This window comes from Variovorax sp. 05N34, from assembly GCF_056397405.1.
This window is the reverse complement of the sequence record NZ_JBFTNI010000006.1, coordinates 230,687-286,049: the sequence shown is the minus strand read 5'-3', so window position 1 is coordinate 286,049 and position 55,363 is coordinate 230,687. Positions and strand designations below refer to the sequence as shown.

The window sequence follows — 55,363 nt, the reverse complement described above, 5'->3', positions numbered from 1 at the left end:
GGTGCCGGCAACGGCGTGTTCCGCCACACGGGGCTCGAGCAGGCTCTGACCAAGAGCTTCACGCCGGAAGCCGCAGCCGGCGTGAAGATCGACGCGAGCGATCTCAACAGCGATCTGCACGCTTCGGCCGCCTACCGCGCGAATCTCATTGGTGTTCTCACGCAGCGAGCAGTCGCGAAGGCGCTCGGATAAGCTTTCGCGATGACCGACATCACGCCTGCAGCGACCGCACCCTTCTCCACCATTGACGCGGTCGTGCAGGCGCTCCAGGGCGCCGGGTACTACGCTGACAGGCGTCTTGCGACGGCGGTGTTCCTGGCGCTGCGGCTGCAGCGACCGCTTCTGCTGGAAGGCGAGCCCGGCGTGGGCAAGACCGAACTGGCGAAGGCCTTGTCGACCGCGCTGCAGCGCGAACTGCTGCGCCTGCAGTGCTATGACGGGCTCGAGCAGCGCGAGGCGCTCTACGAATGGAACTACGCGGCGCAACTGCTGCACATGCGTGCGGCGGAAGCGCAAGGTATCTCGACCGATGTCGAATCCGAGGTCTACCAGCCGCGCTATCTCATCCGACGGCCACTGCTGCAGGCGCTGCAGGCGCCCGCACCCGGAGCGGTCCTGCTCGTGGACGAGGTCGATCGCGCGGACGAGCCCTTTGAGGCCTTTCTGCTCGAATATCTGGGCGAGTATCAGGTCAGCATTCCCGAACTCGGAACCGTGCGAGCCCTGGTTTCGCCGGTCACCATCCTGACCAGCAACCGCACGCGCGAGCTCAACGATGCGGTCAAGCGGCGCTGCCTCTATCACTGGCTCGACTATCCCGAGCGAGAGCGTGAGCTGGCAATCGTGCGGGCTCAGGTGCCGCAGGCCAGCAGCGTGCTTTCAGAGCAGGTGGCCGCCTTCGTCGGCCGCTTGCGCAGTGCGCCGTTCGCGAGCGCATTCCAGCGTGGTCCCGGCATCGCCGAAAGCGTTGAGTGGGCCAAGGCGCTCGTCGCGCTGGACACCATCGAACTCGATCCCGAGATCGTCGTCGACACGGCGGGCATCCTCTTCAAGCAGCGTGACGACGTGGCGGCGCTGACGCATGAATTGGCATCGGACCTTCTCAAGCCCCAGGAGGAGGCGGCACCTTGACCGACGGTGTGGTTCACCAGCTCGGCGATGCTCGAAAGGGCAAGCTTGCAGGCAACATGCTGGGCTTTGGCCGGGCATTGCGGCGCGCTGGCGTGCGCACTGATTCGATGCGCATCGCGCTCGCCGCCGAAGCGGCCACGCTCGTCGGTGTGGAAAGCCGCTTCGATCTTGCTGCCGCGATCGAATCCGTGATGATCAGCCGTGAGGAAGATCGGCTGGTGTTCCGCGAGCTGTTCGACGCGTGGTTTCGCGATCCCGAACTGGCCAACAAGCTGCTGGCCCAGATGCTGCCGACCGCGGAAGGCAAGGCGGAGCCTTCGAAGCGCCGCCCGCGCGTTCGCGAGGCGCTCGCCGCGCCGCGCGATACCGTGCGTCCTGTGCAGAACGATCGCGAGGTTGATTTCGACGCGGCGATGACGGCGAGCGATCGATCGCGCGTCCACCATGCCGACTTCAACGCACTCGGCGCTGCGGAGTACCGGCTGGTGGAGCGCCTGGCGCGCGACGTTGCCCTGCCGATTCCGACGCTGCCCGCCCGTCGCTTGCGCGCTACCGGCGATGCAGGCGCCCATTCGCGCATGCATTGGCCTGGCGTGCTGCACGAGGCTGCGCGCACCGGCGGAGAAATCCTTCGACTGCCGAGATGGGCGCGGCGCAAGCAGCCGTTGCCGTTGCTGGTCCTGGTGGATGTGTCGGGCTCGATGGAGCGCTACGCCAGATTGCTCCTCGCCTTTCTCCACGCTGCGACCCGGCGTTCGGGACGGCGCGATGTCTTCGCTTTCGGCACCCACCTGACCGACCTGACGCCGGCCTTCCGCATTGCCGATACCGATTCGATGCTCGCGGCAGCGAGCGACGCCATCGACGACTTCGCGGGCGGCACGCGCCTGGGTGAATCGCTTGCAGAACTGCGGCGCCGGCACGCGCGCCGGCTGACCGGACGTCGCACGCTGGTGCTCGTGATCAGCGACGGCCTGGACACCGGCGAGCCCGAGACGCTGGAGAGCGAACTGCTCTGGCTCAAGCGCCATTCGCGGCGCGTGCTGTGGCTGAACCCGCTGATGCGCTATGAGGGCTACGCTCCCCTTGCGCGCGGTGCGGCCATGTTGCATCGCCATGCGGACGCAATGCTCGCGGTCCACAATCTCAGTGCCCTCGAACAACTGGCGACGAGCCTCGCCGCTCTCATGCGGTCCGGCCGGTAACAGTCGCCACCGCCCCGCTTCTAACTCTAAGGAAGAACCACCATGGAAATGCTCGGCAACCGCAAGCTCGGCATCACGCAGCAACAAGCCTGGGAGGCGCTCAACGATCCCGAGACGCTGAGGAAATGCATCCCCGGCTGCGACAAGTTCGAGCTGACCGGCGACAACCAATACAGCGTTTCGTTGGCCGTCAAGGTGGGTCCGGTGTCGGCCAAGTTCAACGGCAAGGTCACGCTGGCCGACATCACCCCGCCGGACAGCTACAAGCTTTCTTTTGAAGGGCAGGGCGGCGTAGCCGGTTTCGCCAAAGGATCGTCGAGCGTTTCGCTCAGGCCCGTCGCCGACAACGGCGAAGGCTGCGAACTCGACTACACGGTGCAAGCGCAGGTGGGCGGCAAGATCGCGCAACTGGGCCAGCGCCTGATCGACGGTGCCGCCAAGTCGACCGCCGACGATTTCTTCAAGCGCTTCGAGGCTGAGATGCAAAGCCGTTATGGCCCACCTCCTGAAGCTGTGGCGGCGGACGCACCCCCGGCAGAAGAAAAGAAGGGCGCGATGGCCGGATTCATGCAGAAGCTTGGCTTCGGCAAGAAGTCAGATGGAGACGCCGACACAGAAGAAAAGCCGGCCGACTGAGGCGGTCCGGAAAGCGAGACACGAAGATGGAAAACCTGGATGTCATGGTGCTGCGCGCGCTGCGCGACTGGCGCTTGGCCGGCCGCCGCGCAATGCTTTCGACGGTGGTCCGCACGTGGGGCTCCTCGCCTCGCCCGATCGGATCGATCATGGCGCTTGCCGAAGATGGTGCGGTCGTGGGATCGGTATCGGGCGGTTGCATCGAAGACGATTTGATCGCGCGCTACAGCCGCGCGCATGGGGACGGCGTCATGCCCACGGGCGCGCCGGCGCTGGTCAAGTACGGCATCACCGCCGACGAAGCGCATCGTTTCGGCTTGCCTTGTGGCGGCACGCTGGAACTGCTGCTCGAATACGACCCGGACCCCGGCTCGCTCCAAACGCTCGTGGCCTCGCTTGAAGAGGGCCGCCTGATGCAGCGCACCGTGCGGCTCGCCGACGGCTCGGTCAAGCTGGCAGAAGCCGAATCGCCGGCGGAGCTTTCGGTCGACGACACGGAACTGGTCAATACCTTCGGCCCCGAATACCGCATGCTGCTGATTGGCGCCGGTCAACTCGCCGAATACCTCGCGACCATGGCGAAGTTCTGCGGCTTCGCGGTCACGCTGTGCGACCCCCGCACTGAATACCGGACCGGCTGGACTTTGCCCGGCGTGACGATCACGACCGAAATGCCGGACGATGCGGTGACCGCCTTCAAACCCGATCGCCGCACCTGTGTCGTCGCACTCACGCACGACCCCAAGCTGGACGACTTGGCGCTGCTCGAGGCTCTGCAGAGCGAAGCGTTCTACGTCGGCGCGATCGGCTCGCGCCGCAATGCCGAAGCGCGCAGAGATCGCATGATCGAGCACTTCGACCAGACGGCCGAATCGCTGGCGCGGCTGCGCGGCCCGATCGGCATCTACATCGGCAGCAAGACGCCTCCCGAGATTGCGGTCAGCGTGATGGCGGAAATCCTGGCGGTGAAGAATGCGGTGTCGTTGCCGCGCGAAGCGGCGGTCGCCGTGGCGAAGGCCGCGGCCGAATAGATCGAAGAGGCCGCTTCAGCGCTTGGTGTGTTCGAAGAGGCCGGCCAGGAAGGTTGTGTTCCGCCCCATGGCCTTGCGCATTTCGCGCGATTCCCTGGCTTCCACCTTGTCAGTGGAGAACGCCAGGAACGCGCCGATGAGCGCAATGCAAACCGCAAGAGCGATCAGCAGTCCCGCCCATGAGCCGAAATAGAAAGCGGCGGCAATGAGTCCGATGTTTGCAATGATGACAAGAGCACGCATGGCTGTGCAGCCTATCAGAGATTCAGAAATTTTCCGGTGGCAAGGGGCGAAGATCACCTCAGGGCAAACACCGGCTGTACAGGCATCGCCCTAAGATCCGCTTCATGCCAGCCTATCCGTCACGTGTGAAATCGAACGACGCTCGGGCCTGCTGGATCGAAGCGCCGGGTCGCGCCGGTATTCGAGCCACCTCGTGTGACGCGGCGGGCGTCGACGAGGTGCGCATTCGCGCATTGCACAGCGGCATCAGTCGCGGCACCGAGATGCTGGTGTTTCGCGGCGAGGTGCCTGAGTCCGAGTTCGACCGGATGCGCGCTCCGTTCCAGGAGGGCGACTTTCCGGCGCCGGTGAAGTACGGCTACGCCAGCGTTGGCATCGTGGAGGACGGCCCCGACGCGTTGCAGGGTCGAAATGTCTTTTGCCTCTATCCGCATCAGACTCATTACGTGGTGCCAGCCGAGGCCGTTCATCCGCTTCCGCATGACGTGCCTCCCGGCCGAGCGGTGCTCGCCGCATGCATGGAAACCGCGGTCAATGCGCTGTGGGACGCTGCCCCGCGCGTCGGCGACCGCATTGCCGTCGTCGGTGGAGGTGTGGTCGGCCTGCTCGTCGCGTGGCTTGCGGGCCGGATGCCCGGCTGCACGGTGGAACTGATCGACACACTGCTATCGCGCCGCCCCATCGCCGAAGCGCTCGGTCTCGCGTTTGCGAGTCCCACCGACGCAACACCCGATGCAGACCTCGTCGTCCATGCGAGCGGTCGCGCGCAAGGTTTGGTGACCGCCTTGCGCTTGGCGGCATTCGAAGCGACCGTCGTCGAACTGAGCTGGTATGGGCGGCGTGAAGTCGCGCTTCCGCTCGGTGAGGGATTCCATTCGCGGCGCCTGGTTCTCAAGAGTTCGCAGGTGGGGCATGTGGCGCCGGCGCAGCGGGCACGCTGGAGCCACAAGCGGCGGCTCGCATTGGCGTTGTCGCTCTTGCGCGAACCGGCTTTGGATGCACTCATCACCGACACTGCCGCGTTCGACGAACTGCCCGCAGTGCTGGCCCGCTTGGCGGCCGGCGCGCCGGACACCCTGTGCCAGCGCATTGACTACGCCTGAAACTTCGCACTACCTGGAGGCCTGCATGTACAGCGTCAACGTCCGAGATCACTTCATGATTGCCCACAGCTTCCGCGGCGATGTATTCGGGCCCGCGCAACGGCTGCACGGGGCGACCTATGTCGTCGATCTCGAACTGCACCGCGCCGAACTGGATGCGGACGGCGTGGTGGTCGATATCGCCCTGGCAACGGAGGTGCTGCGCGCGGTGGTGAGTGAGCTCAATCTGCGCAATCTCGACGACGATCCGGCCTTCGAGGGCCTGAACACGACCACGGAATTCATGGCCCGCGTGATCTTCGATCGCGTTGCGGCGCGCATCGAAAAGGGCGAACTGGGGCCTCACGCCAGCGGCTTGTCGTCACTGCGAGTGAAGCTGCATGAATCACACGTCGCATGGGCGGCCTATGAGGGCGCGCTGCCAGCGCACTCGCGTTGAGCACCCATTGCAGCTTTCTGGTGCCGGGCGATCTTGGCACTCGCACCGGCGGCTATATCTATGACCGCCGAATCGTCGATGGTTTGCGTGCCGAAGGATGGAAGGTCGACGTTGTGTCGCTCGGCGAAAGATGGCCTACGCCCGGCGCCGAAGCGCTGGCCTTGGCACGGCGCAGGGTCGAGGCGTTGCCGGACGACACCTTGGCTGTGGTGGATGGCTTGGCTTTCGGTGCCATGCCCGACCTGGCGGCCGAGCATGCGCAGCGCATTCGATGGATCGCGCTGGTGCATCACCCCTTGGCGTTGGAGACGGGCCTGTCTGACGAGATGCGGCGCGCGGTGTTCGAAAGCGAGCGCAAGGCGTTGGCAATGGCCCGAGGCGTGATCGTCACCAGTCCCTCGACCGGACGCGCGCTCGAAGTCTATGGAGTCTCATCGCCCCGCATCGCGGTGGTCGAGCCCGGGACCGATCCGGCCGCGATGGCCACCGGCTCCGGCTCCGGCTCCGGCTCCGAAGCATTGAACCTTCTTTGCGTCGCGACCGTGACGCCGCGCAAGGGCCACCGTCTTTTGATCGAAGCGCTCGCAGGGTTGATGGATCGGCGCTGGTCGCTGAATTGCGTCGGCAGCCTGACCATGGACCCGGAATGCGCCACTGCGCTTTCGTCCGCCATCCAAAACCATGGAATGGGCGAGCGCGTCATTCTCCATGGCGAGAAGGACGAGAACGGCCTGAATGCGCTGTACGAATCCGCAGACGTATTTGTACTGCCGTCGTTCCACGAAGGCTACGGCATGGCGCTGGCCGAGGCGCTTGCACGGGGACTACCGGTGATCAGTTCGCGGGCCGGCGCCATTCCCGACACAGTGCCCTCTGAAGCGGGTGTCCTGATACGGCCCGGAGACGGCGGTGAATTGCGAGAGGCCTTGCGGCGCCTGATGGATGACGCTGACTGGCGGGCCGGATTGGCTGAGGGCGCCCGCGCTGCCGGCCGCCTGCTGCCCAGTTGGCGGCAAAGCGCCGTTCGATTTGCAGCAGCGCTCGCGCGCTTTCAGTCGGCGGCCCACGAATGACCGGCTTCAGCGCCGATTGGCTCGCCATGCGCGAACCCTTCGATCATGCGGCGCGTCGGGCCGCGGCGGCTTCTTTCGACTTGCCGGCACTCGCAAGCCGTCTGCGTGCTGACAGTCCGGCACTCACGGTCGTGGACCTGGCTTGCGGCACCGGCGCCAATTTCCGCGAACTCGCACCGCGATTACGCGGTTCGCAGCGCTGGCTGCTCGTAGACCACGATCCACTGCTGTTGAGCATGCTGCCTGGCGTATTGGGTGCGTGGGCGCGGGTGCATGGCTTCGGGATTGAAGCAACGGGGGGCGGCCTGTGCATCGAGGGGGTCGACTGGTCGGCAGAGGTGCAACCCTTGCGCATCGATCTCGCGGGTGCGTTGGACGCCGTCCCTTTTGCGAAGGCCCATCTCGTCACCGCTTCAGCGCTACTCGATCTCGTGTCGATCGAATGGCTTGATGCATTGATAGGACATCTGAAATCGGCGAACGCGGCGGCTTTGTTCGCCCTGACTGTGGATGGGCGCGTGGCGTGGGACCCCGGCATCGAAGGGGACGAAGAGGTGCATGGGTTTTTCATGTCGCATCAGCGCGGAGCCAAGGGCTTCGGCCCTGCAATGGGTGCCGAAGCCGCGCGGCTGTCTGCGGAGCGCTTCACCGCCGCCGGTTTCAATGTCGCTCAAAGAACATCGGACTGGTGCATCGAGGGAGCCAACGGCGAGGCTGCGGCAATGGTCACTGCCATGGTGGACGGAATGAATGATGCCGCAATCGAGCAGGCGCCTGCGGCCCACGCGCTGGTCAGCAAATGGAGGGCGCAGCGGATGCGCCTGACAGGTCGCAGCCGCCTGACCGTGGGCCACCTGGACCTTCTTGCCATTCCGTGAACTTATATTCAGAAATTCTGATTAGTCGCAATAGCGTTTGATTTACTCGAGCAGCTCAATTCCTCGCCCTTGAGAAATATCTGATTTCCGCCGCGATCACGTGATTGGGCGCAGTGCCGCTCATAGAATCCTTTTTGCTGTCACAGCAAGAGGTATTCAATAGAGTCGCCGGATCGGGAGAAATCGCAAAGATATTGCATCCGCGACTGCAAAAAACTATTGAATTGCATTGCGAGCCACTCGGCTCGGTTGCCAATGCTGCCGGTCGTGCGTCTGCGGAGCGAGGAATTCCGCAGACGCATTCCGACGATCGGATAAACAATTCCAGCCATTGGGCCAATCTGTCCTCCGAAATTGCAGATTTCAATTCCCCAAGCCGGAGAGATCTACAGGTCTACTTCTGAGCTGCGCGTAAATTCAAATCCCAAAGCACATCGTCACCCATGCGAAACACGCGACTGGGCGGCCTTGGACAATCGCGCATCGCCGTGCTGGGCGGAAGCCTTAGACCGGGTCGCCCCGTGCCGATGAGCACGGGAGCAACGCTCAGGTGGAGCCGGTCCATGCAGCCCTGCGCAACAAAGCGCGAAACCGTGACGCCGCCGCCTTCGACAAACAAGACCCTGAGCCCTCGCTCGGCAAGCCCGTTCAGCAGGGCCTTCAGGTTCACGCCTCCTGAGCTGTCGACCAGATTTTCCAAGGCGAGTACCTGATCGGCACCGACGCGTTCCACGGCTTCGGCAACGCGCCGGGCATCGCATGCGAGCAGGGTCGGCGCCTGTGCGTCGGTCAGCGCTCGCAGCGTGGGCGGAAGACGCAGAGTCGGGTCGAGCAGCACACGCACGGGGTGCTGGCCGGCTACCAGGCGTGTCGTGAGCTGCGGGTTGTCGGTGGCGGCCGTGCCTGCGCCGACGATGACGGCGTCGCACAGCGCGCGCAGCCGATGCAGGTGCGTCAGGACTTCCGGGCCATTCACGTAGTTGGAATCACCGTTGTGCGTGGCGACATACCCGTCAAGACTCTGGCCCAACTGCCCGATCACCCAGGGGACGCCTCCATGGGGGCGGTCGAGCATCGGCTTGAACAGCTCGAACAATTCGATCGCGTCCTCATGCCACAGGCCACGCAACCTGAAGCCTCGCGATGCATCCCAGGCAAATGGGACGTCCAAGTCAGCCGGTTTTGTCCCATCGCGGCGGCGTGCCGCCACTTCGACGCAGAGAGGCCAAAGCGCATCCACGCCGGGGACGGAGGAAGTTGACTCGGGGCGTCGGCTCACTGGGCTACTTTCCGGCGTGAGCGATGTCTTCGTGGGTCATCAGGTTGGTTTGATGGCGAGGCTAAAGTGTCGGGTCGGATCCGTCTTTCTCGGATCGTTGACAGCACGGAAATCATCCATGAATTCGAACATCGTCATCATCGGCGGCGGTCACGCGGCTGCGCAACTTTGTGCCGGTCTGGTGGAGGCGGGGCAAGGAGCGCGAGTGCATCTGGTCTGCGAGGAGGCGGCGATCCCCTATCACCGGCCGCCGCTTTCGAAAACCTTCCTGAAAAGCCCCGAAGAGGCCCCCCAGTTGCATCGCGCCCAGGCATGGTACGGCGAATCGGGCATCACGCTGCATCTCGGCGATGCGGCATTGGCCATCGATCGCGCAGCACGCACCGTCACCATGCGCTCGGGCGCCGTGCTTGAATGGGGGCGCCTGGTGCTCGCCACGGGTACGCGAGCGCGGCGATTGACTGCGTTGGACGGGCTGGACAACGTATTGCTTTTGCGAGCCGCCGACGATGCCGTTCAACTGCGTGCCAAATTGTCGGCTGCGCAGCACGTGACCGTGCTCGGCGGTGGCTTCATCGGCCTCGAAGTCGCAGCCACCGCGCTCGCGCTGGGCAAGCAGGTGGTGGTGCTGGAAAGCGCCGCGCGCCTCCTGAGCCGAGCAGTGTCGCCCGAGCTTTCTGCGCACGTCATGGCGACTCATCGCTCGGCCGGCATGGATATCCGCGTGGGCGTGCAGTCCGGCCAACCCTTCATCGCCGACAAACGCCTGACGGCCATCGAAGTCGACGGAAATCAAGCGCCGATCGATCTTTTGCTTCTCGGCATTGGCGCAGTGCCCGAAATGGCGCTGGCGCAAGCTGCGGGCCTCGAATGTGCCGACGGCATCGTTGTCGACGCCTATATGCAGACCAGCGATGAAGCCGTTCTGGCGGTGGGCGACTGCACGCGCTTTCCCGACCGGCGCACCGGCGCCGCACTGCGGCTCGAGTCCGTGCAGAACGCGAACGATCAAGCCCGCACGGCGGTGGCCACCCTCACGGGTGCCGCGCGCCCGCACGACGCCGTGCCGTGGTTCTGGTCCGACCAGGGCAGCCTCCGGCTCCAAATGGCCGGGCTGGTACCGCCGGAAAGGCAGCCGGGCGCAGCCACATACCGCCGCCCCGGCGCCAACACTGCTTCGTTTTCGTTGCTGCACTACGTCGATGCGCAACTGCGGTGTGTCGAGTCGGTGAACGCGCCGGTCGACCATTTGATGAGCAGGAAGTTGCTGGAGGCGGGGCGCAGTCCGGACCCGGCTGTTGCAAGTGATCCTGCAGTGCCGTTGAAGACGCTCCTGGCTTAGCCTGAAGCGTTCCCGGACTCTGAATGTGCCGCGACGTTCTTTCGGATTTCGGCGTCCATGATTCGCGTGCCAGCGGCCAGCGCGGCTTCGTAGGTGTCCGCCCCGTACTCGGCAGCTCGCAAAACTTTGTGCGGCGCGCCGGTGGCGTCGGTTTCGAGCAGCGTCCAGATATAAGACCCAGGCGCAGGCTCGTCGATAACGAGTTTGATGGGATTCTTCATGACTCAATGCTGGGCGTGCGCGGGCGGATTTTCTGTAGGCCAAAGCCTACCTTTCAGCCGCGAACGCGCTGGCCTGCGGCTGCGGACCACGAAGTAGCACCGCACCCAGCACCGCGGCGATCGCCGCGAAGAAAGCGCCAGCCAGAAAGGCTGCGTGATAGCCGCCCGTGAGTGCCGAAGGCATATCGAGTCCGAGCGCAACCAGTCTTTCGGTTCTTGCGGCGGCGACGCTTGCGAGCACCGCCAGGCCCAACGCACCGCCCATCATGAACGCCGTGTTGACGACGCCTGAAGCGAGACCCGATTCGCTTGGTGACACGTCGCCCATGGCCACGAGCAGCAGCGGATTCAGCGCCATGCCGGCGCCGAGCCCCAGCAGGATCATTCCGGGCAGGACGTCAGCGACGAAGCTCCCATCGACTGGCGCGCGAGCGAACAAGGCCAGTCCGGCCGAGGCGAGCAGCAGTCCGAAGGCCAGTGGGGCACGATTGCCGAACCGCATCACCAGCTTGGCCGAAAGCCCCAGAGAGAAGGCCGCCATGATCAGGTTGGCCGGAAGGAAGGCGAGACCCACCTGCATCGGGCTGCAACCAAGCACGAGTTGCAAGTACAGCGCCGAAATGAAGAACCACGCGAACATCGCGGCGGCCCAAAGCACCCCGATCACATTGGCGGTCGACACATTGCGAAGGCGGAAAAGGCGCAGAGGCATCAGCGCGTGCTGCACCCGGGACTCGATGACGAGAAAGATCGCAAGCAGCGCCGCCGCGATGCCCAGCAGAACAAGGGTCTGCGCCGAAGTCCAGCCGGCCTCGTTGCCATTCACGATCGCATAGACGGCCAGCATCAACGACGCCGTGATCGCGACCGCACCGCCGACGTCCAGCCGTTCGCCGGCGGCCTGCCCGGGCGAGTCTGGCAGGAGCATCAGGCACAGCGCGTACACGGCCACCCCGATCGGCAGGTTGACCAGGAAGATCCAGTGCCAGCTCAAAGCGCCCGTCAGCAAGCCGCCCAGCAGTACGCCGATGCTGCCGCCGCCGGCGCACACGAATCCGTACACGCCCATCGCCTTGGCACGCTCCGAGGGCTCGGTAAAGAGATTCATGATCAGCGAAAGCGCCACGGCGGAAACCACTGCGCCGCCAAGCCCTTGTACGGCCCGTGACGCCACGAGCAAGGACTGGGAATTCGAGAGGCCGCACGCCAATGAAGCAATGGTGAACAGCGTGATTCCGGCCAGGAACAGCCGCCGATGGCCGAAGAGATCGCCGAGGCGGCCGCCCAGCAGAAGGAATCCGCCGAAGGTGAGCATGTAGGCGTTCACGACCCAGACGAGGGCGGTTTCAGAAAAGCCCAAGTCCTCGCGGATCGAGGGCAGGGCGACGTTCACGATCGTGGTGTCCAGCACGATCATGAGAACGCCGAGGCAGAGCACCATCAGTGCGAGCCAGCGTTTGCGGTTGTCCATGGGGTGGGGTTTCGCGGCGTTTGTGTACAGCATCCACAAACCTTATCAGAGAGGTTGAGCAAGGTCCACATCTGCCGATCGCGAACATTGCACCCGACGGCACTCTGGGGCTTGTAAGTTTGTAGGTAACGGTAGTTAAAATGTATTACATGAACACCGACCGCGATAACTTCCACGACTGGCACCGAGACAAGCCCGATACCACGTCGTTTTCAGGTTTGCACCGCAGCGAAATGTCCGGCAATGGCGAGCCTGTGGTGCGGTGGGGCCGGCTGTTTTTCTTCGTGGCGGTCGGCATCGCGGCGGTCGTGGCTTTCAGATATCTGGTGCGGTAGGCCGCGGGCTTTTGCGGTGAGCGCAATCCGGTGGAGCCCGTGACGTAGGATCGCTCCTCAAAAGGAGACTCGATGAGCACAACATCCGGAGGCGAGCCTGGCGAACTGGACATCTGGGCCGGGGAGATAGCCGCGATCACTGCGGAAGGCAGCGGCCATGGCAGCCTGACCGAGCGGAGCATCGGGAGCCTTCTGCGCGTGATTCGAGAGCAACTCAATCTCGAGGTCGTCTTCGTGGGCCAGTTCGTCGACGGCAATCGCGTATTCCGTCAAATCTCCTCTAAGAGTATTGACGCGATCATTCGGCCGGGTGATTCGCACCCGCGCATTGAAAGCATCTGCCAACGAATCGTCGACGGGCGGATGCCATGTCTGATACCGGACGTGACGAGCGCGCGTGTCGCGAACGGTTTGCCGGACTACTACCATGGCATGGGCGCGCATATCGGTGTGCCGGTGCTGTTCTCCGACGGAACGCTGTATGGCGTGCTGTGCGGATTCAGCTTCGAGCCCCGCTCGGACCTGGGCGAACGCGACGTGAAGCGCCTGGAGATGGCTGCCAATGCCACAGCAAGGCTGTTGGCCCAGGCTGAAGGTATCGAGTAGCGCGGCAGCGAACTATTTGACGCGCTGCTTGCCGAGCTTGCGGGCCAGCGTTCGTCGGTGCATCCCCAACCTGCGCGCAGTCTCCGAGATGTTGAAACCCGTTTCGGCGAGCGTCTCGTGGATGCGCTCCCATTCCAGGGTCTTGATAGACGTCGAGCGGTTGGTGAGTTCGACTTCGACGTTGCCCTCGGCCCGCCCGAACGCCGCCTCGATGTCGTCGGTATTCGACGGCTTCGCCAGGTAATGGCAGGCACCGAGCTTGATCGCCTCGACGGCGGTCGCAATACTGGCAAAACCGGTGAGGACCACGATCAGCATGGAAGGGTCGTGCGTGTTCAGTGTCTGCACGCAGGTAAGGCCCGAGGCGTCGCCATTGAGCTTGAGATCGACGACGGCATAGCCGGGCGAGTGCTCACGCAGGAGCTCGGTCACCTGCTCGAGGTTCGCCGCGAGCATGACCGAATAGCCCCGGCGTTCGAACGAGCGGCCCAGCGTGCGCGCAAAGGCGGCATCGTCTTCCACGATCAAGAGCAGGCGTTCAGCTTCAGCTTCCATGTGGGTGGTCCTCTTTGCTCTGTTCGCTCTGGTCGCTCTCTTCGTCTTCTTCGAGAGTGATTGAAGCGAGCGGCAGCGTCAGCGTCACGACCGCACCGCCTTCGGGCCGGTTGCGTGCAGTGACGCTTCCGCCGAGCGTGCGCGCCACGTTGACCACCAGGAAGAGACCGAGTCCGCCGCCGGGCCGACCCTTGCTCGACTGATAGGGCTTGCCGAATTGAGCGAGCATCTCGGGCGCGAAGCCGGGGCCGACATCGATCACCGTCAGTGTCAACGCGTCGCCGTCATGCGCGGCGACGAGGCCGAGCCAGTGCGGCGAAGCCTCCAGGGCATTGTCCAGCACGTTGTAGATCATCTGCTTGAGTGCCGAATCCGAGACCATGGGCAGGTCGTGGCCGAACCGGTTTTCGTAAGCAAAGGAAGCGGCGGCGCGCGTCGTTCGCCATTCTTCGACGAGGTCGTCGAGAAAGGTGCTGACCGTCGTCTCTTCCGAATTTTCCCCGCGCGCCTCGCCGGCCGACAGCAGGATGCCCGTCAGGATGGTTTTACAGCGCTGGACCTGGGCCTGCATCTCAGTGACCTCATCGAGCAGTTCGGGATCGGAAGTGAAGTGCGGCAGTCGTCGCCAATCGCCCAGGATCACCGCCAGCGTGGCAAGCGGCGTGCCCAGTTCGTGCGCGGCACCCGACGCCAGCAGGCCCATGCGCACGATGTGCTCTTCCTCGGCGGCGCGTTGGCGCAGGTCTGCCAGCCGCGCGTCGCGTCCGCGCAAGATCCGGCTGATCCGGGTGATGAAGATCACCAGCAGCGCGGCTATGAGCGCAAAGCAGATCAACATCCCGATGACGAAGGGGCTGAACAAGCCTTGGCTGTAGGAGCGCGGAAGTGCGAGCGGCTCCGAAAAGAGTGCAAGACCGGCGAAGCAGGCGGTCGTGATGCCGACCATCGTCCAGGTCGACCACGCGTCGAGCAACACCGCGCCCAGGATCACCTGCAGCAAATAGAGGAAGACGAAGGGATTCGTCGCGCCGCCGCTGAGATACAGCTGGGCCGTCAACATGGCGACGTCCACCAGCAGCGCAACGAAAAGCTCTGTGTTGGTCACGTCCCTGTGGATGCGCCACCGCAGTTGGCTGGCAGCATTGAAGGCTGCAAGGCAGGCCAACACCGCCAGCATCTGGTCGAGCGGCAGGTGGATTTCGAACCCGAAATGCACGACCATGATGGTGGCCACCTGCCCGACCACCGCGATCCAGCGCAGCTGGATCAACTGCTGCATGTTCTTGAGCCCGGTCGCGTCCCCCGTGCGCCTGCCGTCAGTCATGGATGGCATCTTCGTTCGTTCGGGCCATCGGATTTCGCCGCAGGCGAAGTTCATCACGTCCCACGTACCAGGCGGCGCAGGCGATCATCAGGGCCAGGGCAAACCACGTGACTGCGTACGTCAGATGGCTGTTCGGGAATTCGATCACCGTCAGTCCGCCCACAGGCTGATTCCCATTGCCGGCCGATGCGGCACCGGCACGTTGAGCGGGTTCGGCATCCACGAAGTAGGGCGCCACGAGCGTCAGGCCGCGGGCGGTTGCGATGGCCTGGACGTCACGCGAATACCAGCGGTTTGCGGCGGGGTCGTTCTTGCGCATGAAGCTGCCGCCAGGTTCGGACATTCGCAGGAGGCCGACGACGGTCGTCTCGCCCGTTGGCTCGTTGGCACTGCGAGTGGCGCGATCGCGGCTTTCGGGCGGAACAAAGCCGCGATTGACCAGCAATACGCTGCCATCGGCGGCGCGCAGCGGCGTCAGTACCCAATAGCCGCCGCCGAGCGCTGTGGTCGCTTGAACCAATGTTTCCCGGTCGTGGAGAAATGTGCCCGTCGCCGTGACGCGCCGATATTCGTCGGCGGCTACATTCACCTGCGGCCATTCGTCCGGGCTGGGCGCAATAACGGCGGGTGCATGCACTCGCTGATCGACACGCTCGATAAGGTCGAGCTTCCAGGCCCGTCGCTCGAGTTGCCAGACCCCGAGCGCGACGAAGCCCGCGAACATCAGCGCTGCGCAGAGCGCGAGCGCAACCAGGACCGGCGCGGAACGGGGACCGCGCTCGTTCAAGGCATCTTGTGCATGTCGGTCATGCCCGGCATCATGTTGTGGTTGAGGTGGTACATCACCCACAACGACCCGCTCAGCGTAATCACGACCAGCACCACAGTGAAGATCAACGCCAGCATCGTCCAACCGTTCTCGGACTTCGCGTTCATGTGCAGGAAGTACACCATGTGCACCACGATCTGCACCGCGGCAAAACCGAGAATCACCAAGGCCGTGACACTGGACTTCTCGAAGACGTTGCCCATCACAAGCCAGAACGGAATTGCCGTCAGGATCACCGACAGCACGAAACCAGTCATGTAGCCCTTGAACGTCGAATGGGGCGCGCCATCGTCATGGCCGTGGTGATCGCCGTGATGGTCGTCATGGGCGGAGATTTCGTCATGCGCGCTCATGGCAGCACTCCCATCAGGTACACGAAGGTGAAGACGCCGATCCAGACGACGTCCAGAAAGTGCCAGAACATCGACAGGCACATCAGCCGGCGACGGTTCGCGGCGATGAAGCCGTGCTTGCCCACCTGCACCATGAGCGTGATGAGCCAGACGATGCCGAAGGTCACGTGCAGACCGTGCGTCGCCACCAGCGCGAAGAACGACGAAAGGAACGCGCTGCGCTGCGGACCGTTGCCTTCGTGGATCAGGTGCGCGAATTCGTAGAGCTCGATGCCGATAAAGCCGGCGCCGAGCAGGCCGGTCACCAGCAGCCAGATCATTGTGGCTTTCACGCGGCTGCGCTGCATCTCGATCATCGCGAACCCGTAGGTGATCGACGACAGCAGCAGCAAGGAGGTGTTCAGCGCCACCAGCGGCAGATCGAACAAGTCGGCGCCCGACGGGCCTGCCGCAAAGCTGCGGCCAAGGACGCCGTAGATCGCGAACAGGCACGCGAACACCAGGCAGTCGCTCATCAGGTAGAGCCAGAAGCCGAGCATCGTCCCGTTTTCGGGATGGTGTTCGTCGCGCAGGTAGAAGCGCGAACTCGGGTTGGCGCTCAGGGCGCCGGCAGGGGAGAGGGCAGTAACGTCAGACATGGGCGGCCAGGAGGCGAGTGCGATCGCCTTCGGTGCGGACGACTTCGTCCGCCGGGACGTGATAGTCGCGCTTGTAGTTGAAGGTATGGATGATCACTGCGGCAAGCATCGAGAAAAAGCCGATGCCCGCAACCAGCCACATTTGCCAGATGAGCGCGAAGCCGCAGACCGCCGCGAGCGCGGCGATGATGAAACCGGCGCCGGTGTTCTTCGGCATGTGGATGGGAATGAATCCCTCGAGCGGCCGGGTGTAGCCGTGCTTCTTCATGTCGTCCCAGGCGTCGTTTTCATGCACGCGGGGCGTGAACGCGAAGTTGTAGGCAGGCGGGGGCGACGAGGTCGACCATTCGAGCGTACGGCCATTCCACGGATCACCAGTGAAGTCGCGAAGCTGGTCCCGGCGAAGGTAGCTCACCACGAACTGGATGATCAGGCAGGCAATGCCCACTGCGATCAGCACGGCGCCCAGCGCGGCGATCTGGAACCAGATCTGCAGCGAAGGATCATCGAAATGGTTCAAGCGGCGCGTGACGCCCATCAAACCCAGGACATAGAGCGGCATGAAGGCGAGATAGAAGCCGACGACCCAGAACCAGAACGAGCACTTGCCCCAGAAGGGATCGAGCTTGTAGCCGAACGCCTTCGGGAACCAGTAGGTGATACCGGCCAGCATGCCGAACAGCACGCCACCGATGATCACGTTGTGGAAGTGCGCGATCAGGAAGAGGCTGTTGTGCAGCACGAAGTCAGCCGGAGGCACTGCAAGCAGCACGCCCGTCATGCCGCCGATGACGAAGGTGATCATGAAGGCGATCGTCCACATCATTGGCAGCTCGAAGCGAATGCGGCCCTTGTACATGGTGAACAGCCAATTGAAGATCTTCGCTCCGGTGGGGATCGAGATGATCATCGTCGTGATGCCGAAGAACGAGTTGACGCTCGCCCCGGAGCCCATCGTGAAGAAGTGGTGCAGCCAGACGAGGTACGAAAGAATCGTGATCACGAGCGTCGCGTAGACCATCGACGCATAACCGAAGAGTCGCTTGCCGCAGAACGTGGCGACGATCTCGGAGAAGATGCCGAACGCTGGAAGGATCAGGATGTAGACCTCTGGGTGGCCCCAGATCCAGATCAGGTTCACGTACATCATCGGGTTGCCGCCGAAGTCGTTCGTGAAGAAGTTCGTTCCGACGTAGCGGTCGAGCGACAGCAGCGCGAGCACGGCGGTCAGCACCGGGAAGGCAGCGACGATCAGGATGTTGGTGCAAAGGGCGGTCCAGGTGAAGATCGGCATCTTCATCAGCGTCATGCCCGGAGCGCGCATCTTCACGATGGTGGCGATCAGGTTGACCCCTGACAGCAAGGTACCGACCCCCGCGATCTGCAACGACCATATGTAGTAGTCGACGCCCACGTCGGGACTGAACTGCAGCCCCGACAGCGGCGGATACGCCAACCAGCCGGTGCGCGCGAATTCCCCGACGAACAGCGACGCCATGACGAGCGCCGCGCCGAAGGTGGTCATCCAAAAACTGAAGTTGTTCAGGAACGGAAAGGCCACGTCGCGCGCGCCGATCTGCAGCGGCACGATGTAGTTCATCATGCCGGTGACGAGCGGCATGGCGACGAAGAAGATCATGATCACGCCGTGGGCCGTGAAGATCTGGTCGTAGTGGTGCGGCGGCAGGAATCCGGCCTGGTCGCCGAATGCGACCGCCTGCTGGGCGCGCATCATGATCGCGTCGGCAAAACCGCGCAGCAGCATCACCAGGCCGAGAATGATGTACATGATGCCGATCCGCTTGTGGTCGATGCTGGTGAACCAGTCGCGCCACAACGGGCCCCAGAGACGGAAGTAGGTCAGCGCGCCGAGAATGGCCAGGCCGCCAATCGCAACACCGATGAACGTCGCAAGAAGAATCGGCTCGTGAAAGGGAATCGCGTCCCAGGTGAGGCGGCCGAAGATGAGCCTCGTCAAATCTAGATGTTCAGGCATCGTTACTCTTGGATGCGAAGGTTGGTACTCGGGACCGACAGGCCGACCGGGTCATTGGGAGTGCACATGGCTGCGACGTAGGTGCGAAGAGGCGAATTCTTCCCGTCAGGTTGCCAGGGGCGCGAGGTGACGTTGAAGGTGCCGGCAGGCCCGGCCACGCCGCCGCCTGCATCGATGGCCATCATTTGATGAATGCACATCTTGTTCCGGTCCACGCAGCGATTCAGGATCGCTTGGTAGAGATCGCTTTCGACCGTGCCGAAATGACGAATCGGGTCGCGCTCGCTCGGGCGCTCCAGTTCCTGGTACACCGCGCGGGTCAGGGCACTGTTGCTGGACTTGGCCTTCTGGACCCACTGTTCGAAATCGGCTTCGCTCACGCCATGGAACTTGAAGCGCATGTTCGAGAACCCAGCGCCGCTGTAGTTGGCGGAGAAGCCCTCGAACTCGCCCGGCTGGTTGATGACCGCGTTGAGCTTGGTCTCCATGGAAGGCATCGCGTAGATCTGGCCAGCCAGCGCCGGGATGTAGAACGAATTCATGACCGAAGAGGCCGTGATCTTGAAGACGATCGGCCGATCGACCGGCGCCGCCATCTCGTTGACGCTCGCGATGCCTTGCTCGGGATAGATGAAGAGCCACTTCCAGTCGAGTGCGACCACTTCGACCGTGAGTGGCTTGACGTCGTCAGGCACCGGCCGCCCGGCTTCGATCCGCCTCAATGGGCGATAGGGATCCAGTGTGTGAGTGCTGATCCAGGTGATGGCACCCAGCGCGATGATGATGAGCAGCGGGGCTGCCCAGATGGCCAGTTCGAGTTCGGTGGAATGGTCCCATTCCGGCGAGTACTTGGCTTCCTTGTTCGACTGTCGGTATTTCCAGGCGAAGAAGATGGTCAGGCCGATGACCGGCACGATGATGAGCAGCATCAACACCGTTGAGATGACGATGAGCTGACCTTGCTGACGGGCGATATCGCCGGACGAATTCAGAACCACCGTGTTGCACCCCGCCAACATGGCGAGCGGGAGCAAGAGTAGTCCGCGAAAGTTCTTGAGGGGAGGCATGCCGGAGAATGGTGCGTTTGCTGGGCAAAGAGTCCAGAATCTACTTGGTTTGGCCTGCGCCGGATATTGGACGTTTTGTCCTATGGCGGCAATCCCGATTCGGTGAGACGCTCGCGAAGTCCACTTGACGACACACGAACCAGAGCAGAAATGACGATGTCAGGCATCAGTAGCACCGAACACGAACTGAACTCGACCCTTCATGGGGGCGACTCGGACCACTCACACGTCACACCTTCGGAGATCGCCGTTGGCGTGGTGATTGGGCGCGCGTCGGAGTATTTCGACTTCTTCGTCTATGGGATCGCCTCGGTCCTGGTCTTTCCGGCGGTGTTCTTTCCTTTCGAAAATCGCCTCGAAGGGATTCTCTTCGCCTTCACGATCTTTTCGTTCGCGTTCATTGCCCGTCCCTTTGGCACCGTCATATCGATGACTGTCCAGCGCCGCTTCGGGCGCGAGGCCAAACTGACAATCGCGCTGTTCCTGCTGGGCATATCGACGGCGGGCATGGCCTTTCTTCCGGGCTACGCGAGCATCGGTTTCACGTCGATCATCCTGCTGTCGCTCCTGCGTGTCGGGCAGGGGCTGGCGCTGGGTGGTTCGTGGGATGGGCTCCCTTCGCTGCTGGCGCTCAATGCCCCCGCGAATCGCCGCGGGTGGTACGCGATGCTTGGTCAACTGGGCGCCCCTGTTGGTTTCTTCCTGGCGAGCGCGCTGTTTGCGTTTCTCTATTCGAGCCTCTCGCTCGAGGACTTTCTCGACTGGGGATGGCGTTACACCTTTTACGTGGCTTTTGCGATCAACGTGGTCGCGTTGTTCGCGCGCCTCAGGCTGGTCTCGACCAACGAATACGATCGCTTGCTCGAGGCGCGTGAACTTCAGCCGACCGACGTGGTCGAGATGACGCGCTCGCAGGGCTACAACATCGTCATTGGCGCCTTTGCGGCTCTGGCAAGCTATGCGCTGTTCCACCTGATCACCGTTTTCCCGCTCTCGTGGATCACGCTGTATTCGACGCAGTCGATCACCGAGTTCCTTTTGGTGCAGATGGTCGGCGCCGTGCTCGGGGCCATCGGCATCGTTGCTTCGGGCCTGATTGCCGACCGGATGGGCCGGCGTAACACGCTCGGCAGCCTTGCGGTGCTCATTGCAGTGTTCAGCGGTTTTGCGCCAACGCTTCTGGATGGCGGTCGCCTTGGCCAAGACGTGTTCATCCTAGTGGGCTTCGTGATTCTGGGCTTGTCGTACGGACAGGCGGCGGGTGCCGTCACCGCGAATTTCGAGGCGAAGTACCGCTACACGGGCGCTGCGTTGACTTCCGATCTGGCATGGCTGATCGGCGCCGCTTTCGCGCCGCTGGTGGCGCTGGGCCTGTCGTCGCACTTCGGACTCGGCTACGTCAGTGTCTATCTGCTCTCAGGCGCCGTCTGCACGCTAGTGGCCCTGCGCATCAACCGGGCGCTCGAAATCCGCGAATAGCCGATCAACGGCGGACGCGCCACTGCTTGAAGAGCGCTACTGCCAGCGTAATCACGAGCGCCGCCAGAATCAGCTTGTGTTCGTAGGGTCGAAAGTGCCCGACCCACGAATGCACCCAGCCCATGAGCTTGACGCCAAACAGCACCACGACCGTGGACCAGACGACTGCAGCCACCGCGCAGAGGCCGGCGTAAAGCAAGGCCGACATCCGGCCCATACCGAGCGTCGCCGGCATCGCGATGCGCAAGCCCCATGCAAAACGCATCAGGAAAATCGTCGCCACAGGATGGCGCGAGACAAACCCGTTCACCCGCTCAATGTGAACGCGCAGCTTGGGACGGTTTGCAAGCAGTTCCAACCCCTTGCGGCGGCTCAGGTGGAAATAGAACTGGTCAGTCAGGAAGGCCGACGCTGCGCCGCAAGCAATCAAGGGACCTAGCGAAAGATAGCCCTGATGCACCGCAAAGGCGCCCAGCATCAGGATCGTCTCGCCCTCGAACAGCCCGGCGAAAAACACCACGGGATAGCCGTAGTTCTGGAGCAGTTCTGACAGATGCATGCCCGAATGATGCCGGGAAGAATGGTGTCAGTAGCTCGTCTCGCCCTTCGACTTGATCTCCCCTTCCTTGTTCGCGCGTGTTGCTTCGCCGGCGCGCGTCCTTCGGGCCGACGAGCGATCGGTGCTCTGTACGGGCGGCCGTGCTTTTGGAACGGGATTGCCTTCGCCCAATTGCGGACCTCTCGCTGCTTCCTCGCCGATGCTGCGGCGCTGAGCGCGTGCGGCTGCACGTTGCTCGGGCGAGAAGCGGGGCTCGGCCGCAGGGATGGGATCACCTTCACTCATCTGGGGGCCCCTTGCGGCCTCGGCCCCTTGCTTGTTCCGTTCGGCGCGTGCGGCCGCACTGTTGTCGGTTCCGAAAACCTGCGCGCTGGCGCTCAGCGTCAGCAGCAGGCCGGCGGCCGCTGCCGCCGTCGAGGCAAGAATCTTCATTTCAAACTCCACGAGATCATTGCAAGTATGCGTCGACTGCCGTGCGGAAGGCGTCTCAAGGCGCTTTCGGGTCGGCCTTCGGAACGTTTCCGTTCTTGAGCCTTTCGCGGAAGAGCGCCGCGCGCATCAGGAAAATGGTCGTAACCGGCGCGGTGAGTGCAACGAACAACGCGATCAACGAAGCGTGCAGGAAAAGATTTAAGCCCTGGACCGAAAAATAGACGATCGTCGCGAGGGTCATGCTCCACACGCCCAAGGTCGCGCCGAGCGTCGGCGCATGGATTCGACGGAAAAACGTCGGCAGCCGCACCAGCCCGAAAGAACCAATGGCAGCAAAAGCGGCGCCTGTCAGAGCGAACACCGCGGTCAGGATCTCTGCCCACATTGGCAGTGGGGCTTGGATGAATTCGTTCATGCGCAATCTCCGTTCGTCATTCGATCACCTCGCCGCGCAGCAGGAATTTCGCGAGCGCCGTCGAACTCACGAAGCCGAAAAGCGCAATCAGCATCGCAGCCTCGAAATAGACGTTGCTCGTATAGACGATGCCCAGCACCAGCATCATGAGCATTCCGTTGATATAGAGGCAATCGAGCGCCATCACACGGTCCTGCGCAGTGGGCCCGATGAGCAGGCGAGCGACGGCGCAGGTCATGGCGACGGCGAGCAACAGCAGCGCAAGCTTGAGTGCCCAGAACAGGATCGGCGTCATGATTCGAAGATCTCCATCAGCGGGCGTTCATAGCGGGACTTGACCATGGCAACGAAGGCCACCTCGTCGGGTTCGTCGAACAAGTGGATCAGCAGGCTGGATCGATCGAATGAAACCTCGCCCCAAGCGGTGCCGGGGGTGAGGCAGATAATCATCGCGAGCACCGCCAGCGCGTTCGGGTCCCGGACATCGAGTGGCACTCGAACGAAGCATGGCTTCATGCCGGCGTTGCGCTGGGTCAGCAGCAGTCGCGCCACCGTCAAGGCGGAGCGGATCATGTCGTAGAGCACCAGACCACTCAACCGCAGCGCAACGCCAGGGCGTCGCATCCTGACGGTCGAAGGCCTGAGCGACTGCGTCAGCAACGGCACGGCGAATGCCAGGATCGCTGCAAGCAGCAGCGTCGCGACATCCATTGATTGGTTGAGCAGCAGCCAGACGACAAACAGGCCCAGCGAAAGCGGGGGCGATGGGATCCAGCGCTTGATCATTTGGCGGCTCCGGCTTCAGAGGTCGGGCTTGGCACCTCCCGCGCGCCGAGCACGGCAGCCCGATAGGCAGTCGGGGTCCGGAGGCTTTCGGCCGTGGCGACGGCGTGTTGCATCACCGGTCCCGCCCAGAACGTGAGCGCAAAACACGCCGCGAGGAGCGCCGCCACCGGCAGAACTTCGAGTGCCGGCAGCGCAGGCAGCGTCGCATGAGCCTGGGTCCAGAAATGCCGGATGCCGGTGCGGCTCAAGGCGATCAGCGTGAAGAAGCCCGACAGGAGCAGCAGCGCCATGAAGGCCCACGCCGCTGGAGCGACCTTCGAGACACTGAAGAGTCCAGACAGCATGGCGAATTTGCCGACGAAGCCGGACAGCGGCGGCAGCCCAGCCAGCAAGATCGTGCATCCGACGAAACTGAGGCCCAGGAAGGCGACCCCCGCCGGAATGGCTCGCCCATACAACGCCTGCGCGTGGTCGTCGAGATTCACGTCATCCGACCTCCGCAAGTCTTCGGACAGAAACGGCGCATCCCCGGCTGCCTCGTGCGGCGCGATGCTCATTCCCGAATTGCGCCAGCGCTCGATCATGTCGATCAGCAGGAAGAAGGCGCTCACCGCGAGCGTCGAGCTCAGCATGTAGTAGAGGGCGCCAGCCCACATGGCCGGCTGGCCAAACCCGATGGCCGCCAGCAGCGTGCCTGCCGAAACCAGCACGCTGAAGCCAGCGAGATTGGAAAGCCGCTGCGTGCCGACGATCCCCAGTGCGCCCACGAACAAGGTCGCCAGCCCCGTCGTGACCAGCGCTCCTTGCCCGAACTCCGCGGAAGCACCCGTGTCCGGCGCGAACATGACCGTCCATAGGCGCAGCAAGGTGTAGATGCCAAGCTTGGTAAGGAGAGCGAACACCGCACCCACGGGCGAAACCGCGGAGCTGTACGCCGGCACGAGCCAGAAGTTCAGCGGCCACGCACCGGCCTTGGCGAAGAAGGCCGTCGCAAGGATGGCCGCGGCCGCGTGCACCAGCCCGCGATCGGCCGGCGAGATCTGGGCGATGCGCACGCCGAGGTCCGCCATGTTCAACGTACCGGTCACGCCGTACAGCAATGCGGCGCCAATCAGGAACAGCGACGAAGCCGCCAGGTTGATTGCAATGTAGTGAAGCCCCGCATGCACGCGCAGCCGGCCCGAGCCGTGCAGCAGCAACCCATAAGAGGCTGCGAGCATCACCTCGAAGAAGACGAAGAGATTGAACAGGTCCCCCGTCAGGAAGGCGCCATTGAGGCCCATGAGCTGCAATTGCAGCATCGGGTGGAAATGAACGCCGGCTCGATCCCACCGCGAAGTCGAATAGATGGAGGCGGCGAACGCGACCACCCCGGTGAGCGCCACCATCATCGTCGAGAGACGATCCGCAACGAGCACGATGCCGAAGGGCGCATGCCAGTTGCCCGGCAGATAGACGCCGATCGAGCCTGGGCCGCCCCCGGTCGCAGGCGCATTGACCCAGCGCAGCAAGGCAAGCGCTGCGAGAAGTCCGATCAGGCCGGATGCGACGCTCAAGGCGGACTTTGCCCGCCGTCGCTGTTCACCCAGGAGCAGCATGAGACCTGCGGTAAGCATCGGCACCAGGATCGGCACGGCGATCAGGTGCGGCATGCTGAATTCGAGCAGCCTGTCGATCAGGTTCAAGAAGCCGGTCATTCCTGCGGCTCCCGGCGTTCTTCGCCATCCACGTGGTCGGTGCCCGTCAGCCCACGCGAGGCCAGCAGCACCACGAGAAACAGCGCTGTCATCGCAAAGCCGATGACGATCGCCGTGAGCACCAGCGCCTGTGGCATCGGGTCGGCAGTGTTGGCAAGGGTGGCGGCAATGCCGGGCTCGAGCACCGGTTCGCTGTCGAGCTTCAGCCGACCCATGCTGAAGATGAAGAGATTGACCGCATAGGAGATCAACGTGAGACCCATGATCACCTGGAAGGTCCGCGGCCGCAGCAACAGGTACACGCCCGATCCGGAGACGATGGCAATGGCGATGGCGAGAACGATTTCCATCAGGCGACCGCCTCCTTCGCAGCGAGGGCGGTACGAGCCGCGACTTTTTCAGCCTGTTCGTCGGACCAGCGATGGCTGCGAATCGATTGGTGGGCGAGTGCCGTGAGGATCAGCATCGTGGCACCGAGCACGAGCGCGAACACGCCCATGTCGAAGAACAGCGCGCTGGGCACATGCACCTCTCCGAGGATCGGCAAGTGAAGGTGCGCCGTGTGCGTGGTGAGGAACGGATAGCCGAGCACGATGGCGCCGCCACCTGTGGCCAGTGCAAGCAGGAGGCCAACGGCAATCCACCGCCTGGGATAGATGCGCAGATGCTCTTCGACCCATTCGGTGCCCGAGACGATGAACTGGAGCAGCAGCGCGACCGACATCACGAGCCCGGCCACGAAGCCGCCGCCGGGCTGGTTGTGGCCGCGCATGAAGAAATAGACCGAAACGAGCACCGACAGCGGGAGCAGCAGGCGCACCAGCACGGCAGGGACCATCAGGTAGCCGACGGCGGTGTCCTTGGCGCGGCGTGGATTGAGCAGATCGGTGTTCGTGTCGTCGGCCAGCAGCCGCTGTTGCAGCGGCAGCGCCATGGATTCCGGAGCCGGTCGGAAGCGGCGGAGCAGCGCATAGACCGTCAGCGCAACCACGCCGAGGACCGTAATTTCTCCGAACGTATCGAAGCCGCGAAAGTCGACGAGCATCACGTTCACGACGTTCGTGCCGCCGCCGCGGGTGAGGGCGCGCTCCAGGAAGAAGGACGAGATGCTTTGCGGGAAAGGTCGCGTCATCATCATCCACGCGATCGAGCCGAGTCCGGCGCCCGCTGCGATTGCCACCGCTATGTCGCGTGCACGCCGTGCCCGGGGGCGCAATCGCCCGACTGCCGCCTGCCGTGTGGCCGAGCGCATCGGAAGCCATCGCAGACCGAGGAGGATCAGCACCGTCGTCACCACTTCGACCACCAACTGAGTGAGCGCGAGATCCGGTGCCGAGAACCAGATGTATGTGATGCAGCACACCAGCCCGGCGCCCGAAGCGAGCATCAGCGATGCGAGTCGGTGAAACTTGGCTTGCCACGCAGCGGCTACTGCGCAGGTGCATCCAATGAGCCAAGTCATCGCAAACATGGGCGAGAACGGAAGCATTGAGCGCGATCCGCTTTCGGCCGGCGTGAAATAGAGCGCCGCGCCTGCACCGGCAACCGCTACGCTGACGAGAAGAAGCAATTGCGTCTGCAGCCGTCGGGTGCCCAGGAGACGCCGGCCACGCCGGCCTGCTTCACTCAGGCGCGCGAGCAGATTCTCGAAGATGCGTTGTCCATCGAAGCGGCTCAGGAGAGGCGTCGTCTCCAAGGCGCCGCGTGCGCGCCCTCGGCGTTGCAGCAGATAGATCACCACGCCTCCGAGCGAAGCGGTCAGGCTCATCGCCAGCGGTTGATTGAAACCGTGCCACACGGCCAGGCTGTACTCCGGCAACTGGCCACCCACGACTGGCGTTGCGGCTGCGATCAGGAAGGCACCCACCGACCATGCCGGCGCTATGCCCACCACCAGGCAGATCAACACCAGCAACTCGACGGGTACGCGCATCCAATGCGGCGGCTCGTGCGGCTTTTTCGGCACTTCGGGCGGCCCGCATGGCGGACCGAAGAACACGTCGAACACGAAACGCAGCGAATACGCGACGCTGAACATGCCGGCGACAGTCGCGAGGACGGGCAAGCTCTTGCTGACCCATGGCGTTGCTTCGACCAGCGCAGTCTCGGCAAAGAACATTTCCTTGGACAGGAAGCCGTTGAGCAGCGGCACACCAGCCATCGCTGCACTCGAGATGATCGCCAGCGTGCCCGTGATCGGCATCAGCTTGAGCAGGCCACTGAGCTTTCGAATGTCGCGCGTGCCGCTTTCGTGGTCGATGATGCCGGCCGCCATGAAGAGCGACGCCTTGAAGGTCGCGTGATTCATGATGTGGAACACCGCCGCGACGGCCGCAAGATCGCTGTTGAGCCCCAACAGCAGCGTGATCAGCCCGAGATGAGAGATGGTCGAATACGCGAGCAGCGCCTTGAGGTCACGCTGGAACATCGCCACGTATCCTCCCAGCAGCAGGGTGATCGCTCCTGCGCCGCCCACGAGCCAGAACCATTGCTCGGTGCCGGAAAGTACAGGCCAGAGGCGTGCCATCAGAAATACGCCGAGCTTCACCATCGTCGCCGAATGCAGATAGGCCGAGACGGGTGTCGGTGCCGCCATGGCGCGTGGCAGCCAGAAGTGAAAGGGGAATTGCGCGCTCTTGGTGAAGGAACCCAGCAGCACCAGCACCAGTGCGGCGGGATAGAGGCGACTGGCGCGGATCTCGTCGCCGGCGGCGAGAACCGCGTCGAGTTCGTAGCTGCCGACGATGCGCCCCAGCACCAGCACGCCCGCCAGCAGACAAAGGCCGCCCGCGCCGGTGACCGTCAGCGCCATGCTCGCACCACGTCGCGCATCACGACGGTGATGCCAGTAGCCGATCAGCAAGAATGAGAAGAGACTGGTGAGTTCCCAGAACAACACCATCTGGATGAGGTTGCCTGAAAGCACCACGCCCATCATTGCGCCCATGAACGCGAGAAAGAACGAGAAGAAGCGCGGCACCGGATCGGACGGCGACATGTAGTAGCGCGCATAGAGCACCACCAGCGCGCCGATGCCCAGGACCAGCATGGAGAATAGCCATGCGAAGCCGTCCATGCGGAGGATGAGATTCAACCCGAGTGCCGGCATCCACTCGATTTCTTGCCGGATCACTTGGCCGCTTGCGACTGTCGGGAAGAACCAGGCTGCCTGTATGGCGCAGCCTAACGCAACGAGGCCTGCGAGCGTCGATTCCCGGTTGCGCGCGTCAGATGGCAGCAGAGCCGCGATGACGCTCGCGATGAAGGGAAGAGCAACGAGAAAGACAAGGGGCATTGCGATCAATTCTATCGATCGACCCCGGCGCGACCATTCGCTCTCAAGCGACCATGTGCTGCACCGTTCGGATACCGAGCCAGGTAAGAACAAGCGATCCGGCAAGGTGCAGCGCTGCCGTCCCCATTGCCAGGCCGAAGCGATCGGTCAAGAGCATCCCGACCACTTCCGCGGAGAAGCTCGAGAAAGTTGTGAGGCCGCCAAGAAACCCGGTGATAAGCGCGAGCCGCCAGACGGGATCGAGCTGCGGCATGCCGTCGAACATGGCGACTGCGATTCCGATCAGGTAGCCCCCGATCAAGTTGGCCGCCAATGTTCCCCACGGCAGCGAAGCCCCTGAGTTGAGCCACAGGTTGAGCCCCCATCGGCTGAGCGCGCCGACAGAGGCACCGATGCAGATGGCGATCAAGTGGATGGGGTGCATGGCGACTAAGGTGTGGGTGGCGTTGAAAGGTGTCGCGAAGCATAAGTTCAAAGACTGGCGCATCGTTCGGTATTACCGCGATGGCAAATGAAAAAAGGGCCGCTTGAGGCGGCCCGCGCTGTGGCGTCAGCGACGCCTTGCGTTCTTCTTACTGCTTGGCCGGTTCTTTAGCGGCTGCGGCTTCCGCCTTCTTCGGCTCGGCCTTCTTCGCGTCGGGTTTCACTGCCGGTTCTGCGGCATGTGAGTAGGCTTGGCCATTGACCGTGAGGCCTTCAGCCGACAGCTTGGCTGCCGATTTTTCCTTCACGCCTTTGACGCGGCTCATGAAGTCGGGCCAGTCCTTGAACTCGCCCTGCTTGCGCTCGTCGAGGATGCGTTTGGAAAGTGCAGGGCCGACGCCCTTCAATCCATCGAGGTCCGCTTCCGTTGCCTTGTTGGCATCGACTGCCGCCCAAGAGGCGACCGCGAACAGCATGGCCGTAGCGGCCAAGATTTTCTTCAACATTTAAAACTCCCTGACATTGCTTTTTTTGTGAAACGCCTTTGGCGCTCCGCCGCATGCCGAATGCGTGCGGCGCCGCGATGATAGCGGGAGTTCGAAACTGATCTTCAGAGTTCTTCGACGCGGCGCGGGGGATAGCTGTCCCACGCCTGGCAGCCCGGGCAATGCCAGAAGTATTGATGCGCCTCGAAGCCGCATGCAGCGCATCGATAACGCATGAGCGGGCGCGTGGCCTGGTCCAGCGAGCGCTGCACCTGGGGGTGGAACTGCTCGTGCTCGAAGCGTTCGCCGGCAAGCCAGCGCGAGGCAGCCACCAGGGAAGGGTGGTGCGCCAGGTGCGCGATGTAGCCGTCGCGCGGCTCCGGCGGGGTGGCCTCGGTGGATCTGGCATCGTCAGGCAAGGCGGGAGTGCCGCCGAGCGCGATGATGGCTTCGAGCACGTCGATCGAGGGTGAGGCGACGTAGCGGCGCTGGAGCAGCGCCAGTGCCTCACCGGAACGCTGGGATGCAACAGCCGCCTGCTGAAGCATCGCGGCATACAGGGGCAGTGCCAGCGGAGCGCTCTCGCTGAGGGCTTTGAGCGTGTCGAAGGCCGCGGCCGAATCGCCGTTGCGCAATTGCAGAATCGCCGTGTCGATGGCGGGGCGCGGCGCTTGCGGGGCCAGCGCAACGGCCTGGCGCAAAGATTGAGCCGCACCATCGAGATCGCCGGCCGTGACGCGCTCGCCCGCTTGTTCGCAAAGGTGATGAGCGCGCCGCGTGCTGTAGCTCGCTTGATCTGACTCATCGAGTTTTTGCGCAACGGCCGCGGCCTGCGCCCATTCGCGCGAACGCTCATAAATGGCGAGCAGCGAAAGCCGAGACTCGTTTTCGTAGCGTGTGCCTTCGAGCTTCTGAAGTGCCGCCTCGGCCCTGTCGAGCAGTCCGGCTCGCAGGAAATCCTGAGCCAGTGCATGTTGCGCCCGGTCACGGTCGGCGCGGCTCAGGTCGCCGCGGCCGAGCAAGTGCTCGTGCACGCGCACTGCGCGCTGGTATTCGCCGCGCCGGCGGAAGAGGTTGCCGAGTGCGAAATGCAGTTCCTGCGTGTCGGGATCGTTCTGGACCGCTTCGATGAACGCGTCGATGGCCTGATCCTGTTGCTCGTTCAGCAGAAAGTTCAGTCCGCGAAAGTACGCCTTCGGCGCCTGGCGGTTTTCGATCTTCAGTTGCCTCAGGTCGAAGCGCGAAGCGAGCCAGCCGAGAACGAATGCAATGGGGAGGCCGAGCAGCAACCAGCTGAAGTCAAAGTCCATGTTGGCGTACGGCGGGTAGGTCGGTGGCTGCAACGGCGGGTGTGGCCGTTGCAGATGTCTGCGCGGAAGTTGGCGCGACGTTAGGCACTTGGGAAGCAGCAGTTCGATGCTTCCACCAGCCCGGCAGCATGCCGAGAGCGCCGACCACCAGCCCGCCTGCAAAGGCAGCAAGCACCACCAGCACCAGCGGAGCGCGCCACGACGCACCGAAGAAGAAATAGACGGTTGCGTCGTGCTGGTTGTTCAGCGCGAAGGCAAAAAGGGTAAAAAAAATGGCTGCCTTGAGCAGCCACAGGAGATATTTCATTCGCGTCCCCGTTGGCGGGGGAATTCTATGCCTCAGATGCGCTTGTGTTTCTCGGCATCGAGTTCTGCTGTTCGGGCATCGACGGCCTCGCGCAAGGCCTTGCCGGGCTTGAAATGCGGCACGCGTTTTTCCGGAATCTGAACGCTTTCGCCCGAACGCGGATTGCGTCCGATCCGCGGAGGCCGCCGGTTCACAGTGAAGCTGCCAAAGCCGCGAATCTCGATGCGGTGTCCACGCACCAGCGCGTCGCCCATCGCGTCAAGAATTGTCTTGACTGCGTATTCCGCATCTCGATGCGTCAGCTGCGAAAAGCGCGCTGCAAGTTCTTCGACAAGGTCAGAACGGGTCATGGCAAGAATGTGGGAGACAAAAAAAAGACAGAGCGGCCTTGGGGGACCCGCTCTGTCTTCCGGTGCGGCTTACTTGTCGCTGTTGTCCAGCTTGGCGCGCAGCAGAGCGCCCAGGCTGGTCGTGCCGGCGTTTTCGCGGGACGACTGCTGGCTCAGGCTGGCCATCGCGCCTTGCTCGTCGGCCATGTCCTTCTGCTTGATCGACAGCTGGATGTTGCGGGTCTTGCGATCCACATTGACCACCACGGCCGTGACTTCGTCGCCTTCCTTGAGCACGTTGCGTGCATCTTCCACGCGGTCGCGGGAGATTTCGCTGGCGCGCAGGTAACCGATGATGTCTTCGCCGAGGTCGATCTCAGCGCCGCGGGCGTCCACGGTCTTGACCTTTCCGGTGACGATCTGGCCCTTGTCGTTCACGGTCGTGAACGTCGTGAACGGATCGCTGTCGAGCTGCTTGATGCCAAGGCTGATGCGCTCGCGGTCGACGTCGACAGCCAGAACGATCGCTTCGACTTCCTGGCCCTTCTTGTAGTTGCGAACGGCGGTTTCGCCGGCTTCGTTCCACGAGAGGTCGGACAGGTGAACCAGGCCATCGATGCCGGCAGCCAGACCCACGAACACGCCGAAGTCGGTGATCGACTTGATCGGGCCCTTGACGCGGTCGCCGCGCTTGGTGTTTTGCGCGAACTCTTGCCACGGGTTGGCCTTGCATTGCTTCATGCCCAGGCTGATGCGGCGCTTGTCTTCGTCGATTTCGAGGACCATGACTTCGACTTCGTCGCCCAGCGAGACGATCTTGTTCGGAGCGATGTTCTTGTTGGTCCAGTCCATTTCGGAGACGTGCACCAGGCCTTCGATGCCGGGTTCGAGTTCGACGAACGCGCCGTAGTCGGCGATGTTCGTGACCTTGCCGAACAGGCGCGTGCTTTGCGGGTAGCGGCGCGAAACGCCCATCCACGGATCGTCGCCCATTTGCTTGAGACCCAGCGAGACACGGTTCTTTTCGGTGTCGAACTTGAGGATCTTCGCGGTGATTTCCTGGCCGGCCTGGACCACTTCGCTCGGATGGCGAACGCGGCGCCATGCCATGTCGGTGATGTGCAGCAGACCGTCGATGCCGCCGAGGTCGACGAACGCACCGTATTCGGTGATGTTCTTGACGACACCGCGCACGACTGCGCCTTCCTTCAAGGTTTCCATCAGCTTGGCGCGTTCTTCGCCCATGCTCGCTTCGACCACGGCGCGGCGCGAGAGCACCACGTTGTTGCGCTTGCGGTCGAGCTTGATGACCTTGAATTCGAGAGTCTTGTTCTCGTAGGGGGTCAGGTCCTTGATCGGACGCGTATCGATCAGCGAACCCGGCAGGAATGCGCGGATGCCGTTGACCAGGACCGTGAGGCCGCCCTTGACCTTGCCGCTCGTCGTGCCGGTGACGAAATCGCCGGATTCGAGAGCCTTCTCGAGCGCGAGCCACGAAGCCAAGCGCTTGGCGGTGTCGCGCGAGAGGATGGTGTCGCCGTAGCCGTTTTCAACGCTGCCGATGGCAACAGAAACGAAATCGCCGGCCTGGACTTCGAGTTCGCCCTTGTCGTTCTTGAACTCCTCGATCGGCACGTAGGCTTCGGACTTGAGGCCCGCATTGACCACGACGTGGTTGTGCTCGACGCGCACGACTTCGGCGGTGATGACCTCGCCGGTGCGCATTTCGGAACGCTTCAGGGATTCTTCGAATAGGTCGGCAAAAGATTCAGACATTGTGTTTTCCTTCCGTCACGCAGGGTTTGCAGGCGCTCATGCGATATTGCTTGCGACTGACATGTCTGGAGACGGCGGTTGTGAGGGCTGAGAGCCCGGTTAGGGTTGAACAACCAGGAGGAAGTGCGCTGTCGCGCGGCGGGGACCTTCTGGACGGAAATGCCGCTCAGGATGACCCGAACGGCTGTGCTTCCTGCCACCAGTTCAGCACCTGATTAATCGATTGCTCGACGGTCTGATGCGAGTTATCCAGGAGGCGGGCGTCAGGCGCCGGTTTAAGAGGCGCGACTTTGCGGGATGAGTCCCGAAGATCACGCGCTTCCAGGTCGGCGCGAAGAGCGTCGAGTGTAGTCGAAATACCCTTTGAAATCAATTGCTTATACCGCCGCTCGGCCCGGTGAGCGGCACTTGCGGTGAGGTACACCTTGAGCTTCGCATCGGGAAAGATCACGGTGCCCATGTCGCGGCCATCGGCGACCAATCCGGGGAGTCGCCTGAAGCTTCTTTGCAACCCCAGAAGGGCTGCGCGCACTGCTGGCAGAGCCGATACGCGGGAAGCGTCCATACCTGCAGCTTCTGTGCGAATGGCATCACTGACGTCTTCTCCGCCGAGCAGGACCTTGCCTTCGCTGAAGGCCAGCGGCAGGGATGCGGCGAGTTCGGCGATCAGTGCTTCGTTCGCTGAGTCCGCTTCGAGGCCGCTGCGACGCATCGCGAGGCCCGTGACCCGATACAGAGAACCGGAATCTAGGTAGTGGTAGCCAAGACTGCGTGCCACTTCGATGGTGAGCGTGCCCTTTCCCGAGGCAGTCGGACCGTCGATGCAGATCACGGGAACCTCCACTGCTTCGGAGACCGAAAACAGCGTTTCGAAGTAATCCGGGAAGGTTTTTGCGACGCAATGCGGTTCGAGAATGCGCACGGACACGCCTGCGGGATTGAGCGCCGCCAGGGAGAAACACATCGCCACGCGGTGGTCGTCGTAGGTGCGGATACTCGCTGCCCGCCAGTCGGGCGCCGCCAGCGGATGAACGCGAATGAAGTCGGGCCCGTCTTCGATAGTGGCACCGAGCTTTCGGAGTTCAGCGGCCATGGCGTCGATTCGATCGGTTTCCTTCACCCGCCAGCTCGCAACGTTGCGCAGCGTGCTTGGTCCGTCCGCATATAACGCCATCACTGCCAATGTCATCGCCGCGTCCGGGATGTGGTTGGCGTCGATGTCGATGGCCTTTAGCGGCCAAGACTTGCGTGTCACCACGAGCCAGTTGGGTCCGCTTTCGATGCCTGCGCCCATCTGGCGTGCGGCGTCGACAAAGCGGATGTCGCCCTGGATCGAGTCCGCACCGACGCCTTCAATGCGGATGCCCGAGCCCTTTGCAATAGCGCCGAGCGCGATGAAGTAACTGGCCGACGAAGCATCAGCCTCGACGTGAATGTCGCCGGGCGATCGATACTGACTTCCGGCTGGGATCGTGAAGCGCTGCCAACCTTCGCGCTGCACCTGAATCCCGAAACGCGAAAGCAGGTTGAGCGTGATCTCTATGTAAGGCTTCGAGATCAGTTCGCCGACGACTTCGATCGTGATGTCGCGCCGTGCCGCCAAGGGAAGGGCCAACAGCAATGCGGTGAGGAACTGACTGGACACATCCCCACGAACGCGAATCGGCGCTTCAACCTGAATTGCATCGATCCCGACTGGATGGATCGCAAGCGGCGGATACCCGGGATTGCCGAGATAGTCGATGTGGCAGCCGAGTTGTGTCAGAGCGTCCACCAGGTCCCCGATCGGCCGCTCGTGCATGCGCGGAACGCCCTTCAACTCGAATTCGCCGCCGAGAAGCGCCAGCGCGGCGGTCAGCGGGCGCATGGCTGTACCTGCATTCCCAAGGAACAGCGAGGCTTTGGCTGTGTGCAGTATGCCGCCCAGACCTGTAATACGCAGCGTCGAGCGCGCCCGTTCGATGCCGCAACCGAGCGCCGCGAGGGCGTCCAGCATCACGCGGGTGTCGTCGGAATCGAGCAGGTCGTGGACGGTTGTCGTGCCGCTGGCGAGCGCGGCCAAAAGCAGGACACGATTGGAAATGCTCTTAGAGCCCGGCAGGCCGACGGTGCCGGACGCCGTCGCGAGCGCCGGGATGTCGAGAAACGGGGTCGAGAACATGTCAGTCTTCCCGCGCGCGATAACGCTTTGAGAGACGCATTGACGGAGTGCGTCCGGGGGTGGAATTCATTCTCCCGGCTGCCACTGCGCGCGTATGCGGCTCGCCGAAGTGATAGCGTCCTCGAGCGCCTGCGAATCACCCGACGCCACCAGCGCTTCGAACTGCTTCAGGGCCTCTCGGAAATTCTGCGATTGAAGCAAAACCTGTTCGCGATTCGCGAGAAAGACATCGCGCCAGACCGCCGGATCGCTGGCGGCGATGCGGGTGAAGTCGCGAAATCCGGGCCCGGCGAGTTCAAGAAAGCGGTTGCCGTCGGGGTGTGCCGCCAACGCAGTCGTGAACGCAAAGGCGATCATGTGCGGCAAATGGCTGACCGCGGCAAACGCCGTGTCGTGTGCCTCTGGCGTCATCGTCTCGACTTTTGCGCCGACGCCGGACCATGCCTGGGTCGCCCGCTGCACATTCGAACGCAGCGTTGCCTTGATGGGCGTGAGCACCACCTTGCGTCCTTTGTAGAGGTCGGCATCGGCATGCTCCACGCCGGCGACCTCCTTGCCAGCGATCGGGTGTGCCGGAACAAAGGCGCCAAGCTGATCTTGCAAGCCGCGTCGCGCCGCCTCGATCACGTCACCTTTGGTCGAGCCCACATCCATCACTAGCATCTGATCAGTGATGCCATGGCGGATCGCCTTGAAGGTCTGCTCGGAGGCGCCGACCGGCACTGCGATCAAGACCAGATCGGCGCCCGACACCGCCAGCAACGCCGACGGCGCTGCGACGTCGATCACGCCCATCTGTCGCGCCCGCTCCGTGGTGGAGGGCGACTTGCTGTAGCCCACGACGCGTTTGACGAGCCGCGCGCGCTTTAGGGCGAGCGCAAAAGATCCCCCCATCAACCCGCAGCCAATCAACCCCAATTGCTCGAACATCGTCAGGGCCTCAAGCGGTGACCGGATAGGCGCCGATGACTTTATAGAACGCGCAAAGCTTGCGCAGTTCAGTGAGTGCCGCCGCCACGTTGGGCTGGGACGGGTGCCCATCCAGGTCGATGTAGAAGTAATACTCCCACTGGCCCGTTCGTGCGGGGCGGGATTCGAAGCGCGTCATCGAGACGTTGTTGGCCTTGAGCGGCACCAGCAGGTCGTGGACCGCGCCGGGTCGGTTGGGCACCGAAACGATAAGGCTGGTGCAGTCGCGGCCCGACTGAGGCGGCATCGCCAGCGTTTGCGGCAGGCAGATGACGGCGAAGCGCGTGCGGTTATAGGAGTCGTCCTGAATGGCGTGCGCGACGATGTGCAGGCCGAAGCGCGTCGCTGCGCGTTCGCTCGCCAACCCTGCCCAAGCCGGATTGCTCGCGGCGAGCCGTGCGCCCTCGGCATTGCTGGAGACTGCTCGCCTTTCGGCATTCGGCAAATGCTTGGCGAGCCAAGTCTGGCATTGAGCGAGCGCCTGAGGATGAGCGAGCACCGCTTCGATGCCATCGAGCGAATTGCTGGACCTCAGAAGGTGATGCCGAACAAGCAGGCTGACTTCGCCAACCACGTGAGTGGGGGAGTGCAGAAACAAATCGAGAGAGCGAGTGACGACGCCTTCGGTGGAATTCTCGACACCGACGACACCGTACTGCGCGCTGCCCGCGGCCGTGGCGTGAAAGACTTCGTCGAAGCTCGCGCAATAGATCAGGTCAGCCGCGCCGCCAAAGTACTCGACGGCCGCTTGTTCGCAAAATGTGCCTTCGGGTCCGAGCACCGCCACGCGCTGGGGCGATTCAAGCGCCAGGCACGCCGACATGATTTCGCGCCAGATGGCGGCAACATGCAGGGACTTGAGCGGGCCGCCGTTGCTCTTCTGCATCTTCTCGATCACTTGTGCTACGCGATCGGGGCGGAAAAAGGGCGTGCCCTCGCGTTTCTTGACCTCACCGACCTGTTCCGCGACGTGAGCGCGGCGGTTCAAAAGATCCAGAAGCTGCTGGTCGAGCGAGTCGATCTGCACGCGCAGATCGGACAGGCTGGAGGAAGGGTCGGGTGTCGAGGATGGGGGGGCAGGTACGGTCATCGGTCAGGTGCGGATGCGTCTACGCATGCGACCGCTCGAATTCTCGCATGTAGCCTACGAGAGTCTGCACACCAGACAACGGCATCGCGTTGTAAATGCTGGCTCGCATACCGCCGACAGACTTGTGGCCCTTGAGTTGCAGCAACCCCGCCTCGCGTGCGCCGGCAAGGAATGCCTCGTTGCGGCTTTCGTCCTGAAGGAAGAAGGGCACGTTCATGCGCGAGCGGCAAGATGCATCGACCTTGTTGTCGAAGAACGACGAGGCGTCGATGAAATCGTAGAGCAGGTGCGCCTTTTCGAGGTTGCGCGCTTCCATGGCGGCCACGCCCGAGAGTTGGCCCTCCGTCTGCCGTCGCAGCCACTGGAAGGTCAAACCCGCGATATAGATGCCCCAGGTTGGGGGCGTGTTGTACATCGAGTGGTTGTCGGCGACGGTCTTGTAGTTGAAGGCGCTGGGGCAGACTTCGAGCGCATGCCCGAGGAGATCGTCCCGCACGATCACAATCGTCAGGCCAGCCGGCCCGAGGTTCTTCTGGGCGCCGCCGAAAGCCAGTCCTACACGAGACCAGTCCACCGGTCGAGAGGCCACGTGCGACGAGAAGTCGATGACGAGGGGTGCCTTGCTACCCAATGCCGCGAGATCCGGCAACTCGTGGAACTCGACGCCGTTGATCGTCTCGTTGCTGCAGACGTGGACGTACGAAGCATCTTTTGAGAGCTGCCAAGTCGCTGGGTCGGGAATTCGGGTGAATTGCTCGGCGGCGCTCGTCGCGGCAACATTTGCCTTGCAGTAGCGCAACGCTTCCTTTTGGGATTTGGTGCTCCAACTGCCAGTGATAACGAAATCGGCGCTGGTGCCGCGCGAGAGATTCAGCGGCACGATGGCGTTCTCGCCGAGACCGCCGCCTTGCATGAAGAGAACGTGAAAATGTTCTGGTACCGCAAGCAGAAAGCGCAGGTCGGCTTCGGTTTGTGCACTGATCGCGCCGAACTCCTTGCCGCGATGGCTCATCTCCATCACGCCCATGCCACTGCCTTGCCAGTCGAGCATTTCGGAGGCTGCGCGTTCAAGCACTGCCTCCGGCATCGCTGCCGGACCGGCCGAGAAGTTGTATGGGCGCGGACCTGCGCTCGGCGTCACTTCTTAGCGGGCGCCTTGGCTGGCGCCGCCTTGCCCGCGGGCGCTGCTGCGGCACCGCCGCTCGTCGGTGCGCCCAGGGCCTTTGCGACGTTGCTGTCGAGCGCAACCATCTTTGGCTCGATGCTTGCGCGGGTTTCAGCCACCAGCTTTTCAGTCAGCGCGGTTTGAAGCTTGGGGTTGAGTTCCTGGTATTTCTTGCTCAGCGGCGAGCTGATCCAGGCGAGCAACTGGCGCAATTCATCTTCGCTGAAGTTCTGTTCCATCAACGGGCCCAATGCGCCCGGTGCGAGTTGCAGCGCCTTGTCGCGCACGAGGGGATAGGCGTCGTCGAAGTACTTCTTGAGCTCGGCGTCGGCTGCCTTGGCTGCCGCTTCCCGCTTTTCGGCAGGCACCTGCGTCTGCAGGTATTGCGAGCCGGCCTGTGCAATCGGAGCGCTCGACTGTTCGACCAATCCGCGCGCGAGCGACTCAATCCCAGGCCGTTGCAGATCGATGAACTGCTTGACCAGCGCCGCCTTGTCCTGGGCCATGGCCAGCGAACTGCCGGCGAGCGCGACCGTCAGGAGCGCGAGTTTGATTTTTTTCACTGAGGATTCTCCGTTGAAGATGATGGGGAAGTGTCGTCGGCGCCGGGTTCGTTTTCGACAATCGCGTCATTCTCGACGATGCGCTGAAGTCCGCTGAGCTTCGCACCTTCATCGAGGCCGATCAGCGTGACGCCTTGCGTCGCGCGACCGAGTTCGCGAATCTCGGAAACGCGGGTGCGCACGAGCACACCCTTGTCGGTGATGAGCATGATCTCGTCATCTGCGTGCACGAGAGTCGCGGCCACCACCTTGCCGTTACGTTCACTTTGTTGAATTGCGATCATGCCTTTGGTTCCGCGGCCATGACGCGTGTACTCGGTAATGCTTGTGCGCTTTCCGTAACCGTTTTCGGTGGCCGTAAGGACGCTCTGCTCCTCATCTTCGGCCACCAGCATGGCGATCACGCCCTGTCCGTCTTCCAGGGTCATACCGCGCACGCCTCGTGCGTTGCGGCCCATGGGACGAACGTCGTTCTCATCAAAGCGCACCGCCTTGCCGCCGTCGGAGAAGAGCATCACGTCGTGCGCTCCATCGGTCAGCGCGGCGCCGATCAGGTAGTCGCCCGGGTCGAGATCCACGGCGATGATGCCGGCCTTTCGCGGGTTGCTGAATTCGTCCAGCGTCGTCTTCTTGACGGTGCCCATCGAAGTGGCCATGAACACGTATTGATTGGCCGGGAAGGTTCTCTTCTCGCCGGTCAGCGCCAGGACGACGTTGATTTTTTCGCCTTCCTGCAGCGGGAACATGTTGACGATGGGCCGGCCGCGCGAGCCGCGCGAACCGGCGGGCACTTCCCACACCTTGAGCCAGTACAGCCGTCCGCGATTCGAGAAGCACAGGATGTAGTCGTGCGTGTTCGCGATGAAGAGCTGGTCGATCCAGTCATCCTCTTTGGTTGCCGTGGCTTGCTTGCCGCGTCCGCCGCGCTTCTGTGCACGGTACTCGCCCAGAGGTTGGCTCTTGATGTAGCCGCTGTGCGAAAGCGTCACGACCATATCTGTCGGCGTGATCAGGTCTTCCGTCGAAAGATCGAAGGCACTGTGCTCGACCTGGCTGCGGCGCACGCCCAGCTTGCTTTGCCCGAACTCCTGCTTGATCGTCGTCAGTTCGTCGCCAATGATGACCGACACACGTTCGGGCTTGGCGAGGATGTCGAGCAGATCGTCGATTTCCGCCATGACGTCCTTGTACTCGGCAACGATCTTGTCTTGCTCGAGGCCCGTCAGGCGCTGGAGGCGCATCTGCAGGATTTCCTGCGCCTGGGTGTCTGAAAGCTTGTAGAGGCCTTCGGAGCTCATGCCGAATTCGCGGTCCAGCCCGTCGGGGCGGTAATCGTCGGCATTGATCACGCCGCCGTCAGCGCGGGTGCGAGTGAGCATTTCGCGCACCAGCTTGCTGTCCCAGGCGCGGCTCATGAGTTCGGCCTTGGCGACCGGCGGCGTCGGCGCATTTCGGATGATCGCGATGAACTCGTCGATGTTGGCGAGGGCGACTGCCAAACCTTCGAGCACGTGTCCGCGTTCGCGCGCCTTACGCAGCGTGAAGACCGTTCGACGCGTCACGACTTCGCGCCGATGCTGCAGGAAGACCTCGATCAGGTCCTTGAGGTTGCACAGCTTCGGCTGGCCGTCGACCAGCGCCACCATGTTGATGCCAAAGGTGTCTTGCAGTTGCGTCTGCTTGTAGAGATTGTTCAGAACAACTTCGGGTACTTCGCCGCGCTTGAGCTCGATCACGAGGCGCATGCCCGACTTGTCGGACTCGTCCTGGATGTGGCTGATGCCTTCGATCTTCTTCTCGTGCACCAACTCGGCCATGCGCTCCTGCAGCGTCTTCTTGTTGACCTGGTAGGGAAGCTCGTCGACGATGATGGCCTGGCGCTGGCCGCGATCGATGTCTTCGAAGTGGCACTTCGCCCGCATCACGACCTTGCCGCGACCGGTCCGGTAGCCGTCCTTGATGCCGTTAATGCCGTAGATGATCCCGGCCGTGGGGAAATCAGGCGCCGGGACGATCTCCATGAGGTCGTCGATGCTGGCGTCGGGATGGCGCAGAAGGTGGAGACATGCGTCGACAACCTCGTTCAGGTTGTGAGGCGGAATATTCGTCGCCATACCCACAGCGATACCGCCGGCGCCATTTACGAGCAGATTGGGCAGTTTGCTCGGCAATACCAATGGCTCTTTTTCGGAGCCATCGTAATTCGGCCCGAAATCGACTGTTTCCTTGTCGATATCGGCCAACATTTCGTGCGCAATTTTGGCGAGCCGGATCTCGGTATATCGCATGGCAGCTGCCATATCGCCATCCACCGAGCCGAAATTGCCTTGGCCGTCGACCAGCATGTGGCGCATCGAGAAGTTCTGCGCCATGCGGACGATGGTGTCGTAGACCGACTGGTCGCCGTGCGGGTGGTACTTACCGATGACGTCACCCACGATACGGGCCGACTTCTTGTACGGCCGGTTCCAGTCGTTGTTGAGCTCGTGCATTGCGTACAACACGCGCCGATGCACTGGTTTGAGGCCGTCGCGGGCGTCAGGGAGGGCGCGCCCCACGATAACGCTCATGGCGTAATCAAGATAGCTGCGGCGCATTTCCTCTTCGAGGCTGATGGGGAGTGTTTCTTTGGCGAACGAGGTCATGGGCGGCGGGCTGACGGCAAGGAGGCGAAATTTTACGCTGTGGACGGTGTCGCACCGCCGCAACACAAGGCCGGTATTCCGCCTCCGTCCTACGTTTCCGGGGTGTCCAGCGGCCTGTTTGCGAAAGACCCTATGGCACAATCGCCTCAACGTTTTGGGTGGTGGTCACTTAAAGCGTCCTTGATTCGCAGCGCGGCTGCGGCTTTTTCCCCAAGAGGAGAACCATGAAGAAACTGAATAAAGTGGCGATGATGTTTGCAGTCGCTGCGCTCGCCACTGCCGCCGGCGCGCAGACCCGTGTCACCGCAGCAGACGGCGGCCCAGCCATCGACAACTGGCAAAACGGTACTGGCGAACTCGTCTGGAAGAACGGCACCAATGAATTGTGCTGGCGCGATGCCAACTGGACGCCCGCAACGGCCGCCGCTGGTTGCGACGGTGCTCTGGTTCCTGCCGCTCCTGCTGCAGCAGCACCGGCTCCTGCCCCGGCACCGGTTCCGCCGGCAGTCGCTGCATCGAAGGTTACTTTCGCTGCTGACGCCTTCTTCGACTTCGACAAGTACGTCCTCAAGCCTGAAGGCCGCGCGAAGCTGGACGACCTGGTCTCGAAGATCAGGGACGTGAACCTCGAAGTGATCATCGCCGTCGGTCACACCGACTGGATCGGTACTGTTGCCTACAACCAGAAGCTGTCGGTTCGCCGCGCTGAAGCTGTGAAGGCCTACCTGGTCTCCAAGGGCATCGAAAAGAACCGCGTTTACACCGAAGGCAAGGGCAAGAGCCAGCCGATCGCTGACAACCGCACTGCCGAAGGCCGCGCCAAGAACCGTCGCGTGGAAATCGAAGTGGTCGGTACCCGCCCCAACAAGTGATTCGACTGAATCGCTAATGAAACCCCGCTTCGGCGGGGTTTTTTTATGGCCGCGCGATGCTGTCATTGCCATATAGAGATTCCCATTGATCGAATCCGGATGTGGTCCTTGGCGAATTCGCGGCGACTCATAATCCGAACATGACCGAAAACGTGAATGCCGATCCGGCTGAACTCGCCAAATTTTCTGAACTCGCGCACCGTTGGTGGGACGTCGAAAGCGAATTCCGACCTCTGCACGAAATTAATCCGTTACGGCTCGAGTGGATCGACGGCATAGTGCCGATTGCAGGGCGACGCGTGCTCGACGTCGGTTGCGGCGGCGGGATTCTGGCCGATTCGATGGCATGCAAGGGTGCGGAAGTCCTCGGCATCGATCTGGCCGACAAGGCGCTCAAAGTTGCGCAACTGCACGCACTGGAGGCCGCCACCCGTGGCGTGAGGTACCGCTCGATCAGCGTCGAGGCCCTTGCCGCCGAACAGCCGGAGAGCTTCGACGTCGTCACTTGCATGGAAATGCTGGAGCACGTGCCGGAGCCCGCTTCGGTCGTGAAGGCATGTGCCGATCTGGTGAAGCCCGGAGGCTGGGTCTTCTTTTCCACCATCCATCGAAACCTGAAGTCGTTCCTGCTCGCCATCGTTGGCGCGGAGTACGTCCTGGGCATGCTGCCGCGCGGTACGCACGAGTATCAGAAGCTGATTCGCCCGAGCGAGCTCGCCGCTTACTGCCGGGCCGCCCATCTAGATCTGCGCCGAACATCCGGCCTGGAGCACAACCCGGTCACGCGACGCTATTGGCTGAGCAACGACACCAGCGTGAACTACATGTTCGCTACACAGAAGCCGGGCAGGGCGGAGTGATGGGACGGGAAATCGAAGCTGTCTTGTTCGACCTTGATGGCACGCTGATCGACAGCGCTCCCGATCTCGGCGCCGCTGCCGACCAGATGCGCACGGACCGGGGAATGGCCTCGTTGCCGCTGGAGCGCTACCGGCCGATGGCGGGCGCCGGCGCCAGGGGGATGTTGAGCGTGGCTTTCGGCATCACGACCGATGCGGCTGAATTCCCGCCACTGCGCGAAGAGTTCTTCCTGAACTATGAAGCGCGGATGTTGAAGAACACCCAGGTGTTTGCCGGCGTCGACGAACTCGTCGCCGCGCTTTGTGCGCGAGGGTTGAAATGGGGCGTGGTGACCAACAAATCTGTTCGGTTCACTGAACCGCTGACCCGCGCAATACCGTTGTTCGAATCAGCCCGCGCAATCATCAGTGGCGATACGACCCCGTTTGCCAAGCCCCACCCCGAGCCGTTGTTCGAGGCTGCACGCCGCCTTGGGGTCGCGCCGCAATCATGCGTCTACGTGGGAGACGACGAGCGCGACATCCTCGCGGGCCGCGCGGCCGGCATGCGAACCGTCGCCGCCACCTACGGCTACATGGGTGAACAGGCGGAGGTCGCACGCTGGGACGCCGACGCGGCAATTTCATCGCCCATGGAGCTCTTGCAACTTCTCAAACAGGCCTAAAATTAGCGGCTTGGGGCTGCACTGGTTTCGACGTGGGTTCGGAATCGCAGCGGGGCATGTCGAGCTGAATGCGCTCGTAAAACAGATTCAAACAAACTAACTGCAAACGACGAACGTTTCGCACTCGCCGCTTAATTGCCGGTGAGCTTTGCAACAGCAGGCCGATGGGCTGGGCAAGGGGGTACGGAGCAATCTGTACCTCCCGGCTGCAAAGATAATCTACATCGGCTGGCTCCAATCCGGGTACCTTGGGTCGGAGCGAGAAAATAGGGTGCTGGCGGCCGGTGTAGCGTGCGACTGCGCGACACCGGTGGCGAGACTCAAATCAGATCGCTAAACATGTAGATCTGCGCGAAGAAGGCTTACGGACGGGGGTTCAAATCCCCCCAGCTCCACCAAACAAGACCGGGGCGCCATGCAAAAGATGGCGCCTCAATCGTTGCGGAAGCCCCCGAAGCGGCGAAACTCTCCTCTTCTCAACATCCCACGTAAGCGCATGAGACAACTTCAATGGACTTCGGCGCTTCGCGTCACCGTCGCAGCGCTTGCGCTGGCTGGAGCCGTCCAGCTTCACGCGGCCTCACAGGCGCCGGTGCCGGCGGAAAACGGGATGGTCGTGACTGCGCAGCACCTCGCGACGCAGGTCGGGGTCGATGTGCTCAAGCGCGGGGGCAATGCGATCGATTCGGCGGTTGCGGTGGGCTACGCACTCGCCGTCGTCTATCCGGCCGCGGGCAATCTTGGCGGCGGGGGCTTCATGACGGTGCAACTCGCCGACGGCCGCAAAACTTTCCTCGATTTCCGCGAAAAAGCGCCGCTGGCCGCCACGGCGGATATGTACCTGGACAAGGACGGCAACGTCATCAAGGGGTTGAGCACGACCGGGCACTTGGCCGTGGGTGTGCCAGGCACTGTCTCCGGTCTCGAGTTCGCGCGCGAGAAGTACGGCACCATGAAGCGCGCCGCGCTGATCAGGCCATCCATCGCCATGGCCGAGCGAGGCTTCGTCCTCGAGCAGGGCGACGTCGACATGCTGGCGACAGCCACGGCCGATTTCAAGAAGGATCCGGCCTCTGAAGCGATCTTCCTGAACAAGGGCGAGCCATTCGCAGTCGGCCAGAAGCTGGTGCAGAAGGATCTGGCAAGAACCCTCCGAGCCATAAGCCGCAACGGCGTTGACGGTTTCTACAAGGGCTCGGTCGGAAGCGCGATCGTGGCGTCGAGCCAGACGGGCAAGGGGCTCATCACGCAAGCCGATCTGGACCAGTACAAGACCCGAGAACTGCCGCCGATCGAATGCGACTACCGCGGCTACCACGTGGTTTCTGCGCCGCCGCCCAGTTCGGGAGGGGTGGTGATCTGCGAGATGCTGAACATTCTGGAGGGCTATCCGCTCAAGGATCTGGGCTTTCGTTCCGCACAGGCAGTGCACTACCAGATCGAGGCGATGCGCCACGCCTACGTCGACCGCAACAGCTATCTGGGCGATCCAGATTTCGTGAAGAATCCGCTCGATCGGCTGCTCGACAAGGGCTATGCCGAGAAGATCCGGACCGTGATCGATCCCAAGAAGGCGGGGGTTTCGAAAGACATCAAGCCCGGCGTCGCTCCCCACGAGGGCAGCAACACCACGCACTACTCGATCGTCGACAAGTGGGGCAATGCGGTTTCGGTGACCTATACCCTCAATGACTGGTTCGGGGCCAAGGTCGCAGCCGCCGGCACCGGCGTGCTGCTCAACGATGAAATGGACGATTTCACCTCCAAGGTTGGCGTGCCCAATCTGTATGGATTGGTGCAGGGCGAGGCCAACTCCATTGCTCCGGGCAAGCGTCCATTGAGCTCGATGAGCCCGACCATCATGACCAAGGATGGCAAGCCCGTGTTCGTCGTCGGCACGCCAGGGGGAAGCCGAATCATCACAGTGGTGCTGCACACGATCCTCAATGTGGTCGACTACGGAATGAACGTTCAGGAAGCCGTTGACGCTCCGCGCTTCCATCAGCAATGGCTCCCCGATGTCACCAATGTCGAGACTTTTGCGCTGTCGCCAGACACGCGCAAGATCCTCATCGACATGGGCCATAACTTAGGCGTTCCGCAGCCGGCGAATCACGTGGCTGCAATCATTGTCGGCGCGCCTTCGCTGGGCGGCCAACCCGTCGGCAAGAACCGCTTCTACGGGGCCAACGACCCTCGCCGCAATACCGGCCTGGCACTCGGGTACTGATGCAGATAGAGGAAATTCTCTACACGCAGGGTTTCGGGACGCGGCGGGTGTGCGCCGGGCTGGTTCAACAGGGCTATGTCAGCGTCTCCGGCACGACCGTGACAGATCCCGGCGCGGATTTCGACGCTGAGGATTTGCGCTTCACCGTGCAAGGCGTCGAGTGGCAGTATCACGAGAAGGCCTATCTGATGCTGAACAAGCCGGCCGGCACCGAGTGCTCACAGAAGCCGTCGACCTATCCCAGCATCTATACCTTGTTGCCGTCCCCGCTGCGGCTGCGGCCTAACAAGAATGCGGTTCAGGGGGTGCAGGCGATCGGGCGGCTCGACCAGGACACCACCGGACTGCTGCTCCTGACGGACGACGGCCAGTTCATCCACCGGATGGGCTCACCCAAGCACCACGTGCCGAAGGTCTACGAAGTCACGACCAAGCACCCTGTCGACGACGGGCAGGTGTCGCGGCTGCTCGCGGGGGTCGTCCTCGATGACGATCCGAAGCCGGTACGGGCCGCCGCCTGCGAGGCGGCCGGTCCGTTGCACTTGCGGCTGACGCTGACCGAAGGCAAGTACCACCAGGTCAAACGCATGCTCGCCGCGGTGGGGAACCGTGTCGAGGCTTTGCACCGTTCGCGCATCGGCACAGTGGCGCTTCCGGATGACCTCGCGCCCGGGCACTGGCGGTGGCTTGATGCGGCGCAAGTCGAAGCGTTGCGAAATAAGCAGTGAGGTCAGCCGGGAGAGGGTGTCGATCGTTAAAATCGCACAACCTCTTTCGGACCCTCTCCTTGCGCTACATCCCCTACCTGACAGGCCGCCTTGCGGCCTTTTTGTTTGTTTGCGCCGCGCTCCCGTCGCACGCCGCAGAGCCGTCTCCGATCTTCGTGCTGAATTCGCTCGATGCGACCGTCAGCGTGATTGATCCCGGCACCTGGACCGAACGGGTCCGCATTCCGACGGGCAAGGAGCCGCATCACCTCTACCTCACGCCGGACGAGACCTCGCTCATCGTCGCGAACTCGGCAGGCGATTCGCTCACGTTCCTGAATCCTCGGACCGCCGAAGTGCAGCGTGTGGTCTACGGGATCATTGACCCGTACCAGCTGCGGTTTTCGCCGGACATGAAATGGTTCGTCACCGCGGGCAATCGACTGAATCATGTCGACCTCTATCGCTGGGACGGCAAGGAGCCCAAGCTCGTCAAGCGGATCCCGACGGGCAAGACGCCGAGCCATATCTGGATCGACCCGAAGAGCACGACGGCCTACGTCACGATGCAGGACAGCGACGAGCTGATTGCGATCGACATTGCCAGCCAGACCATCCGCTGGCGCACGCCGACGGGGCCCATGCCAGCGGACATCTTCGGCATCCACGACGGCAAGACGCTGCTGGTCGGCCTGACCGGTGGCGATGGTGTGCAGGTTTTCGATGTAGCCGGACCGCAGCCCAAACTCGTCGGCAAACTGCCGACCGGCAAGGGCGCGCATGCCTTCCGTTCTGCCGGCGATGGACGCAGCGTTTTCGTGAGCAATCGCGTGGCCAACACGATCAGCCGGATCGATATCTCCACGCTCAAGGTCACCGACACCTATCCGGTGCCGGGCGGTCCCGATTGCATGGACGTTTCGGCGGACGGCAAAACCCTCTTCGTGACATCGCGCTGGGCCAAGAAGCTCAGTGTGGTCGATCTCGCCAGCCACTCAGTGGCTCGGCAGGTCAATGTGGGCCGATCGCCGCACGGCGTCTGGACTCTCGCCCATGCCAAGCAATAAGCACACAGCCAACAAGTACGTGGGCGCATCGCTGCTGGCGACGGCGGCCCTTCTTTGCACCAGTGCGATGGCGCAGGGCACCTGCAACAAGCCGGTCTACCTGACTTTCGATACAGGGCACATGGGCATTGCACCCCTCGTGGCCGAGGTTCTCAAGCGGCAGGATGTACGCGTCACCTTCTTCGCTGCGGCGGAGCGGACCCAGACCGATGGCGACAGCCTGGACAACCATTGGGCGCCGTGGTGGAAGGCGAGAGCGGCAGAGGGCCACGAATTCGCCTCCCATACCTACGACCATGCGGTCTGGCGCGGCGACCTCAAGGGCGTCGAGCCACACTTTCGCATCAAGCCGACGGCTGGTGCCTTCGCGGGCCGTGAATTCACGTGGGACGCGAAGCAGTATTGCGCCGACATCGCCAAGTCCAATGAGCGGTTGCAAGACATCACCGGCAAGAAGCCGCTGCCGCTGTTTCGCGCGCCCAGTGGCAAGACCTCTCCGAAGCTGATTGCGGTCGCCAAGGCGTGTGGCTATGCGCACGTCGGCTGGGCGCCGGCGGGTTTCCTGGGAGACGAATTGCCCAGCGAGACCTTCAGCAACGAAAAACTGCTGCAACAGGCCCTCGACCGCATCCAGCCAGGCGACATCCTGCTAGCGCACCTCGGAATCTGGTCGCGCAAGGACCCCTGGGCGCCTGCGGACCTCGAACCGCTCATCGTCGGGCTGAAGGCGAAGGGCTTCTGCTTCGAGACGCTGAGGCAGCATCCTGCGTACCGCGACTGGATCGCGGCGCACCCCTGAACCTTCGGGCGTAATTCCGGGTCGCATGCCGATGGACTGGCTCACCGACATCTTCGCAAACTTGCAGCAATGGCTGTTCGAGACGGCCGTGCAGCCGGTGGTCTACGCCGTGGGCCTTGGCGGTTGGGTCGAAGATGCCTTCGATGCAACCGGCTGGCTTCTGGTCGGGCTGATCCAGATCGCCGTCCTGGTCGCCCTGGTCGGTCCCTTGCAGCGCTGGAGGCCCGTCGAAGCGGTGGTCGATCGGCGTGCCATTCGCACCGATGTTCTCTACACGCTGATTCATAGATTGGGCTTGTTCCGGCTCGCGATGTTCTTCGCCGTCCAGCCGCTTTTCGACGACGTGCTGGGTGCTGCACGTGCAGCCGGTTGGGGCACGATGCATCTCGACGAGCTGTGGCCGGGCGTGACGGACATCCCGTGGGTCGCCTTCGCGATCTACCTGGTCGTGATCGATCTCGTCGAATACCTGATCCACCGCGGACAACATCGGTTCAAGTGGTGGTGGGCTCTTCATTCGCTCCACCATTCGCAGCGCCAGATGACGATGTGGAGCGACAACCGCAACCACTTGCTCGATGACGTGATCCATGACGCGATCATCGTCATCGTCGCGCAGCTGATCGGCGTCGCGCCTGGGCAGTTCATTGCCATCGTGGCGTTCACCCAGTTGAGCGAAAGCCTTCAGCATGCCAATCTGCGCCTGAGTTTCGGCAGGCTCGGCGAGCGGCTCTGGATCAGTCCGCGCTTTCATCGCGTGCATCACAGCATCGGCATCGGACACGAATCACATGGCGCGCGCACGCTCGGCGGGCACAACTTCGGCGTGTTGCTGCCTTGGTGGGATCTGCTTTTCGGCACCGCGAATTTCGAGGAGCGCTACGACCCGACCGGCATCCGCGATCAGGTCGAGCCCGACGCGGAGGGCCGTGTCAGAGATTACGGTCGAGGGTTCTGGGCCCAGCAGTGGCTCGGGCTCAAGCGCCTGGCCGGCCGGAGCTGACCGACCGCCATCAACCGAGCCGCGGCTTCACGCGCCCGCGTTATCCTCGGCACCAATGCGTCTCCTTCTCGATTCGTTCTGGCGGTCCGTCGCCTATTGCATGCACCCGCGGGTGATCGTGCTGTCGTTCCTGCCGCTGGGGCTCATGATCGTGCTGTCGGCGGTGCTCGGCTATTTCTACTGGGACGCCGCCGTCGCCTGGACCCACAGCGCGCTGGACGCCTGGCCGTTGGTATCGGGCTTGTGGAACTGGATCGGGCAATGGTTTTCCAGCAATCCGGCAGCCATATTGGCGCCGCTCGTGGTCGTGCTTGCCGCCACGCCGCTGATCGTGGTGGTGTCGTTGCTTATCGTTGCCGCTTTCATGGCGCCCGCGTTGACCCAGCTGGTGGCAGAGCGGCGCTTTCCGGCGCTCGAAAGGAAGAAGGGCGCATCCTTCCTTGGAAGCGCTGCGCGGTCGATCGGGCTGACCGTCCTGGCGCTGCTTGCGCTCGTCGTCTCGATGCCGCTCTGGCTGATTCCGCCGCTGGTGCTCATCTTGCCGCCGCTCATCTGGGGATGGCTGACCTACCGGGTCATGAGCTTCGACGCGCTGGCCGAGCACGCGACGCCGGCAGAGCGCAATGCACTGTTGAAGGCACACAGAATGCCCTTGCTCGGCATCGGCGTGCTGTGCGGATATCTCGGCGCCGCGCCCAGCATCGTGTGGGCATCCGGCCTGCTGTTCGCCGCAGCCTTCTTCGTGCTCGCGCCGCTGGCAATCTGGATCTACACGCTGGTGTTTGCTTTCTCGGCGCTGTGGTTCGCGCACTACTGTCTCGATGCGCTCGCGCAACTGCGCGCGCAACAAGCGGCGGCTGGTTCGCCGCCGTCGCTCGAAATCGCGGAAGCCAACAAAGCCGCCGCAAGTCAATGGAGTGCACCATGAGCCGCTCATTCGGTCTGATCGTCATCGGCGATGAAATCCTCTCGGGCAAGCGCCTCGACAAGCACATGCCCAAAGTCATCGAACTGCTCGGTGCCCGCGGCTTGTCGCTGGCCTGGGCGGAGTACGTGGGCGACGTTCCGGTCCGCATCACCGCCGCCTTGGCGCGTGCCTTCGACTCGGGCGACATGGTGTTTTCGACCGGCGGCATCGGTGCCACGCCAGACGATCACACGCGCCAATGCGCCGCCGCTGCGCTCGGCGTTCCGTTGGCGCTGCATCCCGAGGCCGAGGTTCTGATCCGCGAACGCATGCAGGACACGGCCCGAGAACAGGGAGTTGCGTATGAGCCCGATCGTGCCGACAACGTGCACCGCCTCAACATGGGTGTGTTCCCGCTGGGCTCGAACATCATCCCCAATCCGTACAACAAGATTCCTGGCTTCAGTGTGGGCGACGTGCACTTCGTGCCGGGCTTTCCCGTGATGGCATGGCCGATGATCGAGTCGGTGCTCGACCAGCGCTATGCGGACATGTTCGCCAGGGGGCGTGCGGTCGAGAAATCCGTGATCGTCTACGGCTCCATGGAAGCAACGCTGACGCCCTTGATGCAGGCGATCGAGCTTGAACATCCGGGCATCAAGGTGTTCAGTCTCCCGAGCGTGGACCACGCAGTGCACGGTCGGCACATCGAACTCGGTGTCAAAGGCGATTCAGGCCACATCGAACCCGCCTATGCTCGCTTGCTGGCAGGCCTGAGCGCCCTTGGTGCACGGCTTGGCCCCGAATTGGTGCGATGAATTTCCGCGCACCAAATTGGTTACAACTTGCCTGATTTTGGGGGCTCGGCCTGGAGCCGAAGCGCCCTGGGTGCCAGTGACAATGGCACAAAAACTGCATTCCGCTTTCCCGTACTTCCAACCACTATCCAAACCAGGAGAACCTGATGGCAAAGACCGTCGCCGATGTACTCAAACTCGTCAAGGAAAACGAGGTCAAGTTCGTCGACTTTCGATTCACCGACACCCGCGGCAAGGAGCAGCACGTTACCGTGCCTGTTTCCGCGTTCAACGAGGACAAGTTCACATCGGGACACGCGTTCGATGGTTCGTCGATTGCTGGTTGGAAGGGCATCGAAGCGTCGGACATGCAGCTCATGCCCGACCCCAACACGGCCAACATCGATCCGTTCTTCGAGGAAACCACGCTGATCCTGACCTGCGACGTGGTCGACCCGGCGGACGGCAAGCCTTACGAGCGCGATCCGCGTTCGCTCGCCAAGCGCGCCGAGGCTTACATGAAGGCATCGGGCTTTGGCGACACCGCCTACTTCGGACCGGAACCTGAATTCTTCGTCTTCGATGGCGTCCGCTGGCAGAACGACATGTCGGGCTGCTCGGTGAAGATCGAATCCGAAGAAGCTGCCTGGAACACCGGCAAGGAATTCGAGCACGGCAACACCGGCCATCGTCCGTCCGTCAAGGGCGGCTATTTCCCGGTTCCTCCGGTCGACAGCTTCCAGGACATGCGCTCTGAAATGTGCCTGGTGCTCGAGTCGCTCGGCATCCCGGTCGAAGTGCATCACCATGAAGTCGCCAACGCCGGCCAGATGGAACTCGGCACCAAGTTCAGCACGTTGATTCAGCGCGCAGACTGGGTCCAGCTGCAGAAGTACGTCATCCACAACGTCGCGCATGCCTACGGCAAGACCGCGACTTTCATGCCCAAGCCGATCGTCGGCGACAACGGCTCGGGCATGCATGTGCACCAGTCGGTCTGGAAGGATGGCAAGAACCTGTTCGCAGGCGACGGCTACGCCGGCCTCAGCGACTTCGCGCTGCACTACATCGGCGGCATCATCAAGCACGCTCGCGCGCTGAACGCCATCACGAACCCAGGCACCAACAGCTACAAGCGCTTGGTTCCCGGCTTCGAAGCCCCCGTGAAGCTGGCCTACTCGGCCAAGAACCGCTCGGCGTCGATCCGCATCCCGTTCGTGGCGAATCCGAAGGGCCGTCGCGTCGAAGCGCGCTTCCCGGATCCGCTCATGAACCCGTACCTCGGCTTCGCCGCTCTGCTGATGGCCGGTCTGGACGGCGTGGAAAACAAGATCCATCCGGGCGAAGCCGCCAGCAAGGATCTCTACCATCTGCCGCCGGAAGAAGACGCGCTGATCCCGACCGTGTGCCACAGCCTCGACCAGGCGCTCGACTATCTGGACAAGGATCGCGCCTTCCTGACCAAGGGCGGCGTGTTCACCGACACCTACATCGATGCGTACATCGACCTCAAGATGCAGGAAGTCACGCGCTTCCGCATGGCGACCCACCCGGTCGAGTTCGACATGTACTATTCGCTCTGATCCTCGACCGGGTCAGCGTTAAAAAGGACGGCTTCTGCCGTCCTTTTTCTTTTGGCCTGGGTAGGAACACCAGCACGGCGCCACTGTCGAATTGCACGAAAATGCCCGTTCGATGCGCACTACATCCATGACCATGAAGACTCCTTCCGCACTCCTGCTGGCTGCATTCGCGCTGGCGGGCCTGAACATGCAAGCCCAGGCTCAGGAGCGCGTCTGGYGCTGCGGAAACGAATACACCAACAACGCCACTGTTGCCCAGCAGCGCGGCTGCAAGGTGATGGAAGGCGGCAACGTCACCATCGTGCAGGGCACGCGGCCGATCGCTTCGGCCACGCCTTCCAGCGCCGCTGCACGGTCGCCTGCGGGCAGTCCGCGCGTCGAGGGTGCCGACCAGCGCGCACGGGACGGCGAGGCGCGCTCGGTGCTTGAATCCGAGCTCAAGAAGGCGCAGGAGCGGCAGGCGCAGCTCCTCAAGGAATACAACAATGGCGAACCCGAAAAGCAGGGCAGCGAATCGCGCAATTACCAGAAGTACCTGGACCGAGTCGCTGAAATGAAGGCCGAGCTCGCGCGCAACGAGAGCGACATCGCCGGCATCCAGCGCGAGATTGATCGAATCAAGTAACCCCCCAGGCTGCGCGCACTTCGTGTCGCTCCGCCAACCCCCGCTGGGGGCAACGCCTACGGCCCGGCTGAGCCGGTTCCGTGGCGTTTCTTGAAGGGACATTTTCCGTGGCATTTGGTAAGACGGGGGGGGCTGCCAAGCGCTTCCAGGCTTTCGATCTTCTTTCTACGCTCATTGCGGTGGTTCGCATCGACGGGTCGGTGCTTTTTGCCAATTCGGGCCTGGAGGACGCGCTGGGCACTTCGCGGCGCACGCTCGAAGGATCGCAGTTTGGCGCCTGCTTTCATGAGCCGCAGGTCCTGCGAACGGCGATCGACGGCGCGCGCAGCAATGACTTCGCCACCTTGCGGTATGAGGCTCTGTTGCGGCGGGTCAATCATGAATTGATGCCGGTGCAGGTCACTCTTGCGCAGAGCGACAAGGCGGGCGAATTGATCATCGAGATGTCGCCGCTCGAACAACAGGTGCGCCAGGATCGCGAAGAGCGTCTGCTCGACCAGGCTCAAGCCAACAAGGAACTGATCCGGAACCTCGCGCACGAGATCAAGAACCCGCTTGGCGGCATCCGGGGCGCGGCGCAATTGCTGCAGATGGAGGTCGAATCGCGCGACCTGATCGAATACACGCAGGTCATCATCCATGAAGCCGACCGACTGCAGACGCTGGTCGACCGCCTGCTGGCGCCTCATCGACGGCCGCACGTGGTGGGCGACGTCAACATCCACGAGGTGTGTGAGCGCGTCCGGTCAGTGATTCTTGCGGAGTTTCCACGTGACCTGCACATCGAACGTGACTTCGACGTGTCGATCCCTGAATTTCGCGGCGATCGCGAGCAGTTGATCCAGGCCACGCTCAACATCGTTCATAACGCTGCGCAGGCCTTGGCTGAACGACGCGCGGCCGGTGATGCGCAGATCACTTTCAAGACCCGCATCGCGCGTCAGGTCATCTTCAACAAGCAGTGGTATCGACTGGCACTGGAATTGCATGTCATTGACAATGGACCGGGCGTGCCGGACGCGATCAAGGACCGCATCTTCTATCCGCTGGTGTCGGGCAGGGAAGGCGGGACGGGCTTGGGATTGACGCTTGCACAGACCTTTGTGCAGCAGCATCACGGCGTGATCGAGTGCGACAGTGTTCCGGGCCGGACCGATTTCAAGATACTGATACCGCTGCCCTAGCAGCCACGCAACAAGGAGCTGCATGAAGCCGATCTGGATAGTGGATGACGACCAATCAATCCGCTTCGTGCTGGAAAAAGCGCTGCTGCGCGAAGACCTGCCGACCCGTAGCTTCACCAACACGCGCGAGGTCATCGCCGCACTCGAAGCGGCAGCCGACGACGAGATGCAGGGCCCGCAGGTCCTGGTGAGCGACATCCGCATGCCCGGAGGCTCGGGACTCGATCTTCTCGACAAGATCAAGGCCAAGCACCCCGGCCTTCCGGTCATCATCATGACCGCGTTCTCCGATCTCGACAGTGCGGTGTCGGCCTTTCAGGGCGGCGCGTTCGAATACTTGCCGAAGCCTTTCGATCTTCCGCGCGCCGTCGAATTGATTCGCCGCGCCGTGGACGAAAGCCAGCGCGAGGAAGTGGCCGAAGA

58 protein-coding genes and 1 other RNA gene (2 of these 59 cut by a window edge) are annotated in these 55,363 nt (G+C 62.8%); 28 read left to right on the top strand and 31 right to left on the bottom strand.

Annotated elements, in window-relative coordinates:
• The 5 genes in view from AC1DMA_RS18360 to AC1DMA_RS18340 are tightly spaced (at most 56 nt apart) and all read left to right on the top strand, a layout consistent with a single transcriptional unit that may run on beyond the window.
• On the top strand, positions 1-192 hold the 3' portion of the coding sequence (locus AC1DMA_RS18360; protein ID WP_478125732.1) for an FAD binding domain-containing protein. The gene continues 600 nt to the left of window position 1, outside the view; only the last 192 of its 792 coding nucleotides appear in the window; its start codon lies off the left edge, out of view; its stop codon occupies positions 190-192.
• A gap of 9 nt (positions 193-201) precedes the next feature.
• Positions 202-1,131, top strand: coding sequence for an AAA family ATPase (locus AC1DMA_RS18355; RefSeq protein ID WP_478125733.1), 930 nt, complete (start codon positions 202-204; stop codon positions 1,129-1,131).
• Positions 1,132-1,187: 56 nt separating this feature from the next.
• Entirely contained in the window at positions 1,188-2,336 is a 1,149-nt protein-coding gene (locus AC1DMA_RS18350; RefSeq protein ID WP_478125853.1) for a vWA domain-containing protein, read from the top strand.
• A gap of 42 nt (positions 2,337-2,378) precedes the next feature.
• Positions 2,379-2,972, top strand: coding sequence for a CoxG family protein (locus AC1DMA_RS18345; RefSeq protein WP_478145103.1), 594 nt, complete (start codon positions 2,379-2,381; stop codon positions 2,970-2,972).
• Positions 2,973-2,998: 26 nt separating this feature from the next.
• The gene (locus AC1DMA_RS18340) at positions 2,999-4,003 is read left to right on the top strand and encodes an XdhC family protein (protein ID WP_478125735.1); all 1,005 of its coding nucleotides are present in this window, start codon (positions 2,999-3,001) and stop codon (positions 4,001-4,003) included.
• A 15-nt stretch (positions 4,004-4,018) separates the two neighbouring features.
• Here the strand turns inward: AC1DMA_RS18340 and AC1DMA_RS18335 are convergent, their stop codons facing one another.
• The gene (locus AC1DMA_RS18335; RefSeq protein WP_478125736.1) at positions 4,019-4,246 is read right to left on the bottom strand and encodes a hypothetical protein; all 228 of its coding nucleotides are present in this window, start codon (positions 4,244-4,246) and stop codon (positions 4,019-4,021) included.
• A gap of 104 nt (positions 4,247-4,350) precedes the next feature.
• Between AC1DMA_RS18335 and AC1DMA_RS18330 the strand changes: the two genes are divergently transcribed.
• The 4 genes from AC1DMA_RS18330 to AC1DMA_RS18315 are packed head-to-tail and all read left to right on the top strand — an operon-like array spanning position 4,351 to position 7,739.
• Entirely contained in the window at positions 4,351-5,349 is a 999-nt protein-coding gene (locus tag AC1DMA_RS18330) for a zinc-dependent alcohol dehydrogenase (protein ID WP_478145102.1), read from the top strand.
• 25 nt (positions 5,350-5,374) lie between these two features.
• Complete coding sequence (locus AC1DMA_RS18325) at positions 5,375-5,788, top strand: 6-pyruvoyl trahydropterin synthase family protein (RefSeq protein WP_478125738.1); 414 nt, start codon at positions 5,375-5,377, stop codon at positions 5,786-5,788.
• A 20-nt stretch (positions 5,789-5,808) separates the two neighbouring features.
• Positions 5,809-6,861 carry a glycosyltransferase family 4 protein gene (locus AC1DMA_RS18320; RefSeq protein WP_478145101.1) on the top strand — a complete coding sequence of 351 codons (1,053 nt, stop codon included), beginning with the start codon at positions 5,809-5,811 and terminating at the stop codon, positions 6,859-6,861.
• A complete protein-coding gene (locus AC1DMA_RS18315) occupies positions 6,858-7,739 on the top strand; it encodes a hypothetical protein (RefSeq protein ID WP_478145100.1) in 882 nt (293 codons plus the stop codon). Before AC1DMA_RS18320 ends, AC1DMA_RS18315 begins: the two co-directional genes overlap by 4 nt.
• Positions 7,740-8,133: 394 nt before the next feature.
• On the opposite strand, the gene AC1DMA_RS18310 is transcribed toward AC1DMA_RS18315, so the two are convergent.
• Positions 8,134-8,910 carry a RibD family protein gene (locus AC1DMA_RS18310; protein ID WP_478145099.1) on the bottom strand — a complete coding sequence of 259 codons (777 nt, stop codon included), beginning with the start codon at positions 8,908-8,910 and terminating at the stop codon, positions 8,134-8,136.
• Between the two features lie 226 nt (positions 8,911-9,136).
• Here AC1DMA_RS18310 and AC1DMA_RS18305 point away from each other — a divergent pair, with 226 nt between their 5' ends.
• On the top strand, positions 9,137-10,360 hold the full coding sequence (locus AC1DMA_RS18305; RefSeq protein ID WP_478145098.1) for an NAD(P)/FAD-dependent oxidoreductase: 1,224 nt from the start codon (positions 9,137-9,139) through the stop codon (positions 10,358-10,360).
• On the opposite strand, the gene AC1DMA_RS18300 is transcribed toward AC1DMA_RS18305, so the two are convergent.
• Positions 10,357-10,581, bottom strand: a complete 225-nt coding sequence (locus tag AC1DMA_RS18300; protein ID WP_478125743.1) for a hypothetical protein — start codon at positions 10,579-10,581, stop codon at positions 10,357-10,359. The genes AC1DMA_RS18305 and AC1DMA_RS18300 overlap by 4 nt on opposite strands.
• Positions 10,582-10,627: 46 nt before the next feature.
• Positions 10,628-12,052 carry a DHA2 family efflux MFS transporter permease subunit gene (locus AC1DMA_RS18295; RefSeq protein ID WP_478145097.1) on the bottom strand — a complete coding sequence of 475 codons (1,425 nt, stop codon included), beginning with the start codon at positions 12,050-12,052 and terminating at the stop codon, positions 10,628-10,630.
• Positions 12,053-12,201: 149 nt separating this feature from the next.
• On the opposite strand from AC1DMA_RS18295, the gene AC1DMA_RS18290 reads away from it, so the two are divergent.
• Together AC1DMA_RS18290 and AC1DMA_RS18285 are read left to right on the top strand one after the other, a co-directional pair.
• The gene (locus AC1DMA_RS18290; RefSeq protein WP_478125745.1) at positions 12,202-12,387 is read left to right on the top strand and encodes a hypothetical protein; all 186 of its coding nucleotides are present in this window, start codon (positions 12,202-12,204) and stop codon (positions 12,385-12,387) included.
• A 72-nt stretch (positions 12,388-12,459) separates the two neighbouring features.
• On the top strand, positions 12,460-12,993 hold the full coding sequence (locus tag AC1DMA_RS18285; RefSeq protein WP_478145096.1) for a GAF domain-containing protein: 534 nt from the start codon (positions 12,460-12,462) through the stop codon (positions 12,991-12,993).
• A 12-nt stretch (positions 12,994-13,005) separates the two neighbouring features.
• Here AC1DMA_RS18285 and AC1DMA_RS18280 read toward each other — a convergent pair whose 3' ends face one another.
• The 7 genes from AC1DMA_RS18280 to cyoA are packed head-to-tail and all read right to left on the bottom strand — an operon-like array spanning position 13,006 to position 19,755.
• Positions 13,006-13,548: a response regulator transcription factor gene (locus AC1DMA_RS18280; RefSeq protein ID WP_478125747.1), complete on the bottom strand. Its 543-nt coding sequence runs from the start codon at positions 13,546-13,548 to the stop codon at positions 13,006-13,008.
• Positions 13,538-14,881 (bottom strand): ATP-binding protein, encoded by a 1,344-nt coding sequence (locus AC1DMA_RS18275; RefSeq protein WP_478145095.1) that lies wholly within the window; start codon positions 14,879-14,881, stop codon positions 13,538-13,540. The genes AC1DMA_RS18280 and AC1DMA_RS18275 overlap by 11 nt, the downstream gene beginning before the upstream one ends.
• The gene (locus tag AC1DMA_RS18270) at positions 14,865-15,659 is read right to left on the bottom strand and encodes an SURF1 family protein (RefSeq protein WP_478145094.1); all 795 of its coding nucleotides are present in this window, start codon (positions 15,657-15,659) and stop codon (positions 14,865-14,867) included. Before AC1DMA_RS18270 ends, AC1DMA_RS18275 begins: the two co-directional genes overlap by 17 nt.
• The gene (cyoD, locus tag AC1DMA_RS18265) at positions 15,656-16,054 is read right to left on the bottom strand and encodes a cytochrome o ubiquinol oxidase subunit IV (protein WP_478125750.1); all 399 of its coding nucleotides are present in this window, start codon (positions 16,052-16,054) and stop codon (positions 15,656-15,658) included. Before cyoD ends, AC1DMA_RS18270 begins: the two co-directional genes overlap by 4 nt.
• A complete protein-coding gene (gene cyoC / locus AC1DMA_RS18260) occupies positions 16,051-16,692 on the bottom strand; it encodes a cytochrome o ubiquinol oxidase subunit III (protein ID WP_478125751.1) in 642 nt (213 codons plus the stop codon). The genes cyoD and cyoC overlap by 4 nt, the downstream gene beginning before the upstream one ends.
• Positions 16,685-18,688, bottom strand: a complete 2,004-nt coding sequence (gene cyoB / locus AC1DMA_RS18255) for a cytochrome o ubiquinol oxidase subunit I (protein WP_478125752.1) — start codon at positions 18,686-18,688, stop codon at positions 16,685-16,687. The genes cyoC and cyoB overlap by 8 nt, the downstream gene beginning before the upstream one ends.
• A gap of 2 nt (positions 18,689-18,690) precedes the next feature.
• Positions 18,691-19,755: a ubiquinol oxidase subunit II gene (gene cyoA / locus AC1DMA_RS18250; RefSeq protein WP_478125753.1), complete on the bottom strand. Its 1,065-nt coding sequence runs from the start codon at positions 19,753-19,755 to the stop codon at positions 18,691-18,693.
• 150 nt (positions 19,756-19,905) lie between these two features.
• On the opposite strand from cyoA, the gene AC1DMA_RS18245 reads away from it, so the two are divergent.
• Positions 19,906-21,234, top strand: coding sequence for an MFS transporter (locus AC1DMA_RS18245; RefSeq protein WP_478125754.1), 1,329 nt, complete (start codon positions 19,906-19,908; stop codon positions 21,232-21,234).
• Positions 21,235-21,238: 4 nt separating this feature from the next.
• On the opposite strand, the gene AC1DMA_RS18240 is transcribed toward AC1DMA_RS18245, so the two are convergent.
• From AC1DMA_RS18240 to gyrA, 20 genes are all read right to left on the bottom strand, one after another.
• Positions 21,239-21,793: a DedA family protein gene (locus tag AC1DMA_RS18240; protein ID WP_478125755.1), complete on the bottom strand. Its 555-nt coding sequence runs from the start codon at positions 21,791-21,793 to the stop codon at positions 21,239-21,241.
• Between the two features lie 27 nt (positions 21,794-21,820).
• On the bottom strand, positions 21,821-22,225 hold the full coding sequence (locus tag AC1DMA_RS18235; RefSeq protein ID WP_478145093.1) for a hypothetical protein: 405 nt from the start codon (positions 22,223-22,225) through the stop codon (positions 21,821-21,823).
• A 55-nt stretch (positions 22,226-22,280) separates the two neighbouring features.
• Positions 22,281-22,640, bottom strand: coding sequence for a monovalent cation/H(+) antiporter subunit G (gene mnhG / locus AC1DMA_RS18230; protein WP_478145198.1), 360 nt, complete (start codon positions 22,638-22,640; stop codon positions 22,281-22,283).
• A 16-nt stretch (positions 22,641-22,656) separates the two neighbouring features.
• Entirely contained in the window at positions 22,657-22,935 is a 279-nt protein-coding gene (locus AC1DMA_RS18225) for a K+/H+ antiporter subunit F (RefSeq protein WP_478125758.1), read from the bottom strand.
• The gene (locus AC1DMA_RS18220) at positions 22,932-23,423 is read right to left on the bottom strand and encodes a Na+/H+ antiporter subunit E (RefSeq protein WP_478145197.1); all 492 of its coding nucleotides are present in this window, start codon (positions 23,421-23,423) and stop codon (positions 22,932-22,934) included. The genes AC1DMA_RS18225 and AC1DMA_RS18220 overlap by 4 nt, the downstream gene beginning before the upstream one ends.
• Entirely contained in the window at positions 23,423-25,123 is a 1,701-nt protein-coding gene (locus AC1DMA_RS18215; RefSeq protein WP_478125759.1) for a monovalent cation/H+ antiporter subunit D, read from the bottom strand. Before AC1DMA_RS18215 ends, AC1DMA_RS18220 begins: the two co-directional genes overlap by 1 nt.
• Entirely contained in the window at positions 25,120-25,473 is a 354-nt protein-coding gene (locus AC1DMA_RS18210; protein ID WP_478125760.1) for a Na+/H+ antiporter subunit C, read from the bottom strand. Before AC1DMA_RS18210 ends, AC1DMA_RS18215 begins: the two co-directional genes overlap by 4 nt.
• Entirely contained in the window at positions 25,473-28,418 is a 2,946-nt protein-coding gene (locus AC1DMA_RS18205; protein WP_478145092.1) for a monovalent cation/H+ antiporter subunit A, read from the bottom strand. The genes AC1DMA_RS18210 and AC1DMA_RS18205 overlap by 1 nt, the downstream gene beginning before the upstream one ends.
• 43 nt (positions 28,419-28,461) lie before the next feature.
• Positions 28,462-28,842 (bottom strand): fluoride efflux transporter CrcB, encoded by a 381-nt coding sequence (crcB, locus tag AC1DMA_RS18200; protein ID WP_478145196.1) that lies wholly within the window; start codon positions 28,840-28,842, stop codon positions 28,462-28,464.
• A 148-nt stretch (positions 28,843-28,990) separates the two neighbouring features.
• Entirely contained in the window at positions 28,991-29,347 is a 357-nt protein-coding gene (locus tag AC1DMA_RS18195) for a ComEA family DNA-binding protein (RefSeq protein ID WP_478125763.1), read from the bottom strand.
• Between the two features lie 104 nt (positions 29,348-29,451).
• Complete coding sequence (lapB, locus tag AC1DMA_RS18190; protein WP_478145091.1) at positions 29,452-30,636, bottom strand: lipopolysaccharide assembly protein LapB; 1,185 nt, start codon at positions 30,634-30,636, stop codon at positions 29,452-29,454.
• Positions 30,626-30,943 carry a LapA family protein gene (locus AC1DMA_RS18185; RefSeq protein WP_478125765.1) on the bottom strand — a complete coding sequence of 106 codons (318 nt, stop codon included), beginning with the start codon at positions 30,941-30,943 and terminating at the stop codon, positions 30,626-30,628. Before AC1DMA_RS18185 ends, lapB begins: the two co-directional genes overlap by 11 nt.
• A gap of 32 nt (positions 30,944-30,975) precedes the next feature.
• Positions 30,976-31,293, bottom strand: a complete 318-nt coding sequence (locus AC1DMA_RS18180; protein ID WP_478125766.1) for an integration host factor subunit beta — start codon at positions 31,291-31,293, stop codon at positions 30,976-30,978.
• 69 nt (positions 31,294-31,362) lie between these two features.
• A complete protein-coding gene (gene rpsA, locus AC1DMA_RS18175) occupies positions 31,363-33,048 on the bottom strand; it encodes a 30S ribosomal protein S1 (protein ID WP_478125767.1) in 1,686 nt (561 codons plus the stop codon).
• 166 nt (positions 33,049-33,214) lie between these two features.
• Positions 33,215-35,209 (bottom strand): bifunctional 3-phosphoshikimate 1-carboxyvinyltransferase/cytidylate kinase, encoded by a 1,995-nt coding sequence (locus AC1DMA_RS18170; RefSeq protein ID WP_478125768.1) that lies wholly within the window; start codon positions 35,207-35,209, stop codon positions 33,215-33,217.
• Between the two features lie 66 nt (positions 35,210-35,275).
• Positions 35,276-36,139, bottom strand: a complete 864-nt coding sequence (locus AC1DMA_RS18165; RefSeq protein ID WP_478125769.1) for a prephenate dehydrogenase — start codon at positions 36,137-36,139, stop codon at positions 35,276-35,278.
• Between the two features lie 10 nt (positions 36,140-36,149).
• On the bottom strand, positions 36,150-37,268 hold the full coding sequence (pheA, locus tag AC1DMA_RS18160; RefSeq protein WP_478125770.1) for a prephenate dehydratase: 1,119 nt from the start codon (positions 37,266-37,268) through the stop codon (positions 36,150-36,152).
• Positions 37,269-37,287: 19 nt separating this feature from the next.
• The gene (serC, locus tag AC1DMA_RS18155) at positions 37,288-38,409 is read right to left on the bottom strand and encodes a 3-phosphoserine/phosphohydroxythreonine transaminase (RefSeq protein ID WP_478145090.1); all 1,122 of its coding nucleotides are present in this window, start codon (positions 38,407-38,409) and stop codon (positions 37,288-37,290) included.
• On the bottom strand, positions 38,406-38,996 hold the full coding sequence (locus AC1DMA_RS18150; RefSeq protein WP_478125772.1) for a DUF2059 domain-containing protein: 591 nt from the start codon (positions 38,994-38,996) through the stop codon (positions 38,406-38,408). Before AC1DMA_RS18150 ends, serC begins: the two co-directional genes overlap by 4 nt.
• The gene (gene gyrA / locus AC1DMA_RS18145) at positions 38,993-41,641 is read right to left on the bottom strand and encodes a DNA gyrase subunit A (protein ID WP_478145089.1); all 2,649 of its coding nucleotides are present in this window, start codon (positions 41,639-41,641) and stop codon (positions 38,993-38,995) included. The genes AC1DMA_RS18150 and gyrA overlap by 4 nt, the downstream gene beginning before the upstream one ends.
• 224 nt (positions 41,642-41,865) lie before the next feature.
• Here gyrA and ompA point away from each other — a divergent pair, with 224 nt between their 5' ends.
• The 15 genes from ompA to ntrC all read left to right on the top strand — a co-directional run.
• The gene (gene ompA, locus AC1DMA_RS18140; RefSeq protein WP_478125774.1) at positions 41,866-42,513 is read left to right on the top strand and encodes an outer membrane protein OmpA; all 648 of its coding nucleotides are present in this window, start codon (positions 41,866-41,868) and stop codon (positions 42,511-42,513) included.
• A 140-nt stretch (positions 42,514-42,653) separates the two neighbouring features.
• The gene (ubiG, locus tag AC1DMA_RS18135) at positions 42,654-43,373 is read left to right on the top strand and encodes a bifunctional 2-polyprenyl-6-hydroxyphenol methylase/3-demethylubiquinol 3-O-methyltransferase UbiG (protein ID WP_478145088.1); all 720 of its coding nucleotides are present in this window, start codon (positions 42,654-42,656) and stop codon (positions 43,371-43,373) included.
• Entirely contained in the window at positions 43,373-44,038 is a 666-nt protein-coding gene (gph, locus tag AC1DMA_RS18130; protein WP_478125776.1) for a phosphoglycolate phosphatase, read from the top strand. The genes ubiG and gph overlap by 1 nt, the downstream gene beginning before the upstream one ends.
• 12 nt (positions 44,039-44,050) lie before the next feature.
• Positions 44,051-44,436, top strand: a transfer-messenger RNA (tmRNA) gene (gene ssrA / locus AC1DMA_RS18125).
• A gap of 98 nt (positions 44,437-44,534) precedes the next feature.
• Positions 44,535-46,268: a gamma-glutamyltransferase gene (gene ggt / locus AC1DMA_RS18120; protein ID WP_478125777.1), complete on the top strand. Its 1,734-nt coding sequence runs from the start codon at positions 44,535-44,537 to the stop codon at positions 46,266-46,268.
• A complete protein-coding gene (locus AC1DMA_RS18115; RefSeq protein ID WP_478145087.1) occupies positions 46,268-46,996 on the top strand; it encodes a pseudouridine synthase in 729 nt (242 codons plus the stop codon). The genes ggt and AC1DMA_RS18115 overlap by 1 nt, the downstream gene beginning before the upstream one ends.
• 59 nt (positions 46,997-47,055) lie before the next feature.
• Positions 47,056-48,042, top strand: a complete 987-nt coding sequence (locus AC1DMA_RS18110; protein WP_478145086.1) for a YVTN family beta-propeller repeat protein — start codon at positions 47,056-47,058, stop codon at positions 48,040-48,042.
• Positions 48,029-48,841 carry a polysaccharide deacetylase family protein gene (locus AC1DMA_RS18105; RefSeq protein WP_478145085.1) on the top strand — a complete coding sequence of 271 codons (813 nt, stop codon included), beginning with the start codon at positions 48,029-48,031 and terminating at the stop codon, positions 48,839-48,841. The genes AC1DMA_RS18110 and AC1DMA_RS18105 overlap by 14 nt, the downstream gene beginning before the upstream one ends.
• A gap of 31 nt (positions 48,842-48,872) precedes the next feature.
• A complete protein-coding gene (locus AC1DMA_RS18100; protein WP_478125780.1) occupies positions 48,873-49,844 on the top strand; it encodes a sterol desaturase family protein in 972 nt (323 codons plus the stop codon).
• 55 nt (positions 49,845-49,899) lie between these two features.
• Entirely contained in the window at positions 49,900-50,772 is an 873-nt protein-coding gene (locus AC1DMA_RS18095; RefSeq protein WP_478145084.1) for an EI24 domain-containing protein, read from the top strand.
• Complete coding sequence (locus AC1DMA_RS18090) at positions 50,769-51,569, top strand: competence/damage-inducible protein A (protein WP_478145083.1); 801 nt, start codon at positions 50,769-50,771, stop codon at positions 51,567-51,569. The genes AC1DMA_RS18095 and AC1DMA_RS18090 overlap by 4 nt, the downstream gene beginning before the upstream one ends.
• 146 nt (positions 51,570-51,715) lie before the next feature.
• Entirely contained in the window at positions 51,716-53,131 is a 1,416-nt protein-coding gene (gene glnA / locus AC1DMA_RS18085; RefSeq protein ID WP_478145082.1) for a type I glutamate--ammonia ligase, read from the top strand.
• Positions 53,132-53,264: 133 nt separating this feature from the next.
• Positions 53,265-53,756 carry a hypothetical protein gene (locus tag AC1DMA_RS18080; RefSeq protein WP_478145081.1) on the top strand — a complete coding sequence of 164 codons (492 nt, stop codon included), beginning with the start codon at positions 53,265-53,267 and terminating at the stop codon, positions 53,754-53,756.
• Positions 53,757-53,863: 107 nt separating this feature from the next.
• Positions 53,864-54,940 carry a nitrogen regulation protein NR(II) gene (gene glnL, locus AC1DMA_RS18075; protein ID WP_478145080.1) on the top strand — a complete coding sequence of 359 codons (1,077 nt, stop codon included), beginning with the start codon at positions 53,864-53,866 and terminating at the stop codon, positions 54,938-54,940.
• 22 nt (positions 54,941-54,962) lie between these two features.
• Positions 54,963-55,363 carry the start of a nitrogen regulation protein NR(I) gene (gene ntrC, locus AC1DMA_RS18070; protein WP_478145079.1) on the top strand. The gene runs 1,138 nt beyond the window's last position, so the window shows 401 of its 1,539 coding nt (coding positions 1-401); it begins with the start codon at positions 54,963-54,965; its stop codon lies off the right edge, out of view.

Excerpts from the sequence above, each read along its gene's own strand:
- AC1DMA_RS18355 (WP_478125733.1), top strand. The coding sequence starts at position 202 with ATGACCGACATCACGCCTGCAGCGACCGCACCCTTCTCCACCATTGAC.
- AC1DMA_RS18350 (WP_478125853.1), top strand. The coding sequence starts at position 1,188 with ATGCTGGGCTTTGGCCGGGCATTGCGGCGCGCTGGCGTGCGCACTGAT.
- AC1DMA_RS18345 (WP_478145103.1), top strand. The coding sequence starts at position 2,379 with ATGGAAATGCTCGGCAACCGCAAGCTCGGCATCACGCAGCAACAAGCC.
- AC1DMA_RS18340 (WP_478125735.1), top strand. The coding sequence starts at position 2,999 with ATGGAAAACCTGGATGTCATGGTGCTGCGCGCGCTGCGCGACTGGCGC.
- AC1DMA_RS18335 (WP_478125736.1), bottom strand. The coding sequence starts at position 4,246 with ATGCGTGCTCTTGTCATCATTGCAAACATCGGACTCATTGCCGCCGCT.
- AC1DMA_RS18330 (WP_478145102.1), top strand. The coding sequence starts at position 4,351 with ATGCCAGCCTATCCGTCACGTGTGAAATCGAACGACGCTCGGGCCTGC.
- AC1DMA_RS18325 (WP_478125738.1), top strand. The coding sequence starts at position 5,375 with ATGTACAGCGTCAACGTCCGAGATCACTTCATGATTGCCCACAGCTTC.
- AC1DMA_RS18315 (WP_478145100.1), top strand. The coding sequence starts at position 6,858 with ATGACCGGCTTCAGCGCCGATTGGCTCGCCATGCGCGAACCCTTCGAT.
- AC1DMA_RS18305 (WP_478145098.1), top strand. The coding sequence starts at position 9,137 with ATGAATTCGAACATCGTCATCATCGGCGGCGGTCACGCGGCTGCGCAA.
- AC1DMA_RS18300 (WP_478125743.1), bottom strand. The coding sequence starts at position 10,581 with ATGAAGAATCCCATCAAACTCGTTATCGACGAGCCTGCGCCTGGGTCT.
- AC1DMA_RS18295 (WP_478145097.1), bottom strand. The coding sequence starts at position 12,052 with ATGGACAACCGCAAACGCTGGCTCGCACTGATGGTGCTCTGCCTCGGC.
- AC1DMA_RS18290 (WP_478125745.1), top strand. The coding sequence starts at position 12,202 with ATGAACACCGACCGCGATAACTTCCACGACTGGCACCGAGACAAGCCC.
- AC1DMA_RS18285 (WP_478145096.1), top strand. The coding sequence starts at position 12,460 with ATGAGCACAACATCCGGAGGCGAGCCTGGCGAACTGGACATCTGGGCC.
- AC1DMA_RS18280 (WP_478125747.1), bottom strand. The coding sequence starts at position 13,548 with ATGGAAGCTGAAGCTGAACGCCTGCTCTTGATCGTGGAAGACGATGCC.
- AC1DMA_RS18275 (WP_478145095.1), bottom strand. The coding sequence starts at position 14,881 with ATGCCATCCATGACTGACGGCAGGCGCACGGGGGACGCGACCGGGCTC.
- cyoD (WP_478125750.1), bottom strand. The coding sequence starts at position 16,054 with ATGAGCGCGCATGACGAAATCTCCGCCCATGACGACCATCACGGCGAT.
- cyoC (WP_478125751.1), bottom strand. The coding sequence starts at position 16,692 with ATGTCTGACGTTACTGCCCTCTCCCCTGCCGGCGCCCTGAGCGCCAAC.
- cyoB (WP_478125752.1), bottom strand. The coding sequence starts at position 18,688 with ATGCCTGAACATCTAGATTTGACGAGGCTCATCTTCGGCCGCCTCACC.
- cyoA (WP_478125753.1), bottom strand. The coding sequence starts at position 19,755 with ATGCCTCCCCTCAAGAACTTTCGCGGACTACTCTTGCTCCCGCTCGCC.
- AC1DMA_RS18245 (WP_478125754.1), top strand. The coding sequence starts at position 19,906 with ATGACGATGTCAGGCATCAGTAGCACCGAACACGAACTGAACTCGACC.
- AC1DMA_RS18240 (WP_478125755.1), bottom strand. The coding sequence starts at position 21,793 with ATGCATCTGTCAGAACTGCTCCAGAACTACGGCTATCCCGTGGTGTTT.
- AC1DMA_RS18235 (WP_478145093.1), bottom strand. The coding sequence starts at position 22,225 with ATGAAGATTCTTGCCTCGACGGCGGCAGCGGCCGCCGGCCTGCTGCTG.
- mnhG (WP_478145198.1), bottom strand. The coding sequence starts at position 22,640 with ATGAACGAATTCATCCAAGCCCCACTGCCAATGTGGGCAGAGATCCTG.
- AC1DMA_RS18225 (WP_478125758.1), bottom strand. The coding sequence starts at position 22,935 with ATGACGCCGATCCTGTTCTGGGCACTCAAGCTTGCGCTGCTGTTGCTC.
- AC1DMA_RS18215 (WP_478125759.1), bottom strand. The coding sequence starts at position 25,123 with ATGACCGGCTTCTTGAACCTGATCGACAGGCTGCTCGAATTCAGCATG.
- AC1DMA_RS18210 (WP_478125760.1), bottom strand. The coding sequence starts at position 25,473 with ATGGAAATCGTTCTCGCCATCGCCATTGCCATCGTCTCCGGATCGGGC.
- AC1DMA_RS18205 (WP_478145092.1), bottom strand. The coding sequence starts at position 28,418 with ATGCCCCTTGTCTTTCTCGTTGCTCTTCCCTTCATCGCGAGCGTCATC.
- crcB (WP_478145196.1), bottom strand. The coding sequence starts at position 28,842 with ATGCACCCCATCCACTTGATCGCCATCTGCATCGGTGCCTCTGTCGGC.
- AC1DMA_RS18195 (WP_478125763.1), bottom strand. The coding sequence starts at position 29,347 with ATGTTGAAGAAAATCTTGGCCGCTACGGCCATGCTGTTCGCGGTCGCC.
- lapB (WP_478145091.1), bottom strand. The coding sequence starts at position 30,636 with ATGGACTTTGACTTCAGCTGGTTGCTGCTCGGCCTCCCCATTGCATTC.
- AC1DMA_RS18185 (WP_478125765.1), bottom strand. The coding sequence starts at position 30,943 with ATGAAATATCTCCTGTGGCTGCTCAAGGCAGCCATTTTTTTTACCCTT.
- AC1DMA_RS18180 (WP_478125766.1), bottom strand. The coding sequence starts at position 31,293 with ATGACCCGTTCTGACCTTGTCGAAGAACTTGCAGCGCGCTTTTCGCAG.
- rpsA (WP_478125767.1), bottom strand. The coding sequence starts at position 33,048 with ATGTCTGAATCTTTTGCCGACCTATTCGAAGAATCCCTGAAGCGTTCC.
- AC1DMA_RS18170 (WP_478125768.1), bottom strand. The coding sequence starts at position 35,209 with ATGTTCTCGACCCCGTTTCTCGACATCCCGGCGCTCGCGACGGCGTCC.
- AC1DMA_RS18165 (WP_478125769.1), bottom strand. The coding sequence starts at position 36,139 with ATGTTCGAGCAATTGGGGTTGATTGGCTGCGGGTTGATGGGGGGATCT.
- pheA (WP_478125770.1), bottom strand. The coding sequence starts at position 37,268 with ATGACCGTACCTGCCCCCCCATCCTCGACACCCGACCCTTCCTCCAGC.
- gyrA (WP_478145089.1), bottom strand. The coding sequence starts at position 41,641 with ATGACCTCGTTCGCCAAAGAAACACTCCCCATCAGCCTCGAAGAGGAA.
- ompA (WP_478125774.1), top strand. The coding sequence starts at position 41,866 with ATGAAGAAACTGAATAAAGTGGCGATGATGTTTGCAGTCGCTGCGCTC.
- ubiG (WP_478145088.1), top strand. The coding sequence starts at position 42,654 with ATGACCGAAAACGTGAATGCCGATCCGGCTGAACTCGCCAAATTTTCT.
- gph (WP_478125776.1), top strand. The coding sequence starts at position 43,373 with ATGGGACGGGAAATCGAAGCTGTCTTGTTCGACCTTGATGGCACGCTG.
- ggt (WP_478125777.1), top strand. The coding sequence starts at position 44,535 with ATGAGACAACTTCAATGGACTTCGGCGCTTCGCGTCACCGTCGCAGCG.
- AC1DMA_RS18115 (WP_478145087.1), top strand. The coding sequence starts at position 46,268 with ATGCAGATAGAGGAAATTCTCTACACGCAGGGTTTCGGGACGCGGCGG.
- AC1DMA_RS18105 (WP_478145085.1), top strand. The coding sequence starts at position 48,029 with ATGCCAAGCAATAAGCACACAGCCAACAAGTACGTGGGCGCATCGCTG.
- AC1DMA_RS18100 (WP_478125780.1), top strand. The coding sequence starts at position 48,873 with ATGGACTGGCTCACCGACATCTTCGCAAACTTGCAGCAATGGCTGTTC.
- AC1DMA_RS18095 (WP_478145084.1), top strand. The coding sequence starts at position 49,900 with ATGCGTCTCCTTCTCGATTCGTTCTGGCGGTCCGTCGCCTATTGCATG.
- AC1DMA_RS18090 (WP_478145083.1), top strand. The coding sequence starts at position 50,769 with ATGAGCCGCTCATTCGGTCTGATCGTCATCGGCGATGAAATCCTCTCG.
- glnA (WP_478145082.1), top strand. The coding sequence starts at position 51,716 with ATGGCAAAGACCGTCGCCGATGTACTCAAACTCGTCAAGGAAAACGAG.